General features: G+C 52.8%; 57 protein-coding genes and 1 pseudogene (1 of these 58 running past the window's edge). 34 read left to right on the top strand and 24 right to left on the bottom strand.

The window, feature by feature from the left end:
- The 4 genes and pseudogenes from ACVB80_RS06065 to ACVB80_RS06080 form a co-directional block, all read left to right on the top strand.
- Positions 1-300, top strand: a pseudogene (locus tag ACVB80_RS06065) (addiction module toxin RelE); the annotation flags it as partial.
- 449 nt (positions 301-749) lie between these two features.
- On the top strand, positions 750-1106 hold the full coding sequence (locus ACVB80_RS06070; RefSeq protein ID WP_481080383.1) for a hypothetical protein: 357 nt from the start codon (positions 750-752) through the stop codon (positions 1104-1106).
- A 216-nt stretch (positions 1107-1322) separates the two neighbouring features.
- Positions 1323-2786 carry a serine hydrolase gene (locus ACVB80_RS06075; protein WP_481080384.1) on the top strand — a complete coding sequence of 488 codons (1464 nt, stop codon included), beginning with the start codon at positions 1323-1325 and terminating at the stop codon, positions 2784-2786.
- A 220-nt stretch (positions 2787-3006) separates the two neighbouring features.
- Entirely contained in the window at positions 3007-3408 is a 402-nt protein-coding gene (locus tag ACVB80_RS06080) for an NUDIX hydrolase (RefSeq protein WP_481080385.1), read from the top strand.
- 53 nt (positions 3409-3461) lie between these two features.
- On the opposite strand, the gene ACVB80_RS06085 is transcribed toward ACVB80_RS06080, so the two are convergent.
- Both ACVB80_RS06085 and ACVB80_RS06090 read right to left on the bottom strand, forming a co-directional pair.
- On the bottom strand, positions 3462-4184 hold the full coding sequence (locus ACVB80_RS06085; protein ID WP_481080386.1) for a substrate-binding periplasmic protein: 723 nt from the start codon (positions 4182-4184) through the stop codon (positions 3462-3464).
- Between the two features lie 204 nt (positions 4185-4388).
- Complete coding sequence (locus ACVB80_RS06090; RefSeq protein WP_481080387.1) at positions 4389-5393, bottom strand: adenosine deaminase; 1005 nt, start codon at positions 5391-5393, stop codon at positions 4389-4391.
- 450 nt (positions 5394-5843) lie between these two features.
- On the opposite strand from ACVB80_RS06090, the gene ACVB80_RS06095 reads away from it, so the two are divergent.
- Complete coding sequence (locus ACVB80_RS06095; RefSeq protein ID WP_481080388.1) at positions 5844-9332, top strand: polysaccharide lyase family 8 super-sandwich domain-containing protein; 3489 nt, start codon at positions 5844-5846, stop codon at positions 9330-9332.
- Positions 9333-9379: 47 nt separating this feature from the next.
- Here the strand turns inward: ACVB80_RS06095 and ACVB80_RS06100 are convergent, their stop codons facing one another.
- Positions 9380-9970, bottom strand: a complete 591-nt coding sequence (locus tag ACVB80_RS06100) for a TetR/AcrR family transcriptional regulator (protein WP_481080389.1) — start codon at positions 9968-9970, stop codon at positions 9380-9382.
- A gap of 127 nt (positions 9971-10097) precedes the next feature.
- On the opposite strand from ACVB80_RS06100, the gene ACVB80_RS06105 reads away from it, so the two are divergent.
- Positions 10098-10712 (top strand): glutathione S-transferase, encoded by a 615-nt coding sequence (locus ACVB80_RS06105; protein ID WP_481080390.1) that lies wholly within the window; start codon positions 10098-10100, stop codon positions 10710-10712.
- A gap of 18 nt (positions 10713-10730) precedes the next feature.
- Complete coding sequence (locus tag ACVB80_RS06110) at positions 10731-11399, top strand: glutathione S-transferase family protein (RefSeq protein WP_481080391.1); 669 nt, start codon at positions 10731-10733, stop codon at positions 11397-11399.
- 47 nt (positions 11400-11446) lie between these two features.
- Here the strand turns inward: ACVB80_RS06110 and ACVB80_RS06115 are convergent, their stop codons facing one another.
- The 7 genes from ACVB80_RS06115 to ACVB80_RS06145 all read right to left on the bottom strand — a co-directional run bounded on the left by ACVB80_RS06115 (position 11447) and on the right by ACVB80_RS06145 (position 20601).
- Positions 11447-11785 carry a zinc ribbon domain-containing protein YjdM gene (locus tag ACVB80_RS06115; protein WP_481080392.1) on the bottom strand — a complete coding sequence of 113 codons (339 nt, stop codon included), beginning with the start codon at positions 11783-11785 and terminating at the stop codon, positions 11447-11449.
- Between the two features lie 129 nt (positions 11786-11914).
- The gene (locus tag ACVB80_RS06120; RefSeq protein WP_481080393.1) at positions 11915-14254 is read right to left on the bottom strand and encodes an HD domain-containing phosphohydrolase; all 2340 of its coding nucleotides are present in this window, start codon (positions 14252-14254) and stop codon (positions 11915-11917) included.
- A 136-nt stretch (positions 14255-14390) separates the two neighbouring features.
- Entirely contained in the window at positions 14391-14768 is a 378-nt protein-coding gene (locus ACVB80_RS06125; RefSeq protein ID WP_481080394.1) for a hypothetical protein, read from the bottom strand.
- Between the two features lie 122 nt (positions 14769-14890).
- Complete coding sequence (locus ACVB80_RS06130) at positions 14891-16477, bottom strand: ABC transporter ATP-binding protein (RefSeq protein ID WP_481080395.1); 1587 nt, start codon at positions 16475-16477, stop codon at positions 14891-14893.
- Between the two features lie 2 nt (positions 16478-16479).
- Positions 16480-17496, bottom strand: a complete 1017-nt coding sequence (locus ACVB80_RS06135; protein ID WP_481080768.1) for an ABC transporter permease — start codon at positions 17494-17496, stop codon at positions 16480-16482.
- Positions 17497-17648: 152 nt separating this feature from the next.
- The gene (locus tag ACVB80_RS06140; protein WP_481080396.1) at positions 17649-18734 is read right to left on the bottom strand and encodes a microcin C ABC transporter permease YejB; all 1086 of its coding nucleotides are present in this window, start codon (positions 18732-18734) and stop codon (positions 17649-17651) included.
- Between the two features lie 52 nt (positions 18735-18786).
- On the bottom strand, positions 18787-20601 hold the full coding sequence (locus ACVB80_RS06145) for an extracellular solute-binding protein (protein WP_481080397.1): 1815 nt from the start codon (positions 20599-20601) through the stop codon (positions 18787-18789).
- 358 nt (positions 20602-20959) lie between these two features.
- Between ACVB80_RS06145 and ACVB80_RS06150 the strand changes: the two genes are divergently transcribed.
- Together ACVB80_RS06150 and fdhF are read left to right on the top strand one after the other, a co-directional pair.
- On the top strand, positions 20960-21298 hold the full coding sequence (locus tag ACVB80_RS06150) for a YggL 50S ribosome-binding family protein (protein WP_481080398.1): 339 nt from the start codon (positions 20960-20962) through the stop codon (positions 21296-21298).
- Between the two features lie 243 nt (positions 21299-21541).
- Entirely contained in the window at positions 21542-25660 is a 4119-nt protein-coding gene (fdhF, locus tag ACVB80_RS06155) for a formate dehydrogenase subunit alpha (RefSeq protein ID WP_481080399.1), read from the top strand.
- A 57-nt stretch (positions 25661-25717) separates the two neighbouring features.
- Here fdhF and ACVB80_RS06160 read toward each other — a convergent pair whose 3' ends face one another.
- From ACVB80_RS06160 to ACVB80_RS06185, 6 genes are all read right to left on the bottom strand, one after another.
- The gene (locus tag ACVB80_RS06160; protein ID WP_481080400.1) at positions 25718-27226 is read right to left on the bottom strand and encodes a hypothetical protein; all 1509 of its coding nucleotides are present in this window, start codon (positions 27224-27226) and stop codon (positions 25718-25720) included.
- A gap of 18 nt (positions 27227-27244) precedes the next feature.
- Positions 27245-27697: a CesT family type III secretion system chaperone gene (locus tag ACVB80_RS06165; protein WP_481080401.1), complete on the bottom strand. Its 453-nt coding sequence runs from the start codon at positions 27695-27697 to the stop codon at positions 27245-27247.
- Positions 27698-27929: 232 nt separating this feature from the next.
- Positions 27930-28958, bottom strand: coding sequence for a hypothetical protein (locus ACVB80_RS06170; RefSeq protein WP_481080402.1), 1029 nt, complete (start codon positions 28956-28958; stop codon positions 27930-27932).
- Positions 28955-29386 (bottom strand): CesT family type III secretion system chaperone, encoded by a 432-nt coding sequence (locus ACVB80_RS06175; RefSeq protein WP_481080403.1) that lies wholly within the window; start codon positions 29384-29386, stop codon positions 28955-28957. Before ACVB80_RS06175 ends, ACVB80_RS06170 begins: the two co-directional genes overlap by 4 nt.
- Positions 29387-29901: 515 nt before the next feature.
- The gene (exsE2, locus tag ACVB80_RS06180; RefSeq protein WP_481080404.1) at positions 29902-30189 is read right to left on the bottom strand and encodes a T3SS regulon translocated regulator ExsE2; all 288 of its coding nucleotides are present in this window, start codon (positions 30187-30189) and stop codon (positions 29902-29904) included.
- Between the two features lie 7 nt (positions 30190-30196).
- On the bottom strand, positions 30197-30643 hold the full coding sequence (locus tag ACVB80_RS06185) for a type III secretion system chaperone (protein ID WP_481080405.1): 447 nt from the start codon (positions 30641-30643) through the stop codon (positions 30197-30199).
- 198 nt (positions 30644-30841) lie between these two features.
- On the opposite strand from ACVB80_RS06185, the gene ACVB80_RS06190 reads away from it, so the two are divergent.
- From ACVB80_RS06190 to ACVB80_RS06265, 16 genes are all read left to right on the top strand, one after another.
- Positions 30842-31252, top strand: coding sequence for a YscW family type III secretion system pilotin (locus ACVB80_RS06190; RefSeq protein ID WP_481080406.1), 411 nt, complete (start codon positions 30842-30844; stop codon positions 31250-31252).
- A gap of 609 nt (positions 31253-31861) precedes the next feature.
- Entirely contained in the window at positions 31862-32719 is an 858-nt protein-coding gene (locus ACVB80_RS06195) for a helix-turn-helix transcriptional regulator (protein WP_481080407.1), read from the top strand.
- A gap of 163 nt (positions 32720-32882) precedes the next feature.
- Positions 32883-33866, top strand: a complete 984-nt coding sequence (locus ACVB80_RS06200; RefSeq protein WP_481080408.1) for a T3SS regulon anti-activator ExsD domain-containing protein — start codon at positions 32883-32885, stop codon at positions 33864-33866.
- 10 nt (positions 33867-33876) lie between these two features.
- The gene (locus ACVB80_RS06205; protein WP_481080409.1) at positions 33877-34305 is read left to right on the top strand and encodes a YscB family type III secretion system chaperone; all 429 of its coding nucleotides are present in this window, start codon (positions 33877-33879) and stop codon (positions 34303-34305) included.
- Positions 34306-34319: 14 nt separating this feature from the next.
- A complete protein-coding gene (gene sctC / locus ACVB80_RS06210) occupies positions 34320-36182 on the top strand; it encodes a type III secretion system outer membrane ring subunit SctC (RefSeq protein WP_481080410.1) in 1863 nt (620 codons plus the stop codon).
- A 5-nt stretch (positions 36183-36187) separates the two neighbouring features.
- Positions 36188-37489, top strand: coding sequence for a type III secretion system inner membrane ring subunit SctD (gene sctD / locus ACVB80_RS06215; RefSeq protein ID WP_481080411.1), 1302 nt, complete (start codon positions 36188-36190; stop codon positions 37487-37489).
- Positions 37476-37682, top strand: coding sequence for an EscE/YscE/SsaE family type III secretion system needle protein co-chaperone (locus ACVB80_RS06220; protein WP_481080412.1), 207 nt, complete (start codon positions 37476-37478; stop codon positions 37680-37682). Before sctD ends, ACVB80_RS06220 begins: the two co-directional genes overlap by 14 nt.
- Positions 37683-37697: 15 nt before the next feature.
- On the top strand, positions 37698-37955 hold the full coding sequence (gene sctF / locus ACVB80_RS06225; protein WP_481080413.1) for a type III secretion system needle filament subunit SctF: 258 nt from the start codon (positions 37698-37700) through the stop codon (positions 37953-37955).
- 3 nt (positions 37956-37958) lie between these two features.
- Positions 37959-38315: a YscG family type III secretion system chaperone gene (locus ACVB80_RS06230; RefSeq protein ID WP_481080414.1), complete on the top strand. Its 357-nt coding sequence runs from the start codon at positions 37959-37961 to the stop codon at positions 38313-38315.
- Positions 38315-38956: a YopR/YscH family type III secretion effector gene (locus ACVB80_RS06235; RefSeq protein ID WP_481080415.1), complete on the top strand. Its 642-nt coding sequence runs from the start codon at positions 38315-38317 to the stop codon at positions 38954-38956. The genes ACVB80_RS06230 and ACVB80_RS06235 overlap by 1 nt, the downstream gene beginning before the upstream one ends.
- A gap of 8 nt (positions 38957-38964) precedes the next feature.
- Complete coding sequence (gene sctI / locus ACVB80_RS06240) at positions 38965-39309, top strand: type III secretion system inner rod subunit SctI (RefSeq protein WP_481080416.1); 345 nt, start codon at positions 38965-38967, stop codon at positions 39307-39309.
- A gap of 4 nt (positions 39310-39313) precedes the next feature.
- Positions 39314-40057 carry a type III secretion system inner membrane ring lipoprotein SctJ gene (gene sctJ, locus ACVB80_RS06245; protein ID WP_481080417.1) on the top strand — a complete coding sequence of 248 codons (744 nt, stop codon included), beginning with the start codon at positions 39314-39316 and terminating at the stop codon, positions 40055-40057.
- Positions 40050-40715 (top strand): SctK family type III secretion system sorting platform protein, encoded by a 666-nt coding sequence (locus ACVB80_RS06250; RefSeq protein WP_481080418.1) that lies wholly within the window; start codon positions 40050-40052, stop codon positions 40713-40715. The genes sctJ and ACVB80_RS06250 overlap by 8 nt, the downstream gene beginning before the upstream one ends.
- On the top strand, positions 40694-41332 hold the full coding sequence (locus tag ACVB80_RS06255) for an HrpE/YscL family type III secretion apparatus protein (protein WP_481080419.1): 639 nt from the start codon (positions 40694-40696) through the stop codon (positions 41330-41332). The genes ACVB80_RS06250 and ACVB80_RS06255 overlap by 22 nt, the downstream gene beginning before the upstream one ends.
- A gap of 156 nt (positions 41333-41488) precedes the next feature.
- A complete protein-coding gene (locus tag ACVB80_RS06260) occupies positions 41489-41947 on the top strand; it encodes a CesT family type III secretion system chaperone (RefSeq protein WP_481080420.1) in 459 nt (152 codons plus the stop codon).
- Between the two features lie 12 nt (positions 41948-41959).
- The gene (locus tag ACVB80_RS06265; protein WP_481080421.1) at positions 41960-43426 is read left to right on the top strand and encodes a CesT family type III secretion system chaperone; all 1467 of its coding nucleotides are present in this window, start codon (positions 41960-41962) and stop codon (positions 43424-43426) included.
- A 241-nt stretch (positions 43427-43667) separates the two neighbouring features.
- Here ACVB80_RS06265 and sctU read toward each other — a convergent pair whose 3' ends face one another.
- The 8 genes from sctU to sctN all read right to left on the bottom strand — a co-directional run bounded on the left by sctU (position 43668) and on the right by sctN (position 50651).
- Positions 43668-44711 (bottom strand): type III secretion system export apparatus subunit SctU, encoded by a 1044-nt coding sequence (gene sctU, locus ACVB80_RS06270; protein WP_481080422.1) that lies wholly within the window; start codon positions 44709-44711, stop codon positions 43668-43670.
- On the bottom strand, positions 44708-45514 hold the full coding sequence (sctT, locus tag ACVB80_RS06275; RefSeq protein WP_481080423.1) for a type III secretion system export apparatus subunit SctT: 807 nt from the start codon (positions 45512-45514) through the stop codon (positions 44708-44710). The genes sctU and sctT overlap by 4 nt, the downstream gene beginning before the upstream one ends.
- Positions 45511-45777, bottom strand: a complete 267-nt coding sequence (sctS, locus tag ACVB80_RS06280; RefSeq protein WP_481080424.1) for a type III secretion system export apparatus subunit SctS — start codon at positions 45775-45777, stop codon at positions 45511-45513. The genes sctT and sctS overlap by 4 nt, the downstream gene beginning before the upstream one ends.
- A 12-nt stretch (positions 45778-45789) precedes the next feature.
- Positions 45790-46443 (bottom strand): type III secretion system export apparatus subunit SctR, encoded by a 654-nt coding sequence (sctR, locus tag ACVB80_RS06285; protein ID WP_481080425.1) that lies wholly within the window; start codon positions 46441-46443, stop codon positions 45790-45792.
- Positions 46440-47405, bottom strand: coding sequence for a type III secretion system cytoplasmic ring protein SctQ (gene sctQ, locus ACVB80_RS06290; protein WP_481080426.1), 966 nt, complete (start codon positions 47403-47405; stop codon positions 46440-46442). Before sctQ ends, sctR begins: the two co-directional genes overlap by 4 nt.
- On the bottom strand, positions 47402-48475 hold the full coding sequence (locus tag ACVB80_RS06295) for a type III secretion system needle length determinant (protein ID WP_481080427.1): 1074 nt from the start codon (positions 48473-48475) through the stop codon (positions 47402-47404). The genes sctQ and ACVB80_RS06295 overlap by 4 nt, the downstream gene beginning before the upstream one ends.
- 389 nt (positions 48476-48864) lie before the next feature.
- Positions 48865-49332, bottom strand: a complete 468-nt coding sequence (locus ACVB80_RS06300) for a type III secretion protein (RefSeq protein ID WP_481080428.1) — start codon at positions 49330-49332, stop codon at positions 48865-48867.
- A complete protein-coding gene (sctN, locus tag ACVB80_RS06305) occupies positions 49329-50651 on the bottom strand; it encodes a type III secretion system ATPase SctN (RefSeq protein WP_481080429.1) in 1323 nt (440 codons plus the stop codon). Before sctN ends, ACVB80_RS06300 begins: the two co-directional genes overlap by 4 nt.
- A gap of 188 nt (positions 50652-50839) precedes the next feature.
- Here sctN and sctW point away from each other — a divergent pair, with 188 nt between their 5' ends.
- The 9 genes in view from sctW to ACVB80_RS06350 are tightly spaced (at most 40 nt apart) and all read left to right on the top strand, a layout consistent with a single transcriptional unit that may run on beyond the window.
- Complete coding sequence (gene sctW, locus ACVB80_RS06310; protein WP_481080430.1) at positions 50840-51736, top strand: type III secretion system gatekeeper subunit SctW; 897 nt, start codon at positions 50840-50842, stop codon at positions 51734-51736.
- Positions 51717-52001 (top strand): TyeA family type III secretion system gatekeeper subunit, encoded by a 285-nt coding sequence (locus ACVB80_RS06315; RefSeq protein ID WP_481080431.1) that lies wholly within the window; start codon positions 51717-51719, stop codon positions 51999-52001. Before sctW ends, ACVB80_RS06315 begins: the two co-directional genes overlap by 20 nt.
- A complete protein-coding gene (gene sycN / locus ACVB80_RS06320; protein ID WP_481080432.1) occupies positions 51988-52362 on the top strand; it encodes a type III secretion chaperone SycN in 375 nt (124 codons plus the stop codon). Before ACVB80_RS06315 ends, sycN begins: the two co-directional genes overlap by 14 nt.
- Positions 52359-52736, top strand: a complete 378-nt coding sequence (gene vscX / locus ACVB80_RS06325) for a type III secretion system protein VscX (protein WP_481080433.1) — start codon at positions 52359-52361, stop codon at positions 52734-52736. The genes sycN and vscX overlap by 4 nt, the downstream gene beginning before the upstream one ends.
- Positions 52737-52743: 7 nt before the next feature.
- On the top strand, positions 52744-53094 hold the full coding sequence (gene sctY, locus ACVB80_RS06330) for a type III secretion apparatus assembly chaperone SctY (RefSeq protein ID WP_481080434.1): 351 nt from the start codon (positions 52744-52746) through the stop codon (positions 53092-53094).
- Positions 53069-55195 (top strand): type III secretion system export apparatus subunit SctV, encoded by a 2127-nt coding sequence (gene sctV, locus ACVB80_RS06335; RefSeq protein WP_481080435.1) that lies wholly within the window; start codon positions 53069-53071, stop codon positions 55193-55195. The genes sctY and sctV overlap by 26 nt, the downstream gene beginning before the upstream one ends.
- Positions 55195-55623, top strand: a complete 429-nt coding sequence (locus ACVB80_RS06340; RefSeq protein WP_481080436.1) for an LcrR family type III secretion system chaperone — start codon at positions 55195-55197, stop codon at positions 55621-55623. The genes sctV and ACVB80_RS06340 overlap by 1 nt, the downstream gene beginning before the upstream one ends.
- 40 nt (positions 55624-55663) lie before the next feature.
- Entirely contained in the window at positions 55664-55954 is a 291-nt protein-coding gene (locus ACVB80_RS06345) for an LcrG family type III secretion system chaperone (protein ID WP_481080437.1), read from the top strand.
- Between the two features lie 10 nt (positions 55955-55964).
- Positions 55965-57671 carry the 5' portion of a virulence-associated V antigen gene (locus ACVB80_RS06350; protein ID WP_481080438.1) on the top strand. Its footprint extends 333 nt past the window's final position, so the window shows 1707 of its 2040 coding nt (coding positions 1-1707); its start codon is at positions 55965-55967; its stop codon lies off the right edge, out of view.

Genomic DNA, 57671 nt, shown 5'->3' on the forward strand with positions numbered 1-57671 from the left:
GGGGTGGGAAAGCCGCTTTGGAGCGAGCTGAAAAAGCAGATATTTCTTGGTCTGGATGAGTTTGTGGAACGGCACCAGTCAGAGTTGGGTGATGAGAAGAGGGACTTGTCAGAGATCCCGTTGAAGCCGCGAAGAGATAAAGCCAAAACACTGGAGGAGTACGAGAGGGAGGCAAGCTCACGCGATGAGGCGATTGCAGCGGCATTCAACAGCGGAGCCTATACCCAGAAACAGATAGGTGAGCATTTTGGGTTGCATTACTCCCGGGTAAGCAGGATAGTGGCAAAAGGCAAGACCTGACCCTGAGAGTAGGTCGGAAAGAGAGAAACCAGAGATGGCATATTTGATGTAGATTTAAATCGTATTGGGGATTAGCTTTGAACGACACTAAAAACCCTTGTTGGGTTACAAGGGGTAAAACAATAAAGCAACTTATTTTGGAACTTCAGACTTTTGAAAACCAAAATTTAAAGGTTGAGATTTCATTAGATGGAGGAGAGAGTAGTAAACCTATAAGCATTGTTCGAAAACGAGGCTCTGTATGTATGCTTGTTAATAGTGAGTTAGAGTAACCCGAGAAGCGATTGGGGTCAGGTTGTAGTGGTCAACTAAAATTGGGATTGTGACAGGTGTTGTTCCTACTAATGAGTATGACTTCATTCCAACTGGAGTAAGAAAAGATAGCTTGAAGGATTTTAAAGGCTGAGTGTTAACTTGTAGCTCTGGGTTATTTAAAAGGGGAGTCTTTGGTGAAGAAGAGTAGGCTTGTACTAATAGTGTTTGTTGCCTTTTGGGCTTTTTTCCCTGTATTTAAAGGTGAGTTAATCAGTTTTAACACTGAAAGTCAGGAACAAGCTAAGTACTTTGAATCAATGTCAGGTAAGGATGTGATGACTGAGGATGAGTTTGCTGAATATAAGGCCAGAGCATACACATATAAAGAACAAAGAGATAAAGTGCGAGATGACAATGTACTCAATGTGTTTACTTTGATGCTAATTTATCTTGCTTTCTCCTTTGGTGTAATAATTTACTTTGTACGGCAGAGGTCATTTTATACGGCGGTGCTAATGTCTTTGTTCGCTTTGATTGCTTTTGTTGTCTAATGGGGGCGCCCTATTGACCCCGCTTCTCTGCTTTTAGATGTTTATTTAGCCTCTGCCAGAGTGATCTGGCAGGGGCTTTTTTCTGTGCCGGGATCTTCATCTTGCTCACTTTGAGGTATGCATCGCGTATTTTATAAAATCCAACTTTAGTCAGGATTAAAGCATCTCCGAAGTGGGGTAGTCTGGATTCAGATTTCTTAACTTCGCGGAGCAAAAATGAACCTGAAAGTAATTGGTTGTTGTCTGGGACTGGTTGGATTCAGCGCATACGCAAATCAGGAACTGGCAGAGCAGTTTGAAACCAACATCAAGCCACTTGTCCGTTATCAGGGAGAGGAGACGCCCGCTTTCACCATTTTGGAACGGATGGAAGAGTACAAAATCCCCGGGGTGAGTATTGTGGTGATAGAAAACGGAGAGATCGTACTGGCGAAAGGGTACGGGGTGAAAAGCCAGGCCACACAGGAGCCGGTTGATGAGAATACCCTGTTCCAGGTGGCCTCAATCAGTAAACCGGTCACCGCCGTGATGGCTTTGCAGCAGGTTGAACGCGGAAGACTCTCCCTTTATGAGCCTGTATCGAAGCATATTGATGACTGGGGCGAAGGCACACTGAACAACGAAGTCACCATTTCTGGTTTGATTTCGCATACCGCAGGATACGACAATCCTATGTATCTGGGGTATGAACCGGAGGGGACGGAAAAAGGCTTCGTTGACTGGGTAAAAAGCTGGTTTGAACCTGATATGCCTGATCTTCTGGGGAGCTTAAAAGGCGAAGGTATCAGCCATGCCGTGGTACTTGATGAAGCGGCCATAGGTCAGTGGAAGTATGCTGGCGGTGGATACTCGATACTGCAGTATCTGCTCGAACAAACCACCGGAAAAAGCTTTGATGAGCTGGCCAAAACAGAGGTGCTTGAGCCGCTCAATATGACCAATTCGACGTTTGACCAGGCCGGTGTCGCCGGAAAGTACCAGAATCTGGCCCATGCACACATTGATGGTGAAGAGATTCAGGGGTTGTGGCGGGTTCATCCTGAGAAAGCTGCGGCAGGTCTTTGGACCACTCCCACGGACCTGGGTAAGTTTGTGATTTCTCTCCAGGCGGCGCTGGACGGGGGGGACGGGAAGGTGGTTTCGAATGAGACGGCCAGGCTGTTACTCCAGAGCGTGAATGGCTTTGCCGGGCACGGGGTATTTGTGCAAAACCAGGGCACGGAACGCTATTTTCATCATGGCGGGATCAACTACGGTATGGAGTCGCACTTTGTCGCTTACGAGCAGGGTGGAAAGGCTGCGATCGTTCTGACCAATGGTAACCGTGGGGATGGACTTGCACTGGAGATCCTTCATTCGATTGCAGAAACGTACGACTGGCAAAACTATAAATACGGGCTGCATCAAGCGGAGCGGGTGGCAGCAGATACGCTGCGTACATACGTGGGCACCTATGAGTTTGAAAGTGGCTTTGAAATGGAAGTCACCGAGGCTGATGGCGTGCTGTTTGTTCAGGGCGAGGGGCAGGATAAGTTTGCCGTCTATCCTTCTGATGAGGTGACTTTCTTCCCGACACAGTTTTACTCCCGGTTTGTGTTTAAGAAAGACTCAGAGGGGAATGTCAGCGGTGTCGAGCAGCTGTGGACAGGAGGAAGCTGGATCAAAGCCAGCAAGCTTTGAGCAAAAAACGGGAGGCCGTAACCAGGCGGCCTCTTTGAAGGCGGACAGAGCAGAAAGGCCAGTATTGAAGCGGTCCAGACGAGAGCTAAGCCGCAGTTCTGGCTTGATCTTCTGATGGTTTAATTTGTTGTTGAACCTATCACTGAAAAGCAGTAGGTTAACTGACTGGTCCTAAAACAAATATAGGCTCTCTATGTCCCGGTTTCGTCCTTGCTTAGCTGTGTACCTGATACTAAAGAAAAACGACTCAATTCTGCTTATGCGCCGTCATAACACCGGATATGAGGATGGAAAACTGTCCCTGCCTGCAGGTCATGTTGATGAGGGGGAGTCGGCCATTGATGCCATGGTCAGAGAAGCGAAGGAAGAAATTGGGGTGACCATCAATCCTGAACAGCTGGAACTGGTCTATACGCTGCACAGGAAATCCGTGAACGATGTCTATGTGGATCTCTGGTTCATGTGTGAGGACTTTAGTGGTAATCCCAGGAACATGGAGCCACATAAGTGCTCTGAACTTTTGTGGTCTGATGAAGAACACCTGCCTGATGATCTGCAGGAGACGGTCAAAAAGGTGTTGTGTGACTACAGGGAAAATTCCTACGGAGATATGGGCTTATAGTCAGAGCAGACATCTGTATCAAAACCGGAATCGACATGACGTTGTGGACTGAACTACTCATCTGAGAAATAGCGCTCAATAATAACCGAGTAGGTCCCATCCTGCTTCATCGAACCAAGCGCCATATCGAGTTTATCGCGCAGCCCCGCATGGTTGCGCTTTTTGGAAAACGCGATATAGCTGGCGGTGGACTGAATAGCGGGCGAGAGGGTCCTGAATCTGTTGGTCAGACCGAGCTCTTTCGCCACATCCAGACCACCGAAGGTGTTGTTTATCCAGATATCCACCCGGCCCCGCTCAAGCATTTGGGCGCATTGACCTGCACTACTGGTTTGCTCAATTTTGCTTATAACCCCATTCACTACAGCCTGGTCAAACAGCTCACCATAGCTGACTTTATTGACCACACAAAACCGATACTGGCTCAGTGCCTCCAGTCGGCCATCAAACCCGATGGTACTGTCATTGAGGGTAAACAGGGAAATGGTCTGCTCAAAAAGGATCTGCTGACTGTAATCGGCAAAGATCTCCCGGTCATCATTCTTAAAGATTGTGTAGATGGCATCTGCCTGGCCGGTTTCGATGTAGAGCAGAGCCCTGGCCCAGGGGAGTACCTGAATGGAGACCGGCTGGTCTACACGTCTGAATGCTTCGCGGATCACCTCTGTGGCGATACCTTCGACTTTCCCCTCTGCAGACATCACGTAAGGCGGGTACTCCAGCGTCACCAGCTTGAGTGGCGCTGCCCTGCTGCCTGCCGTTGCAAACAGGCACAAAAGGCTGAGCCATAATCCGCTATATTTTCGCAGCAGGCACATCAGTATTTACCCCACTGGCAATCAGATCTGTTTTTATAAAGTTTAGCTGACGGGTGAGAAAGCACACAGCCGACGGGATTCAGGGTATCGGCAGAGAGTAAAATGGGGATGGCTCAGAATCGAGAGATACAGGCCAGAGTATGCCTCTGGCCCGTGTTTGGTTCAGCCGGCGTAAGCGAGAGTTATTTCCCGTAACCGCTGCTTCTCAGTATCGCTGATAAAGCTGCCTTCAATGGCGTTGAGGGTAAACAGTTTCAGCTCATCATTGGTCAGCTCGTGGCTTTGAGCAACGGCGAGAAAATTGTCGGTCATGTAACCGCCAAAATAGGCCGGATCGTCGGAGTTGATGGTGACACACAGCCCCTTTCTGAGCAGGGTAGCAATATTGTGCTGTGCCATGTCGTTAAACACTTTCAGTTTAATGTTGGATAAAGGGCAGACCGTCAGCGGGATCTGTTTTTCAGCCAGCAACTTCATCAGTTGTTCGTCGTCGTGGCAGCGAACCCCGTGGTCGATACGGGAAACGCTGAGCAGCGAAAGACTGTTGTAAATATTGCTGACCGGCCCCTCTTCACCGGCGTGGGCCACGGTAAGAAAGCCCTCCTCAAGTGCTTTGGCGAACACCCGGGCAAACTTCTCCGGCGGATGCCCAAGCTCGGAAGAATCAAGGCCAACGGCAATGATTTTATCTTTGTGCCCAAGTGCCTGTTCCAGGGTCTGAAAAGCCGACTCTTCGTCTAAATGACGCAGGAAACACAGAATGAGCTGGCTGCTGATCCCAAGTTTTTCCTGCCCGTCTTTCAGCGCCCGGTGGATGCCATTGATGACGGTATCAAAGGTGATGCCACGTTCGGTATGAGTCTGAGGATCAAAGAAGATTTCGGTATGTATGACGTTATCTTTTTGACAGCGCAGCAGGTAAGCCCAGGTCAGATCATAGAAATCCTGCTCCTGGATCAGCACGTTGGCCCCCTGATAATAGATGTCCAGAAATGACTGCAGGTTGCTGAACTGATAGGCCGCCCGGACAGCTTCAGGAGAGTCAAAAGGAAGACAGAGGTGATTGCGCTGAGCAAGGCTGAACATCAGTTCAGGTTCGAGTGTGCCTTCAATATGCAGGTGGAGCTCAACTTTGGGTAAGTTCTGGATAAACTGGCTCTGGTTCATCTTGCCTCCTTTTAATTGTATTCATATTTGGCGTTATGCAGAGCGTTGGGGATTGTGCTGCCTCCCGGTTTGCAGGAGATTTATTATTAGTATAGTCAAAGCCTTGCCGCCGGGCTGGGTATAAGGAAAGAAGGGGACATTGATTCATACAGCCAGGTTTCTGGTTCTTGCTGACCGCTTTGAGGTCCCCCCTGTAATCATCAGAGTTCCATTCACTACCTGTATCAGCAGGGTAACCAAACTCCATACTGAAACGCTGGTTCATTTTGTGATCGATTGCATGAAACCAGCACAACATCCTGATCAAGCTCACAGTGAGAAGATAAAGCAAACGTTTGTTTGCGTTTTATAAACTACTGTATCGATCTAATTGAAACGGCGTTGCATTTTGATTGTTCCATGCAGAATGGCTGTTTCGTCTTCCTGAATCCAATTTACATGGAGTTTCATTTGAACAAGTTAAAACTATCACTGGTTGCCGTATCAGTACTGGCTGTGCTTGGGTGCAATGACCAAACTGCGCAGGACAATGCGCAGGTTGAGACCGATCAGGGCGACCAACAGGTTGTTGATAAAGTCAATGATTTTGAAGTCGTGCGCAAAAATATGCTGGTTGGTTTTGTTGAAAGACAAGCCCGGTTTGCTAACGGTGAAGGCATGACCGTACAGGTTAAAGCACAGGAACTGGTTGATACCATGCTGGCTGATGGCAGCTGGGAAGGGATTGATTATACAGCGACGTCTTCAGCGAACTGGACCCCGAAAATCCATCTTAATAACATGCGCATGATTGCATCGGCGTACACAGAAACGCAGGATGACGCGTTTGCAGAGGCCGTTGTCCAGGCGATGAACTTCTGGATTGACGCTAGGCCGACAGCTCACTGGTGGTGGGAAGATATCGGCAAGCCACAGTTTCTGGGTGAAGTCGCCCTGATGCTGGGTGATCGTATGCCCTTGCATCAGCGTTTTAGCATCGCAAACATTATGCCCATTACGCCAGGGGTAAGACCGAGCGACGGCGCAGTACAAAGTGGCGGTAACCGCAGCGATATTAACCTTGGTGTTATTTACCGCGGTCTTCTGACTCAGGACGATGCGATTGTTGATGCTGCGATCCGTGATATGGAAAAAGCGACGGCCTTTACCGATAAAGACGGTGTTCAGGAGGACTTCTCCTTCCACTCTCATGGTCCTCAGCTTTACAGCGCTGGTTATGGTGAAGTGTGGTTTAACGCGACGCTGCGTATTGCTCATATTGTTCGTGACTCCAAATGGAAGTTCAGCCAGGAGCAGTCAGAGATACTGGCGTCTTTCTTCCTTGACGGCTGGCGATGGATGCAGCGTGGTGAGCGCCTGGACTACAACGTCTGGGGCCGTGGCCTGAGCCGGCCGAAAAACGATCTGACACCACTCAGCGAACTGGCGGATGTTGATCCAAACAGCGTATTTAACAGCATGGACCATGTTGCTGAGCTGGTGCCTTCCCGCGCAGCAGAAGCCATGGCATTTAAGAATCATGTACTGGGTGCCCGGAAAGGCGCGCCGTCTGGTCTGAATGGTTTTAAACACTTCTGGCGCAGTGATTACTCCACCAAGATGACCGATGGTCACTTCTTTGGAATCCGGATGAACTCAAAGCGAACCGAGCCGAATGAGACCGGTAACGGTGAAAACATGCAGGGTTACTGGCTGGGCTTTGGCAGTACCTTCCTGGAGCAGCGGGGTGATGAGTACCATAACATCTTCCCGGTATGGAACTGGAAGATGATTCCGGGTGTAACGGCACCGGAATATCAGGGGCCATCTGGCTCGTGGGGTATCATCATGCAGCCGGATGTTTCATTTGTTGGCGGCGTGACGGATGGTAAGTACGGTGTAACTACCATGGACATGAACCTCACGACCCTGCGCGGCAAAGCGGGTGAGTTCAATACTCAGGCGAAAAAGTCCTGGTTCAGCTTTAAAGATGAGATTGTGGCGCTCGGTGCGGGCATTTCTTCTACTTCCGCTGAAAATGTAAATACCACCCTTAACCAGACCCTGCTTAACGGGACGGTAACCGTTGACGGTGTTGAGTTTGCCAATGGTTCGCATGATGTCAGCGGTGCTGGCTGGGTACACCATGATGGTGTGGGTTATATCTTCCCGCAAAATGGTGCGCGTAACCTGTCTAACCAGACCCAGACCGGTAACTGGAAGCTGATCCGCAGTGGTTCATCTGCCGATCCGGTTTCCAAAGATGTCTTTACCCTGAGCGTCAGCCATGGCATTAAGCCGAATGGAGCGGATTACCAGTACATCATCGTACCGGGTCAGACTCCGGAGCAGACCGGTACCTATGAGCAGGCTCTGCCGGTAACAGTACTGGCGAACACGGCGACGACCCAGGCGGTACGTCATGCTGACCTCGGTGTTACGGGTATCGTGTTCCATCATGCCGGAACGATTCAGATCAGCGACGACCTGACTGTATCTGTCGATCAGCCAGCCGTGATTCTGGTTGATGAGAGTGGTGCAGAGCCGGTTGTTTCTGTCTCAACACCGGACAAAGCGTATGCGGAAGTGAACCTGACCCTTGATTCAAAAGCCAAAGGTCAGTCAGTGACTCAGATGGTGATAACTCATGGCCGTACCCAACAGCTGGGTAACAGCGTGACCTTTTCGTTCTATCAGGGGGCAGAAGAGAGCAACCAGGCGTTCAGGGATGAGATTAAGCAGGCAGAAGCTGATGCGGCGGCAGAAGCGGAAGCTGAGCAAAACTCGGAAGAAGCTCAGCAGGCAGCAGCCGAAGCCGAGGCCAAAGAGATTGCTGAGGCGCGCCTTCAAATTGAACAGGCGCTGGCAAATGGCGGGGTAAACCTGGCCGTTGTTGGTGATGGTCATGTGCGTAATGGTTCGTCTGCAGACGGGAACTTCGGTGCAGCCTCTTATATGGGCGTGGAAAACCATGCGGATAATCCGGCTCTGGAATACCGCGCGGTGCTGAACTTTGATGCAACCGGTCTGGCGGGGATTAATGCAACCTCAGCCAAACTGAAACTGCACCTGAAAAAAGTGGTAGACCGTGATGATACGGTACGTGACAAACCAATCCGCCTGCAGGCATTTGGCTTTGTGGCTCCGGAAGGCTGGTCTGAAAAGACGATGACCTGGAACACGCTGCCGGACCTGACTGGTGCACCGTCTTCGAACATTCTGACCCTGACAGAAAGCCAGATCGATGAGCCGATTGAGCTGGATGTTACTGACATCGTCAATAACTATGGTGACAGCCGTAATCTGAACGTGGTTCTGGTGAACATTGATGAGAAAGGTAAGGGCGGCTTTATCCACATCGCCAACCGTGAGGAAGAGGTGAATGGTGTCGCCGGTGCCCGTGCAGCGAGCCTTGAAATTCAGGGTGAACTGAAAGGCACTCTGAGCAAAGAGATCACCGTGACTTCGGTTAAAGATGGTTTTGTGCAGGGTGGTGGTACTGAAAACAACAACTACGGTACCAACTCATACATGCAAATCATGAGCGGTACCGGCAGCCACCACCGTCGTGTTTACCTCAGCTTTGATGTGAGTGAGCTGGGTACGGACACAGTTACTTCCGGTAAGTTGCGTATGTTTATGCGAAATCTGGTTGTGCAGGATGGTTATCCAAACCTCACCGTTCAGGTATTGTCGATTAACGACAGCTGGGAAGAGAAAACCCTGACCTGGGCTAACCAGCCGGATCTGACGGGCGCGGTGAAATCAGACATCACTAACTTCACTATGGACGACAAAGGTACGGAAGTAGAGCTCGATATTACCGGTCTGGTAAACCAGCTGGCGGGTAAGAAGACCCTGGAGCTGGTGCTGATCAACCCGGAAGAGGGCAACCCAAACCTTATCGTATTTAACTCAAAAGAGGGAACAACGATTAAGCCGACTCTGATCCTGAAATAAGACCGGAGTAAAGTAATCAAAAGGAGGGGCAACCCTCCTTTTTGGTGCTAAACCTCAACCAGATCACTTTGCAACTGTCCAACCAGTACCTTCAGTGCACCGTCCAGGCAGTCATATTGTTGTGCTTTTCCAAGTACCCTGATCCCCTGGGTTTGCAGGACCAGAAACCGGCTCAGCTGGTGGATGTCGGTACCATCTTTTAGCCTTCCCCGGGTCAGGTCATTATTCAGGGCACAGTAAAAAGCTTCGTCCAGCGCTTTGTAGAGCGCGTCCCCGCTTTGCAGAACTCCTTCATCATTGTGTGCGCGTTCCAGTATCGCGTTTTGCAGGAAACAGCCGCATTTCTGCTCCCGCTGTAGCAGTGCAAACTGAGTGATGAAGTCAATGATCTGCTCTGTTCCAGCCTCACTGGTTTTGAGTGCCTCCAGTGCTGGCAGAGAGATGTGATGGAGATAATACTCCAGTGCTTCGCGGTACAGGGTCTCTTTATCGGTATAGGCGTTATACAGGCTGAAGCGGTTGATCCCCAGATGCTCTACCAGATCTGCCACGGATGTGTCGGCATAGCCTTTGTGCCAAAACAGCTCCATTGCTGAAATCAGCTTTTCCTGCCGGTCGAAGTTCTTTGTTCTTGCCACCGTTTCCTCACTTGCCCCGGTCTTTATTTCGGAACATTCGTTCAGAAAATACCAGAGTTATTATTGACCAATCGTTCTGTTATGTTTAGATTGTAATCTGAACGTTCGTTCTGATAAAGGAAGTATAATGAAAATTTACCAACTTGCTCCAACACCAAGCAGCAAACGGGTCAGCATTTTTCTGGCAGAGAAAGGCATTGAAGTGGAAAGGCATGAAATAGATATACGCGGAGGTGAAAACCTCAGCAAAGCGTTTCGCGCCATCAGCGTCAATGGCCGCGTTCCGGTGCTGGAGCTGGATGACGGAACAACAATTTGTGAATCGGTGGCGATCTGTCGCTATTTTGAAGCTCTGTATCCGTTAAAGACTCCGTTGTTTGGCCGGACTCCAAAAGAGCAGGCCGAAGTGGAAATGTGGCAGCGTATTGTCGAACTGCAGGGGCTGTATGTGGCTTTTCAGGCGTTTCGCAATATCACCGGCATTTATGCAGACCGTGAAACCTGTGTCGAGGCCTGGGGACATGAATCGCGTCAGCGCGTGATTGATTTTCTGCCGACACTGGAAAATCAGCTGAGCTCATCAGCTTATATCGCCGGGGACTTCTTTAGTATTGCTGACATTACCGCGTTCGTATTTGTGGAGTTCATTGCCAATCTGGATATTCAGGTGGGTGAGGATTTTCCGGAGCTGAAGAAGTGGAAGGAACGCATTTCTGAGCGCCCATCCATCAGCCAGCTTTGATAAAAAAGGAAGCTAATCATGATTGAGTTGTACACGGCGGCCACACCGAATGGTCATAAGATTTCCATAGCCCTTGAAGAGATGGGGCTGGACTACCGGGTTCACGCGCTGGATCTTTCTGCTCTGGAGCAGAAACAACCGGAGTTTCTGGCGATTAATCCCAATGGTCGTATCCCGGCTATCATCGACCGGGACAATGAGGACTTTGTCGTTTTTGAGTCCGGGGCGATTTTGATCTATCTGGCTGAAAAAACCGGACAGTTCTTTCCAACTGATGCCAAACAGCGTTCTCAGGTGCTGCAGTGGCTGATGTTTCAGATGGGAGGCGTAGGGCCGATGATGGGTCAGGCGAATGTGTTTTATCGCTACTTCCCTGAAAAGATCCCGGCGGCAATCGCGCGTTACCAGGGGGAGGGAAGACGTCTTTTTGAAGTGATGAATGCTCAGCTGGCCACGAAGCGATATCTGGCTGGTGATGAGTACAGCATTGCGGATATGGCGACCTGGCCCTGGGCCCGGATTCACGAGTGGAGCGGGGTCAGTATCGAAGGGCTGGCGCACCTGCAAAGATGGCTTGATGAGCTGGCTTCCAGACCGGCCTGCCAGAAAGGGATATTAACTCCCGCACCATCAGAACTTTCCGCAGAGGAGCGGGCAGAAAAAATCCGCCAGATGGTGACCCGCTAAATGCAGGCCCGATGGCTTCTTAAATGGGCCATCGGGTATTTTGGGTGTCAGGCTTTTTTCACATACTTCGCCGTTACCATCATCTCGCCAGCGCCGTCCAGCTTGCAGTCCAGCTGGTGGTCCTTACCTTCGACGATGCGGCGGATCACCGCTTTGGTACCGATTTTGAGTACCTGCGAGCTGCCCTTAACTTTCAGGTCTTTGATAAGGGTAACCTTGTCGCCTTCACTCAGGCGGGTACCGTTTACATCTTTAATCGCGTTACGTTCTGCTTCAGCCTCGGCTTCGGCCGGGTTCCACTCGTAAGCGCATTCCGGGCAGACCAGGTTGTCCTGATCCTGGTAAACGTATTCAGACTGACATTGCGGGCATGGGGGCAGGGACATAGTTCTATACCTTGGTGAAATTGGTTTGACGTCTATGGTACTGAGTCCGCATGGTCATAGCGAGCAGAAATTCACAGCCAGTCCCGGGGGCTGGCTGTGTGTATGTATGGTTAGTGTGGCTGCTGAGTGTTAACGGTTTTCTGCGACCAGGAACTGCTCGTAGGTGAAATCGTCATTGAGTTCGTAATAGCGCAGGTCCGCTTCAATTTCACACGGTTCCTGAGCGTTATCCCGGACCAAACTATGCCCGTCTACTTCAATGGTTTTCCTGCTCAGAATGATAAAGTCATCACCGTGGTAACGAATGATGAGACAGTCCGGATACAGTGTTTCGAGTCTGCGTGCCAGTCCGTTCAGCAGCTCGTTGCCTTTATCCCAGCCATGCTCCTGGTTATAGGCTGAGAAGTGATGCAGGTCGATAAGTGTCAGGCTGCGATACGGGTGACGCTTACCATTGAGCGTGATGTGCAGATAGTCTTCGTTATACAGCCCGGTAAGAGAGTCCTGGAAGAAATAAGCCATCCGGCGCTGCTCCAGCTCAGAAGACGGCATCTGGCTGGTGTGGGACAGGTCGGTCTCTTTGAGTACCCGCAGGGCTATTTCAGCCACTTCCGGGTGGAACTGGCTGCCGCTCTGCCCGCGGATCTCTTCCAGTGCCTCGGGGATGGACTTGCGGGGTTTGTATATCCGGTTAGTGGTCATGGCATCAAACGCATCTGCGACGATCATGATGTGAGCAAGCATCGGGATTTGATTGGGTGAGGAGGTGGCCGGATAACCATGGCCATCGTACCTTGCGTGGTGGAAGCGAATGATTTTTGCCAGGTCGTGATACATTTCAATCCGTTCCAGCATTTGCGCACCAACCTCAGAATGCTGCTTGATCAGTTCGTATTCGAATGGTGTCAGCCTGCCGGGCTTTAGCAGTATGGCATCGGGGGTGGCGACTTTGCCGATGTCGTGCAGGATGGCTGCTTTTTCAAGCCGGTTGATCTCTTCGTGACTGAGACCCATCTCGCGGCCCATCAGGGCACAATAGTGTGCTACCCGGATGGTGTGACCGGCGGTATAGGTATCACGTTGCTCGATGATGTTTACAAAGGCAAGGATGGTCTCTTCATAGTTTGCGATGCGCTGGCGCTCCATGTTGGCGATCAGCTCTTTTTGATCATGGGTGTAGAGGGCGATGCCAATATCGTGTGCCATGTTTTCCAGAATATGCAGCTCTTCATCTTCAAATCCGTCTTTTTGGGCACAGAACACGGTGATCAGGCCATAGAGGGTCCGCTCGTCGCCAAAAACCAGCGGCAGGACGATAAACCATTGTGCGCTTGGGTGGAGCAGTTCTGTGCCGGCGGGCAGCTCTTCAACATGGTAGTGACGTGATTCGATAACAGCGTTCATCGCTGCCAGAACCGCCGGGTGAGAAGTCAGGCTTCTGAGGGAAGCGACTTCGCTGGCCGGGCCAACTCCGCCGGAGGCTGACTGGCTGACAAACTCAATCAGATCGTTACGAACCAGAGCTGCAGACACAAACGGATAGGCGTTGTTCTCTGCCAGTTTCCGGGTGCTTGATTCCAGCAGGTGGCGTACAGAGTATGAGGAGATCAGGATTTCGTTGACCTCAGTGATGATCTGCAGGACGTTTTTCAGGTGTTGCTCATAGGCCAGCGACGAGTTGAGCTTTTCAGTACGCTGCTTCACTTTTTTCTCCAGCGACTCGTTGAGTCGGGTTACCACTTCCTGGTGGGAGTGAAGCAGGTGAATGAAGGCAAAGGTGATCACCAGCATGATCACCGCGATAATGATGGTGCTTCTCTGATCCTGACGGGCTTTATCAGCGATGATGGCCGTTTGCTGCTGATAAATCTCAGACGGCATACTGACCCGGATCCCGCCACGAATGTCACCCTCTTTGTATCCCTGCACGGCGTGGCAGGCCAGGCAGCTTTTGCCTGCGGTCAGCGAGCCCATAAAGTCAAACTTGTTCTCCTCCCCGTTGAAGCGATAGTAGTATTTCTGGTCTTTGTTGAACTCAAAGTACTGCAGGGCCTCCTGTTCAAAGGCATCGGGTTTGTTGCCCGGGTTGAGCGGCTTCAGGCTGGTGATTTTGAATTTATAGCTGGTTTGCGCGTTGGAGATATCCGAGATCTGGCGGGTCATCCAGGCCGGGTTGATTTTTATCAGCCTGCGGCCATCTTCCAGTATCAGGTGATTGTTCTTCAGGTAAGGGTTGGGTTCCAGTTTGCCCTGGTCAAACACATACACACCGCCATGCTGTGAGTTCCACTGACGGGTGTCCTGAATGCTTTTGAAGTGTGCTTTGGCCTCCTGCAGCAGTTGTTCCTGAAGCAGGGTTTGCTGGGCGGTTCTGGAAGCGGATATTTGGCCAAACGCATAAAGAATGAATGCCACGGTCAACAGCAGCGTGAACAGCTGTAATACACGTTTTAATGTCAGATTGCTCATAACTATACCTAACCAGCAGCGTTTGATTATTTGTTGTGTTGCATACACCTGCTGTTTTAAGTCTAGCTTTGATTTGGTTTTGTGGAGAGAAAAATGGCAAATGTTTTAATCAAACAGAGAGCGTGAATACTCTCTGTTATCTGCTGTGCCGGTAAGCCCCGTTGACAAGATAAATACCCTGGCTGCGGCACTGGGCCCTGAGGTCGAGCAGGGTGGTATGGGTCAGCAGAATGGTAAACAGGTTGTACAGCCCGCAGGAAATCAGTAACCCGGCAGAGATGATGCTCATCATGGAGATAGAGGAAGCCAGCATGAGTGTTGCGCTGATAAATATCAGCATGGATGAGACTGCCAGATTGGTTTCCCTGCTGATGAGTCTGCATAATTCCTGTGATTCCAGATGCTCAATACGGACTTTGCTGCAAAGCGGTCCGGGTTTGAAGCTAAGGGAGCTTCCCTTTTTAGTGTACTTTATATTGTTGATAAATAAGATTTCTTCAATCTGAGATAGCATGATCCATCCTGCCTGAACTGAGTTTCAGGCAGTGTATGTGACTGTAAAAAAGACGCCAGTTTTATAAAACCATTTTTCGAGTCAGATCAAGCAGGATCCGTGAGCAGCGGACCCTGATGGGACTATACCGCCGACAGCGACACCAGGGTTTTGGTGTACTCCTGCTGCGGACTGGCAAACATCTCGGCGGTATTCCCCTGTTCCACCACCTGGCCGTCCTTCAGTACCAGGGTGTAGTGACACAGGGCTTTGACTACGCTGAGATCGTGGCTGATAAACAGGTAGGTGAGGCCGTATTTGGTTTGCAGCGCCTTGAGCAGATCCAGTACCTGGGCCTGCACTGTCCGGTCCAGTGAGGAGGTCGGCTCATCGAGCAGGATAAACTCCGGCTTTAAGATAAGCGCCCGGGCAATAGCAATGCGCTGGCGCTGACCGCCGGAGAACTCATTGGGGTAGCGGTGGCGGGTATCCGGGTCAAGCCCTACTTCTTTCATGGCGTGGCAGATCGCCTCATCCTGCTCCTGCTCTGTCATATCAAAGTGGACTTTCAGGCCCTCCCCGATGATCTGGGCCACTGACATTCGCGGGTTGAGCGCGGAGAACGGGTCCTGGAATACCACCTGCATACGGCGGCGCAGTGGCAGCATCTGTTTACGGTCATGAAGGCCAATCTCCTCCCCATCGAAGCGGATCCCGCCCTCACCGTTAATCAGGCGCAAAATCGCCATCCCGGTGGTGGATTTGCCGGAACCACTCTCGCCCACAAGGCCAATCGTGTGGCCTTTTTGCAGGGTGAAGTTGACGTCCGTCACCGCTTTTACATGGCCCACGGTGCGTTTAAATACCCCGCCGGTTATCGGGAACCAGACCTTGAGCTGGTTGGTTTCGATCAGCGCCGAGGCGTTGTTATCGGCTTCAACCGGCGTGCCGCGCGGGTCGGAGTTGATGAGTTTTTGGGTATAGGGGTGTTCCGGCGCTTCAAAAAGCTGTTTACACGGCGCGGTTTCGACCAGCTGACCGCTTTGCATCACCGCGACTTTGTCGGCTATCTGGCGCACGATACTGAGATCGTGGGTGATAAACAGCATCGCCATGCCCAGCTCTTTCTGAAGGTCTTTCAAAAGGTCCAGGATCTGGGCCTGCACCGAAACATCCAGCGCTGTGGTGGGCTCATCGGCGATCAGCAGTTCCGGCTCGTTGATAAGCGCAATGGCGATCATCACCCGCTGGCGTTCGCCGCCGGAAAGCTCGTGCGGGTAGGCGTTCATTTTCTGCTCCGGGTAGCGGATGCCGACTTTTTTCAGCCACTCCAGTGCGATTTCCCGGGCTTTACTGGTGCGGGTGCCACGGTGGATTTCGAGCATTTCGACCAGCTGACGGCCGATTTTGTGCAGCGGGTTGAGCGAGACCATCGGCTCCTGGAAGATCATCCCAACCCGGCCGCCACGGATCCCGCGCAGCTGACGTTCGGTGCATTGCTGAAGGTCCAGCCCATCGAACATCACCCGGCCATTGAGGTAATGAGTACTGCCACGGGGCAGCAGGCGTAAAATCGCATTGGCGGTGACCGATTTACCCGAGCCACTTTCCCCAACCAGCGCCAGGGTCTCTCCTTTGGCGACCGACAGGCTAACGTTTTGGGTGATCACGTCCAGGTTATCCGGTTTTCCGAATCCGACAGAGAGATTTTCAATAGTAAGCAGTGTCATGGTTACCTCTGCTGATGCGGGTCGAATGCGTCACGGACGGCTTCACCGATAAAGACCAGCAGGCTGAGCATGACAGAAAGAACGACAAAGGCGGAGATCCCAAGCCAGGGCGCCTGAAGGTTGGCTTTACCCTGAGCCAGCAGTTCACCCAGTGATGGTGAGCCGGCTGGCAGGCCAAAGCCAAGGAAGTCGAGCGAGGTCAGGGTGGTGACCGAGCCGGAGAGAATAAACGGCACCATGGTGAGGGTGGCGACCATGGCGTTCGGCAGCATGTGACGGCCGATGATTCGGCTGTCACTCACCCCCAGCGCATGAGCGGCTTTGACATAATCGAAGTTACGACAGCGCAGGAACTCGGCGCGCACAACCCCCACCAGGCTCATCCAGCTGAACAGTACCATGATACCGAGCAGCCACCAGAAGTTGGGCTCGACAAAGCTCGACAATATGATCAGCAGGAACAGGGTCGGCATTCCCGACCAGACTTCGATAAAGCGCTGGCCGAACAGATCCAGTCTGCCACCGTAGTAGCCCTGGCTGGCACCGACTATCACGCCGATAATCGACGAGACAATCGTCAGCGCAAAACCAAACAGTACCGAGATACGAAAACCATAGATGATCCGGGCCAGTACATCCCGGCCCCGGTCATCGGTGCCGAGCAGGTTTACGCTGTCCGGCGGCGCCGGGGCAGGCTGGCTGAGGTTGTAGTTGATGGTGTCGTAGTGAAAGCGCACCAGCGGCCAGATGATGTAGCCATCGGCCTCAATCAGCTCTGCCACATACGGGTCGGTGTAGTCAGCTTCGGTTTCAAACTCGCCGCCAAATTGGGTTTCGGCGTACTCAAATGCGACCGGGTAGTACCAGTCCCCTTTGTAGGAGACCAGCAGCGGTTTGTCGTTGGCAATCAGTTCGGCAAACAGGCTGAGCACAAACAGCAGGGTAAAGGCCCACAGGGAGAGGTAGCCACGTTTGTTGGCTTTAAAGCGTTGCCAGCGCAGAGCAATAAGTGGATTCATCATTACTTACCTGCCTTTCCTGTTGCACGACTCCGGCAGACACTGAACGCAGACACGCATAAACCCATCCATGGGGCTCCACCCGGGCGTCCTGCCCGGGAGGGTCTGCTTATCAGTGTCTGCCTGCGTTTTTTGGGGGATGCAAAAGTCATTTACCTGGCCTCAAAATCAATACGTGGGTCGACCCAGGAGTAGGTCAGGTCGGAGATGATGCTGAGGATCAGTCCCAGCAGCGTCATGATATACAGGGAGCTGAACACCACCGGGTAGTCACGCTGAATGGTGGACTCAAAGCCCAGCAGGCCGATCCCTTCGAGGGAAAACATCACTTCAATCAGCATCGAGCCGGTAAAGAAGATACTGATAAACGCCCCCGGGAAACCGGCGATGATGATCAGCATGGCGTTACGGAAAACGTGTTTGTAGAGAATGCTTTGCTCATCAAGCCCTTTGGCGCGGGCGGTCACCACGTACTGCTTGTTGATCTCATCGAGGAACGAGTTTTTGGTCAGCATGGTCAGGGTGGCAAAGCCACCAATCACCATCGCCAGTACCGGCAGTGCCAGATGCCAGAAGTAATCGATGATTTGATCGAACCAGCTGAGCTGGTCAAAGTTGGAAGACACCAGGCCGCGCAGCGGGAACCAGCTGAAGTAGTTCCCCGAAGCAAACAGGATGATAAGCAGGATAGCAAACAGGAAGCCGGGAATGGCGTAGCCGATGATCACCATGGCGCTGCTCCAGATGTCGAACCGGGAGCCGTGGTGTATGGCTTTCATGATCCCGAGCGGAATGGAAATCAGGTAGATCAGCAGGGTGCTCCATAACCCGAGGGAGACAGAGACCGGCAGCCGCTCAACAATCAGGTCAATCACGTTGCCGTCTTTAAACAGGCTTTCACCGAAGTTAAAGGTGGCGTAGTTCTTCAGCATTTCGAAGTAGCGCACGTGGATCGGCTTGTCGAAACCAAACTGCTTTTTGATCTCCTCGACCACTTCCGGATCCAGCCCGCGTGAGCCGCGGTAGCCGGATGTGGCTTCTGACGGACTTTCTGTCGCCAGCTCTTTTCCGCCTCCGGAGAAGCGTTCCATAATGCCGGACTCCATGCCCTGCATCTGCGCCATCGCCTGTTCTACCGGGCCTCCGGGCGCAATTTGAATCACAAAGAAGTTAATGGTGATGATGGCCCAAAGGGTGGGGATCACCAGCAATAAACGTCGGATGATGTATGCGGTCATAACCTGTGTACTTACCAGTTAAGGGCGCGGCAATGTGCCGCGCCAAATCCGTTTAACGGCGTTTTTCCGGCAGCTTCTGTGCCTTCTCTGAATCAACCCACCAGGTGTCCATTCCCAGGTCATAAGCCGGGCGGACTTCCGGACGGTCAAACTTATCCCAGCTTGCAATCCGGTACTTGCTCAGGTGCCAGCCTGGGATGGTGTAAAAGTTCCACTGCAGTACCCGGTCGAGGGCGCGGCCAAGGTGCAGCAGTTTCTCCGGATTTTGCTGGTTGTCGGCGATCTGCTGGGTGAGGTAATCCACGGCCGGATCTTTTACCCCGGGGCGGTTATAGGTACTGTCGATATACTGACTGTTCCAGGTGATAAGCAGACTGCTGCTGGGGTAGCGGCCTGAACTGATCGAAGCAAACACCATATCGTAGTCGCGGTCCTGATAACGCTTGAGGTACTGGGTGGTGTCTACAGTGCGGATCTTCATTTCGATCCCCATCTGCCTGAGGTTTTTCTGTACCGGAATGGCGAAACGTTCGGTAGTCGGGCTGTAGATCAGCATTTCAAAGCTCATCGGCTCACCGGTTTTGACATTGGTCATGACCTTGTCGCGCAGCTCCCAGCCCGCTTCTTTCAGCAGTTTAAAGGCAGTACGCATCTGACCACGGATCCGGCCGGAGCCGTCGGTTTTTGGCGGATGATAAATTTCAGTAAACACCCGTGGCGCTACCTGATCTTTGATGGGTTCCAGGATCTTCAGTTCTTCTTCTGAAGGCAGTTCACGCGCCTGGTAATCTGAGTTCTGGAAGTAACTTTCGGTGCGGCTGTACTGACCATAGAAAATGTTTTTGTTCATCCACTCAAAATCCATCGCGTAAGAGAGTGCTTCACGCACTTTCGGGTCGCTGAATACCGGACGCTGAATGTTGAATACCAGCCCCACCATGGACGCAGGCTCGGAGTGAGCGATCTCCTCTTTTTTGATATAGCCTTTGTCAAAGTTGACGCCGTTGTAAGCCGTCGCCCAGAACTTGGCAACGCCCTCCTGGCGGATATCAAACTCACCGGCTTTGAAGGCTTCAAGCATCACGGTGTCGTCACGATAGTAGTCGTAGGTCACCTTATCGAAGTTATGGCGACCGATGTTGACCGGCAGATCTTTGGCCCAGTAGTTTTTTACCCGGCAGTAGGTAACGCTCTGGCCGGATTTATAGTCACAGACTTTGTATGCCCCGCTGGCCAGCGGTGGTTCACTCAGTGGTTCGGAGAAGTCTTTGTCTTTCCAGAAGTGCTCCGGCAGGACTGGCAGTCCGCGCACCAGGCTGAACAGAACTTCCCGGTCAGGCTCTTTCATTTCGATCCGCACGGTGCGCTCAGAGATGGCTTTGACCGATTTGACGTTCTTATAGTAGACGCGGAACTGGGCGACGCCCTGGGTCATAAACTTTTGAAAGGTAAATTCAAAATCAGAGGCCGTCATGGGGTGCCCGTCATGAAAGACGGCTTTTGGATTGATGTCGGCCTCCATCCAGCTGAAATCTTCCGGGTAGCGAACTTTTTCGGCGATCAGGGCATAAGAGGTGTCCACTTCATCGGTAGATGTGTAAAACAGGGGGTCATAGGTTTCATCAGTGCCGGCAGCGAAGTTTCCGCGGGAAGAGTAGCGGTTAAAGTTGTCCCAGGTGCCCATTACGCCCCAGGTCACATCGCCGCCTTTAGGGGCTTCGGGATTGACGAAATCAAAATGGGTAAACCCGGGCGGATATTGTGCTTCCCCAAATCCGCTCAGCCGGTCGGTCTCGGTTACCCCGGCTGCGATGGCACTGCCACAGGAGAGCCCCAGGGCTGCCAGCAGTATCGATCTTGTTAACATTCTTATTCCTCCCTGAACGCCGGATATCAGCATAAGTTTCGAAGTGCTTGTTTTGATTATAGGAGTTCGACCCGGGTTGAAAAGGTTTTGTTCCCGTCAGTCGCTTTTCTGTTAACAAACGGATAAATAAAGACCAGATGAATCAGATGTGCAAATAACTATTGGTCGGGATATATACAGAGTAACTGACTGGAGGCGGGCAAGGCTGGCAGCGGGACAAGTGGTTGGATTTGATGTCCACAGATTTATTGGGTATTTTAGCTTCCATTCGCATCAACAGGGACGTGGAGAGGGGTATGAGACCCCGGGACGCAGCGTACTCCGCTGCACAATCAACACAATGTTGGGCACCATAACAATGAAACCATATCAAACACATAACAAGAAACGCCGTATCCTCAAGAAACTTTACCTGGGTGAGTTTGCAGTCACTGGCTTTGAAGTCAGCTGCGACACCACTCTGGCGGATTTTGACCAGTACGAGCCGTTTGTTGATGATTTTTGCGCCTTTCTGGATCAGCAGCAGCTCTGTTTTGCCGGTGGCGGACTGGAAAGCTTTGAAGGCTTTATCTGTCCGATGGCCCGCTACGGCAAAGTAACCCCACAGCAGATCGAAGCAACAGCACAATGGTTGACCGCACGGGACGAAGTGACCCGTTGCGAAACCAGCGAACCGGTAGACGCTAACTACCTGTAACGCCAATCGTTGATCTTTCCTGGCCGGTCAAACCGGCTGGGTGATGTTGTGTACGACAAAGATAATTGGTTGACCAAAATAATCATTGGTTGATCAATGTCCCATCATTTTTGTAAAGATTGGTCGATAATCGCAATTTGAGATCTGAATCGCCTGTTATCCGGTGAGGCTTTCTATACTCATTGGATAACCTTATTTGCGCCCGGGCTGCTGCCTTTGGGTATTTTTATAGGGGGACTGTCTATGAAAGTGACTTTCAATGGACAAGACTACGTGTTTGACCAATCTGTGTCGGTACTGGAAGCGGCAAAGAAGATTGGTACAGAAATTCCAACCTTGTGCGGTGACAGCCGCCGCAAAGATAAGCAGCCATGCGATGTATGTGTGGTAGAAGTTGCCGGCAAAGGCATGGTGCGCGCCTGTGAAACTCAGATTTGCGCAGACATGCAGATCACCACCGAAAGTGAGCAGATCAGTGCTCACCGCCACAAAGCGCTGGTAAACATTCTGTCGGATCACAATGCAGACTGTGAAGCACCGTGTCAGGTTGCGTGTCCTGCCCACGTTGATGTGCAGTCCTACCTTGCGCACATTGCCAAAGACGAACACCAGAAAGCGATTGAGATCATCAAGCGAACCCTGCCGATGCCGATTTCGGTTGGCCGTGTTTGTCCGGCGTTCTGTGAGGCTGAGTGCCGTCGCTCGCTGGTGGATGAGCCGATTGCCATCCGCCACGTAAAACGTCACGCCGCTGATATCGATATTGATTCAGACCAGCCAGTCGAGCCGGAGAAACGCCCGGCCAACGGTAAGAAAGTCGCGATTGTCGGTGCGGGCCCTGGTGGCCTGGCCTGTGGTTACTACCTCAGTTATCAGGGCTTTGAAGTTACCGTCTACGAGTCGATGCCAAAAGCCGGCGGCTGGCTGCAGTACGGTATTCCGGAATACCGCCTGCCAAAAGCCATGCTGGACCGGGAAATTGAGCAGATGTGCCGTGGCGGGATGCAGATTAAGTGCAACCACAAACTCGGCCGCGAGATTGAACTGGAGCAGCTGAAGCAGGAGTTTGATGCGGTTTGTCTGGCTGTTGGTGCGTCCAAAGCTGTTGAAGCCCGCTATACCGGCAGTGACCTGGATGGTTGTTACCTGGGCGTGGATTACCTCAAAGATTATCTGACCGACCAGAACTACACCACGGGTAAAAAAGTGGCGGTGATCGGTGGCGGTAATACCGCGATCGACTGTGCCCGGACTGCGGTGCGTGATGGCGCGGAAACCACCATCGTCTACCGTCGTACCCTGGCAGAAATGCCGGCAGAAGATCATGAGATCCACGCTGCCGAAGAAGAAGGTGTGAAGTTCCTGTTCCTGACCAACCCGGTTGAGAACGTAGCTGATGAAAACGGCCGGGTACGCATGGTGCGCTGCGAGAAAATGCGTCTTGGTGAACCGGCGCGTGAAGGTGGCCGCCGCCGCCCTGAGCCGACCGGCGAAATCGTTGAGCTGGAGTTTGATACCGTGATTGGCGCCCTGTCTCAGGAGCCGGACGTGGACTTTGCCAGCGAAGATGAGTTGCCGCTTAACCGCTGGGGCACGGCTGAGGTCGATGAGACCAGCATGCACCACAAAGACAATATCTTCAGTATTGGTGATTTCCGCCGTGGTCCGGCAACCGCAATCGAAGCGATCGCCGATGCCAAAATCGCAGCAGATGCGATTGAGAAGTGGCTGGCAACCGGCGAGCTGAAAACGAACAAACCGTACCTGTTCAACAGCCATAAAGCGGCCAAGCTGAGTATGGTCGCAGCCGATGAGTATGTGAGCGAGAAAGCTCAGCGCAGGATCAAAGCGCCGTTCCTTTCCGAGCACGGCCGTGTGGCGACCTTTGAAGAAGTCGAGCAGGACTCAGATAACCAGTCGGTACTGATGGAAGCGGCCCGTTGTCTGGAGTGTGGCTGTCAGGCCAACACTGACTGTGCACTGCGTGACTATGCCAGCGATTATCAGGTGAAGAATGATGAGCTGGACAATGAAAGCAAACAACGCTTCAGCGTGGACCGCAGCAGTGAGTTTATCGTATTTGATGCCAACCGCTGTATCAGCTGTGGTGCCTGTGTCCAGGCGTGTCAGGATCAGTCCGTTCATGGCGTCCTGACCTTTAATAACGATGGCAACCGTCCGTCTTTCGCCTGCGGTGAAGCGATGGGCGACTCAGACTGTGTTCAGTGTGGTGCCTGTGTGCAGGCCTGTCCGGTTGGCGCGCTGGTGGATAAGCGTGACAAATCCCAGGGTCGCCTTGAGGTGCTTAAACCGGTGAAAACCATCTGCACCTACTGTGGTGTGGGCTGTAAGGTGGTGATGTATGTTGATGAAGCCACTAACCAGATCCGCTACGTTCAGGGTGACAGCAGCTCACCGGTGAACCAGGGCATGCTGTGTGTGAAAGGCCGATATGGCTTTGACTTTATCCAGAGTGATGAGCGCCTGTCTGTGCCGCTGATCCGCAAAGACGGCGATCTTCAGCTGGCAGGCTGGGATGAAGCCATTGCGCTGATCGCAGAGCGTTTCAGTGCAGTGAAGCAGCAATACGGCAGTAACGCACTGGCCGGATTCTCGTCAGCCAAGACCACCAACGAAGATAATTATCTGTTCCAGAAGCTTATCCGCCGTGAGTTTGGTACCAACAACGTGGACCACTGTGCCCGTCTGTGCCACGCTTCCACCGTAACCGGTCTGGAGGACTCTTTGGGCAGCGGTGCGATGACCAACGATATTCCGAGCATTGAGCATTCGGATGTGATCCTGGTGATCGGCTCTGACACCACGGCTGCCCACCCAATCATTGCATCGCACATCAAGCAGGCGATAAGGGACAAAGGTGCCCGCCTGATTGTTGCCGACCCGAAACGTATTGATATGGTACAGCACGCTGAGGTGTATGTGGCCCAGCGTCCGGGAACGGATGTGATGCTGCTGAACGGCATCATGCAGCAGATCCTGGTCAACGGCTGGCAGGATGAGGCTTACATCGCAGAGCGTACCGAAGGGTTTGATGCGATGCGTGAAGAGCTGATGTCTGAGCAGTACAGCCCGGAAAAAGTGGAACTTATTACCGGTGTGGCCGCTGATGAAGTAAAACGCATCGCAGAGATGATCGGTACTGCCAAAGTGACCGCCGTGTACTACTCTATGGGCATCACCCAGCACACCACCGGTCACGATAACGTGCGTTCGATTGCCAACCTGCAGATGTTGTGTGGCAACATCGGTATGGAGGGCGGCGGTATCAATCCGCTGCGCGGTCAGTCTAACGTACAGGGTGCCTGTGATATGGGGGCGCTGCCAACGGACTACCCGGGCTACCAGAAAGTGACTAACCCTGACAACCACGCTAAGTTTGTCAAAGCCTGGGATGCACCGCACCTGTCTGAGGAAAAAGGTCTGACCCTGACCGAGATCGTCGATGCAGCCTGCGACGGTGAAGTGAAAGGTCTGTTTGTGATGGGTGAGAACCCGGTACTGAGTGACCCGGATCAGGCTCACGTCATTGAAGGTCTGAAAGCACTCGATTTTCTCGTAGTCCAGGACATCTTCCTGACCGAGACCGCGGAGCTTGCGGATGTGGTGTTGCCTGCTTTCTCCTTTGCAGAGAAGAGCGGTCACTTCACCAATACCGAGCGCCGTGTTCAGCGTCTGAATCCGGTACTCAAAGCACCGGGCGAAGCGCGCGAAGACTGGCGTATTATCCAGGACATCGCCCAGGCGATGGGCGCAGACTGGGATTACACCTCCGTTGAGCAGATCACCGGGGAGATCAACCAGGTAACTCCTCAGTATCAGGGTATTACCTGGGAGCGTATCGGCAGTGAAGGTCTGCAGTGGCCGTGCAACGATACGGCGCCGGAAGGTACCCGCCTGATGCATAAAGGCACCTTTAAACGTGGCCTGGGTCAGTTTGAACCGGTGCCGTTCCGCTATGCCGCTGAGTTGCCGGATGAGGAGTTCCCTCTGGTACTGACCACCGGCCGCCTGCTGGAGCAGTTCCATACCGGCACTATGACCCGTAAAACCAAAGGTCTGGATAACCTGGCCGGCCCGCGGATCATGATCAGTGTGTTTGACGCAGAGCGCCTGGGCATTGGTAACGGTGAGACCATCAGTCTGCACTCACGTCGTGGCAGCATTGAGGCACCGGCGTTTGTGACCAAACGGATGCAAAAAGGCGTGGTATTTGTACCGTTCCACTTTGCGGAGTCTCCGGCCAACCGCCTGACCATCACCGCGACCGATCCGTATGCCAAAATACCTGAGTTTAAGGTAGCGGCAGTACGAATCGAAAAGTTGCCTGAATTACTGGTCTGATACAAAAAAAAAGAAGGCGCTCATCTGAGCGCCTTCGTTGTATTTTCAGAGGGCGGATTACGCCTGTGTAAGGTAGCTGGTATCCAGGCTGGTGTGCAGCTCCATGCCTTTACGTTCAATCCCGAAGTCCGCTCCCATGGAGTGGCCAAACTCTGCGATTTTCTGCTGAAGATTGGTCAGACCGGCGGGTACTGAACCCGTTTGCTGCTCATATTCGCCAGCCATTCGGCTGAGGCTGTCAGCCATAAAGTGCAGCCCGTGGTGTTTGGCCTCTTTTGTGACAACTTTACTCCAGTCATCACCTTTGTCGAAACCACGCCCAAAGCTGGTGGCCTGCGCTTCAAAATCGCTGAACAGAGCTTTGACTTCACCCTTATTCACCGCTTCCCTGTGTACACCCCATTTCTGTGGCGTGGTCGGGCGCAGTGAGTTCAGGAAGTTCATTGCATGTTTCATGCAGCGGAACGGGCTCTTGAATTTATTGATCACGGCTTCGGTGGCACCATCTGCCTTGTCGGCATGACGGGACTTACCAAAGAAGGTTGGCATACCAGAAGATTCCCACTTCAGGTAAATCTGCTGCTCGCCATCCTTTCCGTTCAGTTTGTCGAAAACCATACAGCCACCGCCGGATGGCAGGCCATTACCGTAGTCTTCGATGCCCAGTTGCGCTCCCTGGCCATTCAGGCCGGCACCGGCACCGGCCAGCCCGGTGTTGCTGAAGTTTGCTTTGCCTGATGCACCACGCTCGTTGAAGTGGGTTGATGCGCGGCCATAAGTGTTAGGGGCGCTGCCAAGGAACTTAAACAGGGTACCGGATGGATCTTTTGCGACCATACTGCCACGGTTAAGCACGACAGGATCGCGGCCTGCAGAGGCATTGTCGGCAACGCCTTTCGCCTGCATAAACCAGGATACCGCCCGGGCGCTTTGCAGATTGGGTTCTACTTTATGCGTCTGACCATCGGCACCTTTTACCTCAATCGCGCCGCCCTGATAATCGCTGCCAGCATTGTTCAGCGCGTCCATGATCCGTTCGCCCATTGCGATGTAGCTGCGCATCTGGTTTGCAGATACGCCGCTGCCAAGATCGAGACGATATTGCTCCATGACCTGACCAACGCTGACTTCACCAAAGTTTTCGGTAGGGATCTGCTGGTTGAGTACAGATTTTTCTGCAGGTTCACCCAACTGCTGCATTTGCGTTTGTGCCTGTTGACGGGCCTCTTTGAGAGCCGGGCTGAATTTGTCAGCCAGTTTTGCTGCGCCAAGGGCAAAAGGCATGGCTGCAGCACTGGCCAGTACGGCAACGCCGCCAGCAACCACACCAAGAGTTGCGGCCAGACCATTGCCGATTTTCGCCAGACGGCTCTGTCCTGCCTTTGGTGATGCCTGGGCTGCCTGCTCTTTGGACAGCGGTTTGACGGAGATTTCTGCTCCAGCCAAAGGTGTACCGCTGCGTGCGATTGTTGTTTCCTGGCCTGATGGTTGTGGTGCGATTTGAGAAGGCTCTGTCAGTGCAGATGTGCGCTGAGGAGTGATGCCACTGTTGACCTGAATTCCCATCGTAGTCTCCTTCTTTTTTTATACTTTTAACATGCCGGTCTGAATATCGGGCTGTGCAATATTCTCTCCCTGGTGCTCCAGTTCGTGTACGAAGGTGCGCCAGTCCTGAGCGATCTCCAGAAACATTGCCAGCACTTTTACCAGTCCTTCGGTGTCTTCCATCTGCTCCGGAAAACGGTAGGCAATAAATGCCTCTTTGGTGGCAGAGTTCACGCCCAGGGTGGCGTCACCGGTCGCAGACCAGAACAGGTTGGCTTCCAGAAATGCCCGGTAAGCGGTCATTTCATGTTGTGACGGCACGTAACCCAATGACGTGTAGATCATCAGCTCTTCCTCGCCGCTTCGGTTGTCCGCAGTAAGGGTTAATGCCGCGCCATCCACGGTCAGTTCGATGGCGGTTTGACCGGCTTCGGGAGCATCAGCGCCCAGGTACTTACATAGATCGTTCAGCATTGCGTCGAATCGGCTCATTACATTTTCCTTGCTCGGGGATTATTGCTTTCTGTTGCTGATAGTAGCCCTGAGGAGAAAAAGACTCTGTTAAATACCGGGGAGAAGTTTTAGGTTTTGGTCGTATCCGCAACAGATGCCCTCAATGGTGCCATTCAGTGGTGTTTGATTAATGGCTGACCGGCCCGGAAAGCGGCCTGATATGATGACGGTATCAAACTAAAAAGCCCCGGCTGACATGCCAGGGCTCTGTTTATCCTTTGAAGCTGATACCGAGGTAGAACTCCAGCTTACGAAGTTTGATGTCACTGACAGAAGACAGTGATGGTGCCCCCCCCAGTTCACCCGCCAGGCCGGTGAGTTCTTTGGTCATCATCTCTTTCGCTTTTTCCCGGTTAGGTTGTCCGCCTTTCATCGGTACCTTGTAGACGGCTTTGCCGATCTCTCCGTTCTGGCTGCGGCTGACCCAGCGGTCAACCATAGGCTCAACCAGTGCCTCTGTCCCCTGGTTTTTAACATAGGCATTGAGTACGCCGCCTTTAATGCTGTCGTGGCTGTCGGTGAGTTTGGTCATAAACTCAGCAAGGCCGGGGTAGGCACGTGTGTAAGCGCCCGAGGTATCTTTCAGTCCCAGTTCCTGCTCAACCATCCGGGTTACGGTTTCGGTCAGGGACTCGTTCAGGTTTCCATTATGGTGATGGACATGGGTAAGTCCGCCTTCAGCAGAAAGCAAATGCATAGCTTCATGGCGGGCGAAGTGATCACCACCGCTGACCGAGGCCGCAAAGATAGGTCTGCCATCAAGGTTTGCAGAAGTGAATCCCAGTGACTGAGTGTTTTTAATATAGGTGTCTGCGGCGCTGCGCTCAGCTTCCAGGCTTTTTCCGGAACCGCCAGCGACCATATCCTGTGCGAATTTATCAACCAGGGTGTCGACATCGACCATTTGCAGCGTGCCCTTTTCCTGCAGGAACTTGCAGAAGTCCGTGAATATCTCACCAAAGCGGGCCATATCGCCTGCCACATCTGATTTGAATTCCAGCTGAGCTGCCAGTGAGCGGTATCCTTCAACAGAAGAGGCCAAATGAGGAGAACCAGTACCCTGGGCAGGGCTCAGGCTGAGTGTCCGGTCTGCCGGTCTGTTGGCCAGATCCTGACTTACGGCGTTATCTGCGCTGCCGGTTGCGTTGCCCGGTGTTACGGCTGCAGCCGTTGCTTCGTGCGCGCCATGAGTCTGGCTCACCTGGCTGGTTACAGCATAGTTTGAAGTTACCTGGGTCATACCATAATTCCTTGTGTTGGCACTGAAACCGGAGCGCCGGCATTCTGGCTGATCTCTGTCAGTGTCTGGGTCAGCGTGTGGCTTTTATCGATGAAGTGAGTCAGAAGGTTGATGAAGGCGCTTTGCTCCAGGCTGTCAGGATTTCTGGTCAGGCAAAGCACCAGTTCATTGTCAATCATAGCCGTCCAGCAACCTTCCATTACATCCCCTTTAGCATTTAGCTCAAGAGCGGCCTGCATAACAGCCAGCGGGTTTGCTTTGTTTACCCGGATTACCGGGCTGTACAGAGAGAGCATTGAGCCTTTGATATACAGGCTGACCCGGGTTTCAGACTGGTTATCTTCGAAGTGGCATTCTCCCGACTTTATTTCCAGCTGAGGGTCGACAGACCACAACCAGTTTTGAATCTGAAGCTCAATATCCGACATTTTCTGCTTTCCTTATGATCCGCACATCAGTTTGACTGTCAGTTTATTCAGGGGATTGAGCGGTGAATATCAGAAAAGGTCTTTATTTTTTAGCCCGACTGTCGTTGCTATCTCTTTTCTGGCGGAAGCGTTGTATAAGGCGAAGGTTAACAGAGATGGAATGAAAATCCCGTTTGAGCGAAGTTTATCCGAAATAAATTCAATTGTTCACTCCGGTACATTTTCCACTGAACCGGATTAATTTTCAGTTTGGAAAATGAAGCAATGTAACTGATCGATTACTTTACGGCTGTGCAATATAATTTGAGTAATTGCACTAAATTAATTTGTATTTAAGATGAATACAAAGTTCAGACAATGTTTGTCTGTTATTTAATAAGGGAGTATGAAAGGGAATTTTGGCCGGGAGGAGTAAACAGGTTTAGGTCAGGATGAAAAAGCAGGTACATTTTGTGATAAAAATTAACCTGCCTTTACCGGATTAGTTCAAAATAAACCATGAAGAAAACACTTCCCTATTTTGCATGGATTAGGCGTACCTGTTTTTCATACAATTTCCGTACGCTGTGCGAACCCTCTTCTGGCTCCAGGATTTTCTGATACTGCTCCAGCTTACCCAGTTGATTGAGCATTTCACTAAGTACCAGTTTTGAAAGATTTTTATTAAGATTACGCTCGCTGTTTGCGACAACGGAAACCGTCCGCCCCATAAATTTTGCCTCACCGGATTGAGAGACAGCTTCCTGAGCGTTGAGTTCACGGATGCCTGCAGTGCTGCGCGCAGATTGAATATCGTTAGACATATTGTACTTATACCCGCAAGTCAGAAGTGCCTGGCATAGTGAAGGTCTCTTCACTCTGATGGTGGGCAGAAAGCAGTGATTCCCATGATTCGCTCTGGCTCACCAGTTCTGCCAGTGCATGTTCAAACTGCTCGTAGTCCAGTGCTTCAGCAGGAACGAGCTTGTAGAGGCACAGGATATGACGGTGACTGTCCAGACCGAAGAACAGCTGATACTCGGGCCAGTGATGGTTAAATGCCAGCAGAGAGCGATACAGGTCGCCGTTTAGCTGCTGCAGGTCGACAACTTCGGCCTCCAGTATCAGGGTATGCAGTTCCGGGTGATAGATGAAATGCACCTTTAAGCTGTCATCAAAGGCCAGGCTTAGCTCGTTATCGTTAAGACGTAATTCAGGCAGGCCGGTTTGATGGGCGAACTGCATTAACACGTCATCGATGTTCTGGCGTGCTGACATAGAGAGAATCCTTGTTTTTCAGGTGTTTTCTTATGCATCGTAGCAATTTTAGCCAGTGCGGTTTATCAATAAACGATGTGTTTTTTTATAAATCAGACATAGTTTTTACAGAGTTGATTTTCAGTTTTTTGCTGGTTAAATTCAAAACAGAACATAATGCAATGATATGAGTATTACTACCTGAAGAGCGGAGTAAACATGATGGTCCCATCCTGGAAAACTATAGCGTGCTGTTGCCTGTTGACAGGGTGCAGTCAGGCAATTCCGACTCAGGCTGAGTTTGCCAGCGGGAGTCAGGCGAAGCTTTATGGCTGGGTTGCAGGCCAGGAGTATTATTCGCCGGTACAGACAAAGCTTGAAGTCTCAGTGTGTAAGATGCAGGACAGTGTTTGCCTGACCTCAGCAAGGCAGGAATACAAAGGCGTGCAGTTGCCGGTTCAGTACTCCTTTTTGCTTGCGCCCCTTCAGGCAGGTGAAGGGGATATGCAGATAGAGGCCACGTTGTATATTTCTGGTAAACCAGTAGCGCAACAGACTAAGAAATATCGTTTCACAAATGAGACAAGGCGTATTGACCTTGAATTAATACCTTTATCACGGGATGAGTAAAAGGTAAGTTATGCCCGCTTTAATAAGGCTGGAAATTAGTTTTATCTAATTTACTTGCACAATATAAATACAGGTTTCATTTTCTGTAAGAGAAAATCTGAAGCGTACAATATAACATTACATCTATTTAATATGCATCATGACTAACTACTCTGATCAGTCCTGTTTGCAATAATATTGGTTGATTTTACCGGGGAGGATCTGGTTATAATATCGCCCCTTGCCCTGAATGCCAGATAAATGCCCATTAGAGGTATTGAATCCTGACGTCTGTCAGCATTAGGGTTCGCTAACTTAAAAACAAATTATAAACAGTAAATTCACTTATTCTAAATAAGTAAAATTAAAATAAACACTAAATAACTAATATTACTGACAATCACTTGTTATTGGCTGCACTTTTGCCTTTGCTGACGTCCTTAATACGTTATGCAATCAGGCTTTTTATCTCGGGGGGTATAGTAAGGTTTTATGACTTTCTGTGCTCTGTTTTTACTTCTTTAATAAGATACAGCGGTACTTACTGTCAATTGGTTTGACTTTAAAGTGCTGCCCACTGTTTCTCTCTGTTTTGTTAAGCGGGAGAAATACAATAATTAAGGGTAGAAAATGGACGTGTCAGGCCATCTCTCAACAGGGTTCAGCTCTCGTTTTGGAGACATACATACATTTTCAGTTTGTGAGTATTGCGACGAAGTGTTGCATATCGAACGCTCTCAAATTGTCGTGGTAAAAAGCGGTCAGTTGAGAATACAGACCGGTGACTTTACCGTTGACGTTATTGAAGGACAGGGTGTCTTTTTAGCCCGTGGTGATTATCTGTTTGAGTATTCACCACATCAGGGAAAGTTTCAGTCTCAGGTTATCGAATTTGATAATGAACTGGTTGGTCAGCTGATGCAAAAGCACAGCGATCTTCTGATGACGTTGCCAAAGCCGGATAAAGTCAGCCACGGACTGTTTTTATTTGGATTGAACTTATTGCTGGAACAGACTCTGGCTGGTATGCAGGTGCTGCAGGAGCAGGGTTACCCGGATGCCATCATGCAGCTCAAATATGAAGAGATGCTGATCCTGTTACTGCACGCGAAGGATGGGGGGGAGTTATATGCCCTGTTGTCTCAGCAAACCAACCGTACTTCCGATCGCCTGCGCCGCTTTATGGAGGAGCACTACCTCAAAGAGTGGAAGCTGACCGATTATGCCCAGGAGTTTGGTGCCAGCCTCACCACGTTTAAAGAACTTTTTAATGAGCATTATGGCATGTCTCCCCGCGCCTGGATCAGCGAGCGTCGTTTGATGTATGCACACAAGCTGTTGCTGACCAGCAAAATGAGCATAGTGGATATCGCGATGGAAGCGGGCTTTTCAAGCCAGTCCTACTTTACTCAAAGTTACCGCCGCCGCTTTGGAACCACGCCGAGCAAAGTGCGTTCAGGTGGGGAAATGGTCGCTTTGGCACAATGAAATGACTTGTGACTAAAATTTTCTGTCTTTTTTTGCAAGTGAAGCCAACGCTGAATCATTACCATATCCAGAGTAGAAAACTCATTTCAGATTTTGTCCTTACTGCCCATGCTGTGTGGAAACGCTGCCTGGCATTGGCATAAGGGTGCGGAGATAAACACGAATGAAAAAGCAACATTGGCGACGCCGTTCGCTTTTTCCTGACAGCAGCGCAGTAACTCAAAGGAAAGTCACAGTTCTGCAACCAGGTGCCAGATACAGGAATGATGCGCGTATCGCGCATGGCCACAATGTTGTGAATGTCAGCCATCGTCAGTTGCTGAGTGATGGTGTATTGACTCAGGATCAGTTGTCTCTGCTTCAGCGTCTGCTTGACCGTAGTGTGATTGACGCGCTTTGTGCCAGTCACCTGGTTAAAACTTATCAAAAGCTGGGGCTTTGCCTGGATCGCTATGCGATGCACCTGTTTCTTGAACTGGGCTCAAGGCTCAGCGATGACCGCGATCTGGTCAGTACAGGGCAACGCCTCACTTATATCAATCGCCGGGTTGGTTTTTGCTACAACCTGGCTCACCCAAGAACCCTTTCTTTGTGTGTTTACTCTGCTCTCAGCCAGTGGATCAGCGATCAGACCGATCAGAGTGTACTGACTGATCTGCTTGAAATGGAGCAGCTTTCCGGTCAGCTCAAAGTACAGAAAGAGTACTGGAGCAAGCTGGCTCACCAGAGCGTCAGTGCTGTATTTGTTGAGCAGCAGCTTGAGCTGATCGAAAGCCAACAGAGTGAGCTGGCTGTGCGGCTGCAATCGCTTGGTGAGCAGACCCTGAAAGTCTCCGAAGAACATCAGAAGCTGATGCAGGCGTGGGATCCAAGCCTGGATCTGCTGGCTGAGCTGGCACAGTACCCGCCAGGCAGTGCTGAGTTTGCATCGCGCTGGAAGAGCTGGTGTAAGAACGCTTCAGAACTGGCGCCTGAACTGGCCCCGCTGTGCAGCAATCTTACGACTCTTTATACCGATGGTGAAAGTCCGGCCCGTGCCTGGCAGTGGCTGAAAGAGTTGAAAGCGGTCAATGGCACTGATCAGTACCACTTTGAGCCGCACCTCGATGAGTGTGGCCACGCCGGTCAGTATCTGAACCAGATTTAAGGAAACACCCATGTTAAATCAGGTGATGAGTTCCCTGGCTGAAACGCTCGGAGTTTCAGCGTTCTCTGCCGATGAAAACGGTTTTTATCAGGTAGAGATCGACCAGCAGAACGTGCAGATCAAGTACCGAGCTCCGTGGATCCTTCTGGAGTGCGAGCTGCCACTCAGCTTTGAGCAGACGCTCAGTTATCAGCAGGAGCAGGCACTGAAACGTTGCATGCAGCTGGCGCTGAAAACAGTGCGCGACAGCCGCGATACCCTGACCGTGGATGAGCAGCAGAGGCTTGTATTGCAAAGCAAAATTGCCGCTGCGCAGTGTGACAGCGGGATATTTCAGAGCAGGTTGTCTCAGCATGTCAGTCTTTGCGAGCGCTACAGTGAACTGCTTGAGCATGAGCGGGTGAATCACGCAGTGAACCATACGGTCTGGCTGCCATGAAGTTGAGTTGTATTATGAGTATGTCACGTCGAATTTTAACGCTCAGCCTGGCGGCTTTTCTGAGCCTGGGCTCTCCGGCGCCGGCTGATGCCGCCCCGCTGAAATGGCCTGAGCGCCCGTTCCGTTACTACGCGGACAATGACTCGCTGCGTGAGCTGCTGAATAACTTTGGCGCCAACTACGGCGTATCTGTTGCGGTCAGTGACAAAGTGGCCGACAAAATAAGCGGTCGCTTTACTCCTGAAAAACCGGCGGAATTTCTCGATTACCTGGCACAGGTTTATAACCTGATGTGGTACTTCGACGGCGCGGTACTGCACGTTTATAAAGCCAGCGAAACCCGCTCGCGTCTGCTGCAGCTTGATCAGCTGTCGACCCGCGAACTTCGCAGTACTCTGATTGCGACCGGAGTATGGGACAAGCGATATGGCTGGCGCGCAGTGGCGGGCAAGGGCCTGGTCTATCTGGCGGGGCCGCCGCGTTATGTTGATCTGGTAATGCAGACCGCAGAAGCGCTGGAGAAACGCCTGGCACAGACCGCGAACTCCAGTGATGAACTTTATATTGAGCTGATCCCGCTTAAATATGCTTCTGCGACAGACAGACAGGTTTCATACCGTGACCAGAAGGTCACAGTGCCAGGTGTTGCCTCGGTTCTTAGCCGTCTGGTTTCCGGTGTTAAGACCCGGATTGCGCAGCCTGCGTCTGCTGGCGACGAGACGAACGGTAAAGCGCCTGAGCAGAGTAAAGAACCGGCTGCCGCTCACAGCGCGGCTATGGTGGAAGCAGAACCTGGCCTGAACGCCATTATTGTGCGCGACACCCGCGCCAGACTGCCGCTGTACCGCAAGCTGGTTGCTCAGCTTGACCAGCCGCAGGCGCGCATCGAAGTGGCGCTTTCTATTATCGATATCAGTGTGAATGACCTGAGCCAGCTGGGTGTGGACTGGCGGGCCGGCGTTGAGCTGGGTGGCAACAGCATTCTCGATTTTAAAACCACCGGCGATCTCAGCAGTCAGGATGTGACCCTGGGCAACGGTAAGAAGTTTTCGGCGCTGCTGGATGCGGGCAACCTGAACTATCTGCTGGCGCAGGTGAAGCTGCTGGAGTCCAAAGGCAGCGCACAGGTGGTATCCCGTCCGACCCTGCTGACTCAGGAAAACGTTGAAGCGGTGCTGAATAACAGCAGTACTTTTTACGTCAAGCTGATCGGTAAGGAGAGTGTCGACCTGCAGGAAGTCACCTACGGAACCCTGCTGCGTATCGTGCCGCGCATCGTTGGCGACCGTCTTGCAGAGCGTCCGGAAATCGGCCTCAGCCTTCACCTTGAAGATGGCAGTACCATTCCGGATGGCGATGTTGAAGGTGTCCCTTCGGTACGTAAGACAGAGATCAGCACCCTTGCAACAGTAAGGCAGGGGCAGAGTCTTCTGATCGGTGGTGTTTACCGTGATGAGATGATCAATCAGCTGCGTAAAGTGCCGCTTCTGGGTGACATCCCATATCTTGGCGCACTGTTTCGCAGCAGCTCGAATACGGTTCGCCGCACCGTCCGGATGTTTATCCTGGAGCCGCGTATTGTCGTTGATGGCATTGGTGACAGTGTGCTGGTCGGGAACGAGTATGACTTAAGACCCCGTATCGCTGAACTCAACAATATTTCAAACAACAGCGAGGAATTTAAGTCCATCGCAGGTCTATACAGCTGTCTCTCACAGGAGCAGGCCGAACGCCACCAGCAGTACCTGCTGGAAAGTGGTCAGTCATCTCTGCTTAATGCCTGTTCGCTGCCGACCGGTCAGCCGGGCTGGCGGGTACAGATAACTGAATGCAGCGCGGATCAGCCGTACTGTGTACGCCCGCAGGAGGAGCAGTAATCCTTATGCAGCAATGGAAAATCCGAATTCTGTCTGGTGTGCATCACGGTGTGGAAGTGCCGCTGTCGCCGGGAGTGCTGGTGCTGGGCAGTGATGATTTCAGCGCAGACCTGGTGCTGTCAGACGCGGGCGTGGAAGCCCAGCACCTGACTCTGGATTGCGGTGAAGAGAGCGTTGTACTGCGCGGCTGCGGTGAAGCTGTGATTAACGGTGAAACCCTTGAGCTGCCGGAGCAGGGCACAGAGCTCAGCCGTGGCGCTCAGGTGGCCGTCGGTGTGGTGCGGTTTGCACTTGGCTTCGCTGAAGATGAGCTGGCTGCATCGGCCGGGCAGAGCGCGGTGACAGAGCAGGCTGGTCCGGTCAGCACTCAGGTTCCGTCTGCGTGGCGGAATATGCTGCTGGTTGGCCTGCTTTGCAGCGCTGTCCCAAGCGCGCTGTTTGCCGGAGTGTGGTACAGCGGGTTAAAAGGCAGTGATAACCAGGCCGTCAGCGCCGCAGAGCCAATAGTGCTGGTCCGTAACATTCTTCAGGAGCTCGGGCTCAAGGATGTCCGGGTTGAGTGGAACGCCACGGAGCAGCAGGCTGTGCTGGAGGGTTATGTCGACAGCAGAGCGCAGAAACAGCAACTGCTCGGACGTATCGATGCCCTTGGCATCAACTATAAAAGCGACCTGCGCACCATGGCGGAGATCCGCCGCGGGGTGCAGTTTATCCTGCGCAACCTTGGCTATCACCAGATCAAGGTGCAAAACGGCGAGGAAGCCGGAACTGTACTGCTGACCGGATATATCGATGATTCCAGCCGCTGGAGTCAGGTAGAGCAGATTCTGGAGCGTGATGTTCCCGGTCTGGTGGCGTGGAAAGTTGAACTGCAACGCGCCGGTGCTTACATGGATACCCTGAAACAACTGCTTGATGACGAGGGCATTTTGAAAAAAGTGCAACTGGTAACCAGTGGTGACCGGATTGAAGTCCGCGGAGAGCTCAGCGATGTGGAAACGACCAGTTTTTACAGTGTTACCCGCGCATTCCGGGAGCAGTATGGCGAGAAGCCGTACCTGGTGCTTAAGTCGATTCCCCGGGTAAGTAATGGCAGCAACATTAACTTCCCGCTTCGCAGCGTGAATTTTGGTCAGGTGCCCTATGTGATCCTGACTGACAACGTCCGTTACATGGTCGGCTCCCGTACGCCAGGAGGATACCGGATTTCCTCCGTTACTCCCAAAGGGATTGAGCTGGTTAAAGGTGGACGGGTGATCACCATTGAGCTCGGACAAACACAGGAGGCAGAACATGACAAATCTTGAACAGCTTCTGACCGGCGACAGCGCGGTTCAGGAAGCCAGAAATATCAAAGAGCGTCTTGAACAGGCGCAGTTTGCAATAAAACGTCAGCTGGACCGGGGGTGTGCGCCTGCACAGTTCCAGTCCCTGGAAAAACAACAGAAAGCTTACGAAGCGGCACTTGTCGTGGTTGAGAAGTGCCAGTCCGTACAATAACTAAGGAGCCCTATCATGGCAGACGAAATTACTAAATTTGCTAACACAGCAGTGAACCTGGATGACGTAAAAGCGAAACTGGTGGGCCAGGCAGCAACTGCAAACACCAAGGTTCAGGAAGCGATCACTGCTCTGAACACCAATGCTGACGATCCGTCAAAGCTTGCTGACCTTCAGCACGCGATCAACAAGTGGTCGGTTATCTACAACATCAACGCGACGACTACCCGCGCGATCAAAGATGTGATGCAGTCCATTCTGCAGAAGGTGTAAGCCATGGAAAGAGAGATGCGCCAGCTGTTGGCTGAAATCGCTCTGACCGCGACTGGTCATCATCTTCATGACGAGGCACTGGCCATCGCTGACGCGCTGGCCGGGCAGGAAAGTTGTGAGGAAGTGGTCGCTACCATTCGCGCCATGAGCCTGATGAACCGTGGTAAGTATGAAGACGCTCATACGCTGCTTGAGCCACTTTGCGAAAGCTACCCGGACCTTATCTGCCTGGCGGCGTTGTCAGCGGGCAAAGCCGGACTTGGCAGCAAAGCGGAAAGCTGGCTGACACTGGCGGATAAAGGCAGTGAGTCGCTTCAGGCATTCTCGGACGGTTTCAGACAAGACCTCAGGGCACTCTGATGAGCATTGATGCGACCGGTTACCGGGCTTCTGGTGCTGCTGAGCCTGTTTCTCAGGCCGTGCCCCGGCCGGCAGATCCCCGCGACATTCAGAGAATGAATGAGGCGGAGACCAGACCGGCTGCCAGTGCGAAAAAAAGCAGCGCAGAGCCGGGTGAAGTCGCCCGGCAGGCTGAAAAGAAAATCTCGGCGGTGAAGTCGCTCTATGAAACGCTGAAAACACTGACGCCACCAAATGCAGAGAGTATCCGGGCCAAAGCCGGAGAGGCTTTTTCTGACCCGGCTGAGCGCCAGCAGGCGCTGTGGTACGCGCTGAATCAGGAGAAAGCCCTTAAAGGCACCTCTGAGGCGAATTCCGGGCTGTTTGCTGCGCTGAAGTCAGAGTTGGTCGGGACCTTTACTGAGCAGCTTAAAGCTGAACCTCCTGTCAGCCAGGCCGGTCTGAGAGAGCGCCTTTCGGAGCAATTTCGCCTTGGTGCGCATAAAGAGCAGGCGCTCTTCCATACCTGGGATGAGCTGAAAGGAAACTCCGATTTCAGTGAGCTGCTTGATATCGTCCGGGCTGAACTGGGCCTGGTTATCCAGAAGAACGCCATGGTGAGAAACCTGATGCAGTTCAGTCATAAACTCGATTTGTCTTAGGAGTCCGTATGATCAATACCCAGTACAGCGAAGTGATGCACACCACGCTGGACCAGATAAAAGATGCTCAGGCAGAAGACGGGCTGAGCGAGCGTTTTGAGCAGGCTATGAATAACACGGATGTAAGCCAGGGCCTGGAAAAAGGTGTTCTGGAGAACATCAGTGAGATCAAATCCTCAATCGATGATGCCAAGACCTCACTGCAAAACAACATGCAGGCGGTGGGTGATAACCCGGCAGAGCTGCTCAAAATGCAGTGGGCGCTGACCCGTATCACCTTCCAGGAAGAGTTGATCGCTAAAACGGTGGGTAAAACCACCCAGAACGTAGAAACCCTGTTAAAGGCACAGTAATTATATGTTTAAGCCATTCCGTTTCGCTTTTCTGGCTCTGCTGACATTGTTGGCAGGCTGTCAGACTGAGCTCTATACCAACATCAGCCAGAAAGAAGGTAACGAAATGCTGGCGATCCTGCTGTCGGAAGGCGTGGTCGCCACCAAAGAGCCGGATAAAGACAACACAGTGAAACTGCTGGTGGATGACTCACAGATTGCGTTCGCGGTAGATGCACTGAAACGCAAAGGCTATCCGCGTGAGCAGTTCTCTACCCTGAAAGAAGTGTTCCCTAAAGATGACCTGATCTCTTCGCCTCTGGCAGAGCGCGCCCGTCTTATTTACGCCAAGTCTCAGGAGCTTTCATCAACCTTGTCGCAGATCGATGGCGTTCTGGTTGCGCGGGTGCACGTGGTGCTGGAAGAGCAGAGTCAGCGTCCGGGCGCGAAGGCGGTTCCGGCTTCAGCGTCCGTATTTATCAAACATGCAGCGGATATGGAGCTCGACTCTTATGTGCCTCAGATCAAGCTGCTGGTTAATAACAGTATCGAAGGGCTTAACTACGATCGCATTAGTGTGGTGATGGTTCCGTCCAACGAATACCAGGTCTCTCAGCAATCAAACCAGCTGGAAAGTGTACTGTCGGTGCAGGTTGCCAAAGACAGTGTGGACAACCTGATGGGTATTCTGTTCTTCATGCTGGTCTTGCTGGTGGGTTCGAACATTGGTACTTACTTCTGGTGCCGCAGGAACGTAAAACGTGGCTGAGAGCGGCAATGAGTTTCGCCAGCTGATACACGAGCTGAATTTTCGCCCGTGCAGGTATATCGATACCAGCTGGCTGGCGGCCGGGCACTCCTGGCTGAGCCGGATGCCGCAGTGGCGCCAGCGGCCTGCTCTCAATCAGTGGGTGCTTGATGAGTGGCAGTTAAAGCCGGTTAACGAGGCGACGTTTAACCTGCCGTATCACAGTCTGGCGCTTCTTCCGCCGGAGGCGCTGGCTAAGCTGGTGCTGATGATTGGCGGCGTCCTTCACTGCCAGGCAATGCGCCATGTGGTTCTCAAAGCTCCAAGGCAGCACTTAAATACTGTATTTGGCAGCGAAGGCGTAAGTTTTTGTATGACTCACGGCCCTATGCTGGTCTCCGGCTGGCCCGCAGGCTGGCAGCAAAATCTGGGGATGACGTTCACTCCTGAGCTGCTGACGGAGAAAGCAGAAAAGCTCGGCCGTATGTGGCTGGCCTTTCTGTTTCTGGATGCGCCGCCTTCTCTCGAACAGCGGCTGCGGTTTAAACTTCGCCGTGAGCTGGCTGAATACAATCAGTTACCGGTCTGGCTGGTCGTTGAACAGCGCGATCTGGCTTACCGCCTGACCAAAAAAATAGCAAAACAGGTTATCCCGCAATGGTTTCATTTGTTGAAATAAAAACCGACAATCTTCAGCTGGCTCCGGGCCTTAAGGTGCTTAAAGCCCGTGATTATATGGGTTATCTTGACTCTCAGCATCTGGTCGAAGCGGCACACGCGAAAGCCGAGACCATCATCGCCGGAGCTGAGAAAGTCTATGAGAGTGAGAAAGAGCGCGGCTACCAGGATGGTCTGGAACGGGCCAAAGTTGAGAACGCCCAGACCATGATAGATACCCTGACCCGTTGTAACGACTACTATCTTCAGGTCGAGGAGAAAATGACCGGTGTAGTGCTGGATGCGGTACGCAAGATCATCGACAAGTTCGATGACGTGGACATGACCCTGAGCGTGGTACGTGAAGCGCTGCAGCTGGTGAGTAATCAGAAGCAGGTCATATTGCATGTGCACCCGGAGCAGGTCTCAGAAGTTCGCGAGCAGGTGTCCAATGTACTGAGTGATTTTCCTGAAGTCGGTTATGTCGATGTGGTGGCCGATGCCAGACTTAAAAACGGCGGCTGCATACTGGAAACCGAAGTCGGTATTATCGATGCCAGCATTGACGGTCAGCTCCAGGCGCTGAAACAGGCCATGGTCAAGCAGCTCGGCGAGCGTCAGTTATCAAAAGCACCTTAGGGTGCTTTTTTTGTGCCCGGTATATCTGTCGCTGCTTTGTGCACCAGGTCACGAGCCCATTCAGAAAGTGACAAATTTACAGCCATTTCTTACATCCCTGAGTCATCAAAAGTTATTCAATAGTATGCAGTGAAGCAAATAAGGATAACGATATAAATGACTGCTACCCAACTGTTAATTGATGAGTTCTGCAAGCTGAATGAGCTGCCTGCAATGCAGTTCAGTGCGGAAGGACGTTGCCAGATGCTGGTGGATGACCGGCTGATGATCTACTTCGTGGTAACGGATGAAAACACCCTGCTGCTTTCTGCCGGTGTTGGCATGCTGGATAAAGAGGGTGAACTCCGGACCCGTGGTCTTGAGCTGCTGGCGAAAGCCAACTATTACGGCCTGGGTACCGGCGGACAGACGCTGGCCCTCTGCCCGGATGACAGACAACTGGTTCTGTTTGGCCGCCAGCCCCTGGCGATGCTCGACGCCACTTCCCTGACTTACTGGTTCCACAATGTTATCAGTAACGCCACCGAATGGCAGGCCCGTTTTGCCATGCTGGATGCCGATGTGGCGGCTTCAGTCCGGGCACCACAGGTCAATGTCAGTCAGCTGCGGGTATAAGGAGAACAAACAATGACAAAAATACAGGCACCAGTCCCTGGCGTTGCTCAGTTTCGTGACATCGCCGCACCGAAAGATGACCGGGTGATCAGCAAGCACGGAGAAGTAAAAGAGCCAGGAACCTTCCATAAGGGGCAGAAATTTGCAGCGGTCAGTGAAGGCGTGCTGCGTCAGAAATACAGCCGTTATTTCCAGGAGAACATCAAAACCCACCTGGACCTGAAACAGGCGCTGATGAATGAAGAAAAACCGGAAACAGCGCTGCTGGCATACTCTCTGGTCAGCCCGTCAGGGTACCGGGGGGAGCCACTGACCGAGCGTAAGATCCTTGAAGTCGTCAGCCTGCTCGATGAAGTGAAAGTCGATGACAGCGGCTATACGAAAATGAAAGGGCAGTTCGATACCATTGCCCAAGACCCGCGAATGCAGGCCTGTCTTGAGATCCACTATCCCGGAAAAATGGATGGCTTTGGCGCTGAGCTTCTGGAGATGATCAAAGATAAAGCCAAAGGGCCTGGCGTTAACGCCGCGGTTAACCTGCTGCTTCCGGGCGTTGGTCTGCTGATTTCAACTGGCCGGGAGTTACATAAGGCGTCAGTAAACGGTGACGCAGAAGCGCATCACCATCAGCTTGAGCAAATCTCCCAACTGCCGGGGCGCGACCAGCGGATGTCGCTGCCGATGGAACAGGCGCTGGCAACCGGCCATGCCAAAATGTCCGTTGAAGGGGGCGTTGGTGCAACCCTGGGTATGGCGACTGGTGGTCTGGGCTCATTTGGTATTACCGGTGTGGCAACAGCGGGTGTGACCCCACTGGCAAAAGAAGCCATTGGCTCTGTGGCGACGACAGCGATCATGACCGGCGGAGGCTTTGTCGCCAATCAGGCCGGCGCTTTTGCACTGAACAAAGAAGCCTCTGGCACCATCGAGCCACAGGTGCTGTCCGGTGTGCTTCCCCGCCTTGAAGTGTCCAACAGTAAAGGTGATTTTACTTTCAGTATGCAGGAAGCGCCTTCAGTACGGGCGCTGATGACTTACCTTGGCCCGCGGGAAAACACAGAGCTGCTGCTTTCACCGGATACGCCAAAGGAAGTCAAAGAGATGGAAATGGCACGTCTGGAGCTGAAAGCCCAGCTGGGCTCCAAACCTGGCGAGCACCTGGTGCCGGATACCGACTCGATGCTGAAACTGAGCGAAGAAGACGCCCCATCTGAGGTTCAGCACAAGGCAGATAAGGTGTTTAAAAAGCTGCTGGCAGAAGATTACAACTGGCTGATGCCTGCCGTTTCCTGCCTGGATAAGGGAAAAGCCGACGAGATCAACGCCAAACTGACTTACAAGCTGCCACTCGATGCACCAAACGGCCGGGTCATGCTGGATAAGAGTCCAAACCTGAAACCGGACCAGATAGAAGCCCTGAAGCAGACCGGAACGCCGAGTCAGTTAAGGCTGATGTATATTGCGGAAGGGTGGATATAGCGATCGCCGGGCGCGGTTAGCCGAAGAGAATCAAGGCCGGGGAGTGGGAGCTTCCTGGTCTTGAGAGGCAGGTCCTGGGGTTATGGGTCCTGGGTTTCTGGGGGAGTCTTTTAAACCATTGTGAAAAAGTGAAGTTATAGGCTTGACTGTAAGAGTTAAATTGCGAAACCAGCACCCAGCACCCAGCACCCAGCACCCAGCACCCAGCACCCAGCGCTTCTCCCGCGCACCACGAACCGCGTTACTCTTCTTCCAACGACGCCACCCAGCGCAATATCTCTGCTGTCGCTTCAATCAGCTCGCCCGGAATGTACTGATCAAGCTGGCCATCCGCATACAGGGCACGGGCGAGAGGGACTTTTTGCATGACCGGGATGCCCTCTTCTTTGGCTATCTGGATCATCCGTTTTGCTACTTCGTCAGTCTCTTTCAGCGTGATAAGCGGCAGTGGGGTTTCGCCTTTTTTGTAGTACAGGCCGATGGCGATATGGGTCGGGTTGGTGACCAGAACGCTGGAGCGTTTTACGTTGTCACGCTGGCCTGATGCCTGCAGCTCCTGGTGAAGCTGGCGGCGTTTACTCTTGATCTCCGGGCTGCCTTCCATCTCTTTGTACTCGCGTTTAACCTCATCTTTACTCATTTTGAGCTTCTTGGTGTGCTCGTATTTCTGGTAGGCATAGTCGGCGGCGGCGATCACGATAAAGCCGACCGATGAGATGATCATCAGGTGTTTGAGCAGCTCTCCGGTCAGTGTCGGTACACAGGTCAGGCCGCAACTTGGGATCTGCAGCAGAGTGTTCAGGTTTCCTTTCAGGGTGCCCCAGACGATAAATGACAGCAGGCTCACTTTCAGGATCGACTTAATAAATTCAATAATGCTGCGCAGAGAGAAAATTCGTTTTGCCCCCTCGACCGGGTTTATCTTCTTGATATCCGGTTTGACTGACTCACCGCTGAACAGCAGGCCAAACTGAGCCATATTGGCGACGATCGCGACAAGGGCAGCTACCAAAACCAGAGGGGCCAGCAGGTAGACCATCTCTTTGGCAATGGCGATGGCGACATCCAGCAGGGCGTCCTGAAAGCCCTGGTAAGCCAATCTGCCAGGCAGAAGCATCAGCTCAGAGATGTGGCTCATGTAGTAGTCGGAAAAGGCAAACAGCACGACCACAATGGCAAGGATCAGTGCAGAAGAGACGATCTCGGTACTCTTGGCGACCTGGCCTTTCTTCCTGGCGTCACGCAATTTTTTGGGGGTGGGGAGTTCGGTTTTTTCTCCGCTCATTGTACGCTCTCCGGGGCCGGGTGCCAGATGGTATTAAGTTGTTCGGCAAACAGGTTGACGCCGGGAAACAGCGCCTGGAACTGGTCCATCATCAGTCCCAGATAGACGATCAGCAAAACACTGGCAATGGCACTTTTTATTGGCATCGCCAGGAAGAAAACATTCAGCTGAGGGGCAAAACGGCTGATCAGCGCCAGGCCAAATTCGGCCAGGAACATGGCCAGTACCAGGGGCGCAGCCATAAGAACCCCAAGCCACATCAGCTGCTGAAACTGAGCGTAGAAAAATGCCACCCAGGCGTCGGTTATCACAGGGAAGAATTCCGTAACCGGCCAGGCGACGTAGCTCTTAAACAGGGCCAGGAAAAAGGCCAGAAAGGCGCCGCCGGAGAAAAACAGGGTGATCAGCGCCTGGGTCAGCAGCACCGCTGTCGGGGTGGACTGTGAGCCCAGCGTTGGGTTAAACAGACTGGCCATGGCTGCGCCGCGCTGGTTGTCGATAAGAAATCCGCACGCTTCAACCGCCCAGAACGGGATAGCCGCGATAAAGCCGATAAGAATGCCGACCAGCACCTCTTTGCCCAGTACGGTAACCAGCCATAAACCGTCCATATCGCCAGGCAGGGGCTGGTCATTGACTACAGGGAACAGGAACAGGGCGATGGAGCAGAGCACGCCGTTACGGATCAGTGCGCCTCCGAGCATCTGTTTGCTCAGAATCGGCAGAAAAATGAAACAGGCCATCATCCTCGGCAGGGTGAGGCTGTAAATAAGCAGTGCCTGTTGAAGATCCTGGTAGCTCATCGTATATCAGGGATTCTGTCCAGTACCATAGTGGCAAAGGAGTGCAGCTCTGCGCCCAGCCAGGTGGCCGTCACAAACAGAGTGATGATCACCGCAACCAGCTTAACCACAAAGCCCAGCGTCTGTTCCTGAACCTGGGTCAGTGCCTGAATCAGTGAAACCAGGGTACCGACCAGTGCGGCCACGATAATCGGTGGCAGAGACAGCATCAGAACCAGCACCAGGGCCTGGGAGGTAAAGTGGATTATTTCAGACGGATTCATCTTTTCTCCCGGTTACACGCTGTAGCTGAGAACCAGCCCGTGGGTCAGCTTGGTCCAGCCGTCGAGCAGCACAAACAGCAGCAGTTTAAACGGCAGTGAGATAGTCATCGGCGACACCATCATCATCCCCATCGCCAGCAGTATGTTGGAGACGATAAGGTCGATTGCGATAAACGGCAGATAGAGCAGAAAGCCGATTTCAAATGCCCGGGTCAGCTCACTGACGGTAAAGGCAGGCAGAAGCAGCAGAAGGCTGTCTGATTCCAGACGCTCTGCATACTTCTGAGGCCAGACAGTGCGGGCCGCATCGGTAAAGAAAGTCTGTTCTGTCTCGCGTATATGCCGTTTAAGAAACTCACGGTAAGGCTGCAGGCCACTGTCGAGAAGCCCTTCGATGCTCTCGCTGTCTTCAAGAGAGATCTCGTTCTGCTTGATATAGTCGTGAGTGGCAAATCCGACCGGCGCCATAATAAAGATCGACAGGATCACCGCCAGGCCATAAAGCGCCATATTCGGCGGGATCTGCTGAACGCCCAGGGCGTTACGCAGCAGCGAGAAGACCACCGCGAGTTTAACAAACGAGGTGGCCATCATGGCGATAAACGGAACCAGCGCCAGCAGAGCCAGCGTTACAATGAGGTTGAGTTCATCAGGTAACTGGATCATACCTGCGCCTGCTGGTCGGTATAGAGTTGGGTGACACGTACGCCCAGGCGTTCATTGATATTGACCAGTTCACATTCGCCAATCGCCTTGCCATTGGCACGCAGGGTGACCGGCTGGCTGACCGGCTGATCCAGTTCGAATATGAACCCTGGCTGGAGCTGGCCCAGCTGTTCCAGGGTAACGCTCTGATGGCCAACATCAAAAGTCAGTTCCACCGGCAGTTGCTGATAGTCAGTAATGGATTCCTGGTTGTGTATATCGTTCATAGCAGATTCTCTTTCCAGTATTTGAACGGTCTGATCTTCGAACAGGCAGCGCCACAGGGCACGGCCGGAAAGAAGAAAGACCGCCTGTTGTTCGGCGAAATGGCAGTGGTCAAAAAACACCACATCCCCCTGTTCCAGTGCACGAAAGTCACTGAGGGGTAATCTGGTGTGGCCCAGACTCAGCCAAAAAGGCAGGGCGATATGCTGGTTAAGTTGTGAGGAAACTTCCGGCAACGCAGCCACAAGCAGGTCCTGCCCCTGGGTTACCCAGGCGCACAGCGTGTTGTCGTCCTGTTTGATGGTCAGCATCAGTGCGTCATTGTTTGTTTCAGCGCTTTGGCACGGCTCAATCTGGCTCAGTACCGGGCGCTGACCAAATTGCTGATTCAGTATTGCGGACAGAGGTTCGAGCTGCGCATTCAGCAGCTCAAGCTGCAGTGACGCAGGCAGCGATTCAAACGCGGTTTCCTGCAGCACAGGGCTAAGCCAGTGCTGCAGCTGTTCACCCGCCAGTTCGATGGTCATTATCTGACTGCCAAGCAGCACTTTAATGCCAAAACCGCTCAGCTCAGGTTTGGCAGAAACGGTGACAGTCAGACTGCCGCCGTTATCACCCTGAAAGTAGCACTGGCGTGAGCAGAGACGGTTGTTTAACCCAACGCTGCTCTTCTCAATGCGGGGATAGCTTAAGTTCATTGATTCTCCTCAGGTTGCCACTCTTCGTACACGCTGCGTTGCTGGCGTGACTGCTGCTGGTCCTGCTGGTGGCTCATCTGGCTGGTGATCACAACCCGGACCGGTTGCTCAAGCCCGAGCCTGTTCAGTCGTTCAACAAGCTCGTTGCGGGCGTGCTGGTTCAGGATCTGGTGCGCCTGCTCCTGGCGTACGGTGACGGTGTACCCCTGGTTATCCAGCTTTATCTGGATCTCGCCGCCTTTGAGCTGGCCGTCACTCAGGGTCAGCCTGACTTCCTGACCGCTGCCTGCCTGTGGCAGTGATACGTGGATTTTCTCAACCAGTTGGCTGACCAGTTGCGCCAGCTCTTTCGTTGCCGCTGCAGCAGGCGTCGCAGCTGTTGCGATGTTTTTCAGGATCAGATCGCCCTGAGTCGCAGGGGCAGAAACGGCCGGTGTCTGTGCGTGAGTGTGCTCTTCAGAGTCTGTATTCAATCCGGTCAGCACTGCTGTCCGGCTTTCCCCGTCTTCCTCTTTTTGCCGGGCTTTGGCGGCATTTAACGCAGGCGGTTGTTGATTTACCTGCCGCTGCGAAGTGTGAGGATGGTCAGGTGTCATCGCCGGGCCACCCGCCGGGGTTTTGGATATTGATTGAGACATTGCAGCCTGCTCAGTTTGTTTTGGCCCAGCCGGATGGATGGCCGTTGTTTTCATCTCACCGCCTGTTTTTGCGTTTCCGGCCGGCGGGATTACAACGCTGGTTTGCGTAACTGACCGGGTAACCTCAACGTTTGTGTGCGAAACCGCCTGTGGATCCTGCTCTGTGGTTTCCACTGGCTCAGATTTCTGCTCTTTCTGCGGGTTATCAGGCTTCACTATGGATACCGCTTCAGCTGCAGTCCTGCTTACCGCTGTCGCTTTCTCTGCTGGCGCGGCCTGCTTAACCTGCAGGGTTTCAGAACTCTGCAGAGCTTTTTTACCCGCAGCGCTTGTCTCAGCCCCGGGCTGCTGGTTTTGTTCAGCAGCTTTGCTGATTACTTTTGCTGGTTTACCGGAAGTTGCTTTAGCGGGCAGTGACTGCCCGGTATGCAAAGTGGGCTGATTTTTTGCCTGCCCATCCGGTTTGACGGAATCGTTATGTGATTCTGTAGGTGAAGGTTCAGCTTTGCTGCGTGTTTGCTGTCTGCTTTGAACCTTTTCGCACAACGAAACCGAAGCGGACCTGGCCTCTTCTCCTGTCTGGTTTGTAAAAGCTGAAGAGGATGCATCAGATGGGGCCTGCGCTTTCTTTCCCGGTTTTTTATGTGGCATTTTGCCTGACACCGGGACGTGCTCAGAGCCGGCAACCTGCCCTGATAAGGCTGCCTCAAAACGACTTTTCAGAGACTCCGGAGCCAGGCCTGTTTGTGGCGGGGGAGTGGCGGAGCTGGTCTCTGTGTTGTCGTTTATATTGTTACTAATGTTGTGTTTAATATGCATCATTACCTCTGTATCACTGCGGTCGTGCGGAACTCTTCCTGTTCGAGTTCTTCCCTGTATTGCCTTAACTGCTCTTCGGCAGCCTGTTCTTCTTTATGCAACTGGACGAATTTTTCCGCAGCCCGGTGGGCCAGCAGTGCGAGCTGCTTTTTTTCATGCAGCATTTTTTGTTCTTGTTCGAGCGTTTGGCGCGCTTCGGAAATCCGCTCTTTCAGGCCGGCTTCCCGCTCGCGCAGCAGAGCAATTTCCTGGCGGAGGATCTCCAGTTCACGCAGCAGCAGGCAATCCTGTTTTGCTTTGGCAAACCGTCGCTCTTCTTCCTCCACCCGCCACTGGTGGTAGTCTTCAGCCCGCTGACGGGCTTTCTCCAGCTGAGCTGAAGCGTGCACCACACGGTGCTCCTGTTGTGCGACCGCCTGATCTGCACGGTCGGCGCGAATGCGTTTAATCTTCAGCAGCTGGGCGATCACTGTCCGGCCAGCTCCCGCATGCTTTCAATGGCATCACCCAGCGCGCTTGGCTCATGGGTGCCCTGGCGAAGAAAATCGCGGATCACTTCGTGCTGAGCGATAGCCTGATCGGCAAGACGGTCGGTTCCCTGCTGGTACTCGCCGATCTTGATCAGCAGCTCAACCTCTTCGTATTTGGCCAGCATCTCGCGGATATGCGCGGCAGAGTGTTTATGCTCATCGCCGATGATCTGGTTCATTACCCGGCTTGCCGAACGCAGTACGTCGATGGCCGGATAGTGGTTGGCCGCCGCCAGTTTGCGCGACAGAATGATGTGTCCGTCGAGTATCGAACGGGTTTCATCGGCGACCGGTTCAGTCATATCGTCGCCTTCCACCAGTACGGTATAGAGCGCGGTAATGGATCCCTTGTCAGACTGACCTGCCCGTTCCATCAGCTTGGGCAACGCGGCAAATACCGAAGGCGGAAAACCCCGGCGGGTCGGTGGCTCGCCGGCAGCAAGACCAATTTCACGCTGGGCACGGGCGAAACGGGTCACCGAGTCCATCAGCAGCAGTACCCGTTTTCCCTGATCCCGGAAGTATTCTGCTATCGAAGTGGCCACAAACGCGGCTTTTGCCCGCTCCATCGCTGGTCGGTCTGAAGTCGCGACCACCAGAACAGAGCGCGCCATCCCTTCTTCGCCCAGGTCGTGCTCAATAAATTCACGTACTTCCCGCCCACGTTCACCGATAAGCGCCAGTACGGTCACGTCAACTTCTGCTGAACGGATAAGCTTGGCAAGCAGGGTACTCTTACCCCCGCCGGCTGCGGCGAATATACCCATACGCTGACCCTCACCACAGGTGAGCAGGCCATCAATGGAGCGCACCCCGAGAGAAAGGGGGTCTGTGATCAGTTTGCGGTCCATCGGAGGTGGTGCATCCCGGTATACCGGGTACCAGGCGGCGGGTTCCTGGGCCTGGCCACCGTCAAAAGGCCTGCCAAGTCCGTCGAGGATCTGACCCAGCAGATGATTGCCAACGCCGACTTCGTGCATCTTGCCCATCGGGCTTACTTCGGTATTCGAGGAGATGCCAAACATGTTGCCAAGTGGCGTCAGCAGGGCGTGGTGCTGCTGAAAGCCCACGACTTCGGCCAGCAGTGACAGGGTTTGGTCAGGATTGCGCAGTTCACAAAGTTCGCCTACACGAACGCCCGGAACCACTGCTTTGATAATGGTTCCGGTCACCTGGGTTACCCGTCCGCGGATCTGGATCAGCCTGGTCTGGCGGACAGCAGATTGCTGGGCCTCTGTAATGTAGGAAAACTCGTTCAAGGTCTGTTTTTGGCGCAATAATTCATAGCGTCACAGAATAGGGAGGGGAGGAAACGATTTATAGTGACTAATGGCCGGGAGTTTTTAGAAAACTCTTCAGGCACTAAAAAAACACGTCCGATTTTGACAGCCCCGGCTGACCACGATTCATATAATCCGCTCATATGTTGTACCCAGGAGTGCAGTCAATGAGTGTGATTAATAACCAGATAAACAGTGCAGCCAGCACCTCTGCGGCTGCGATTGCAGGGCGTGAAAACGCAGGCCCTGACCTCACCTCTGCCCGGGGCAGTTACCGGGGAGAAGCGGTCCGGGTGCGCAATGACACTCAATCCCTGTTCGATGCAATGGAAGAACTGACCTCGCTTGGCTCAGAAAAAGCGGAGAAAGATCTCACCAAACGCAAGGTTAAAGACCGCAGTTACCGCATCAACGAAGCACATGAGCTGGTATCCCAGTACCTTAAAAAAGTACCTGATCTGGAAAAGAACCAGAAGATCAAAGACCTGGCCGCAAAACTGGCGGGCAGTCATATCAGTACCATCGCTCAGCTTCAGGCCTACCTGAACGGTTTTTCAGAAGAAAAGAGTCACCAGTACCTGGCGCTTAAAGCCGTTAAGCAGTATCTGGCAGCCAGCCCGGACAGCCGTCACCTGCTGGCGCTGATTGATACAGCGTTGCTGCGTATGGAGCAGGATCCGGATTCCTGGGATCAGATCGATACCGAAATTCGTATCTCTGAGTTTGCTGATGAGTTCAGCAAGGATCAGGAGTTCAGCAGCCTGCATCAGCTTCGTGGTTTCTATCGCGATACCGTGCTCTGTTATCAGGGCCTTGGCTCGGCCTATCAGGACGTGGTGGACCGTTTTGGTGCCCAGGAAGTACCGACGGCACTGGAATTTATGCTGCAGGGCATGAGCTCAGATCTCAGCGTACAGGGCAGCAATGTGGATCCGGTAAAACTGCAGTTGCTGATGGCCGATATGCAGAAGCTGAAAATCCTGAACACACTCAAAGATCAGGTCAACAACCTGTTCCAGTTGTTTCAGCCACAAAGGATGAGCCATGGCCTATCAAGCTACTGATTTGATGGCGGACATCATCGCGCTGGTGGAGCAGCGCTGGGTCAGCAGCGACGCAGTATGGAAGCTGGCCGAATCGATGCAGTTACCGGACGTGCAGCAGCAGATTGGATTTTTCCGCGAGCTGCACAAGCTGGTGCGTCACATTCCGGTGGCTGTATTTGCAGATGATGAACAGCGTCAGAACCTGATCCAGGCAGTACAGACAGCGCTTGATGAAGCGGTTGAGCGGGAAGAAGAGGAAGAGTGGGACGATGAGTTGGATTGATACTGCGGTAGATGATTTCTGCCGTGGCATGGGGCTTGAAGCGGCGCATTTTGCCGGAGCGGGCAGGGTGCAGCTGAGCTTTGAGCGCAGCGGAACCCTGCATATAGAACAGCATCAGGACAATCTGTACCTGATGCTTTCGCGTGTTTTGCCCTGGCATCAGTCTGCGGCGCGGCTGCAGAGCGCGCTGGCGCTGTGTCACTTTCAGCAGGGCTGGCCGTTTAACGTACGGTGCGGACTTCTGGATGAAGAGACGCTGGTCTTTACTGCCCTGCTTGAGAGTGAAGAAGTTACCCTGCCGGCGCTTGAACAGGCTTTTGGCCTTTTGGTCCGTCTGCACGATGAAACAGAGCGTTCATGAATAAGATAAGCACCCTAAATGTTGGCATTGAGGCGTTCAGCCATCTCTCCGGAGAGCAGACAGAAGCTGACTTTCCCAAACGCTTTCAGCTGTTGCCTGATGGCCAGGCGATCGCGACCCATCTCGACAGTCTCTATACGCTTCGCCCGGGTGACAGGCACCTGAACATGCTGGCTAAACCCAAACTCTCTCAGCTGGAGCTGCTGAGGCCGGATAAGTACCGTCAGCAGTTTGATCTTACCCTGGAGCAGCTGCAAAGAGCGGCTGCCGAAAATGGCTCTGCAAAACTGGCTGAAGCCGCACAGACCCTGCAGTCGAGCCAGCTTGAACAGCGCTATCTCACCATGGCGCTGAATTTGTTAATTCAGGTATAGGTGGCTGATGTTAACTCCACGAGATTCTGAGCTGCTGCTGATACACGCAGCTCTCCAGGTCCAGTACCAGCATCCCGGACGTGCCATTACTTTGCTCGATGCGCTGCTTGAGCTTGAGCCCGGGCACGTCGAAGCGCGCAAGATGCTCTCCGTTGCCTGTCTTCAGACCGGAAGAAATGCCCGAGCAGCCATGCTGTGCGAAGAGCTGCTTCGCGAAGGTACTGAGCAGGACGAAGCCGGACTCTGGCTGTGTCTGAGCCAGGCGCGCTGGCGGCAAAGCGATACCGACGGAGCCAGGCAGGCTCACCAGCGTTACACCAAATTTCTGAATAGTGAATCAAATGAACAAGCTGATTAACGTTTTAAACCAGGTAGGGCAGCGTAAAGACATTATGCTGGCAGTGATGCTGCTGGCGATTGTGTTTATGATGATCCTGCCGCTGCCGACCGCGCTGGTGGATGTGCTGATCGGTACCAATATGAGTATCGCAGTAGTGCTGCTGATGCTTGCGGTGTATATCACCAGCCCGCTGGAGTTCTCAGCCTTTCCGGCCGTGCTTCTGATCACCACACTTTTCCGCTTGTCGCTTTCCATCACCACAACCCGTCTGATCCTGCTTCAGGGAGATGCGGGCCAGATCGTACAGACTTTCGGTAACTTTGTGGTCGGCGGTAACCTGGTCGTCGGTATCGTAGTATTCCTGATCATCACTATTGTTCAGTTCCTGGTGATCACCAAAGGTTCGGAGCGGGTGGCGGAAGTAAGTGCCCGCTTCTCCCTGGATGCGATGCCTGGTAAGCAGATGAGTATCGATGGTGATATGCGCGCCGGGGTTATCGATGTGCACGAAGCCCGCCACCGCCGTTCCCTGATTGAAAAAGAGAGCCAGATGTACGGTTCGATGGACGGCGCGATGAAGTTCGTAAAAGGGGACTCCATCGCCGGTCTGGTGATCATCGTGGTGAATATCCTGGGTGGTGTCACCATAGGTATTACCCAGAAAGGGATGACCGCCTCTGAAGCGCTGGAGCTGTTTGCCATTCTGACCGTCGGTGACGGCCTGGTGTCGCAGATCCCGGCGCTGTTTATCGCCATCACCGCCGGTATTATCGTTACCCGGGTTTCCAACGAAGATTCGGCTGACCTGGGCTCCGATATCGGCGGCCAGGTTACTGCTCAGCCAAGGGCACTGCTTATCGGGGGGGCGCTGCTGATTCTGTTTGCGCTGATCCCCGGCTTTCCCAAAATCACCTTTCTGGTCCTCGCCCTTGTCGTGGGTGGCGGAGGCTTCTTCATGCTTTATCAGCAGAGAAAGCAGGTGCAGTCAGACAGTAAAGACCTTCCGTCATTTGTTGCCCAGGGCGCGGGCTCGCCTGCGGCCAAGCCGAATAAACCGGCCCCGTCGCGTGCCGGAAAAGGCAAGCTGAATGAGCAGGAAGAGTTTGCCATGACGGTGCCGCTGTTGATAGACCTCGACTCCGGCCTTCAGGAGAGCCTTGAAGCGGTCGCGCTCAACGATGAACTGGCCAGGGTACGCCGCGCGCTCTATCTCGACCTCGGGGTGCCTTTTCCCGGCATTCACCTGCGCTTTAACGACGGCATGAGCAATGGCGAGTATCTGATACAGCTGCAGGAAGTGCCGGTTGCCCGCGGGCGTATTGAAGAAGACAAGCTGCTGGTTACCGAGGGTAACGAACAGCTCGACCTGATGGGTATCCCTTATGAAGCGGATGATGATTTTCTGCCTGGGATCCAGACTCTGTGGGTCGCCAGTACCCATCAGGAGAAGCTGGAGTCCAGCCATGTCGGCATGCTGACCCCGGACCGCATTCTGACCTTCCACCTTTCCCACGTACTGAAAGAGTACGCGGAAGACTTTATTGGTATTCAGGAGACCCGCTACCTGCTTGAGCAGATGGAGGGCAGTTACGGCGAGTTGGTAAAAGAAGCCCAGCGCATTGTACCGCTGCAGAAGATGACTGAAATCCTGCAGCGCCTGGTCTCTGAAGACATCTCAATCCGTAACCTGCGGGTGATCCTCGAAGCCATGGTGGAGTGGGGCCAGAAAGAAAAAGACGTGGTTCAGCTGACCGAATATATCCGCTCCAGCCTGAAACGGTATATCTGTTACAAGTACGCCAGCGGCCAGAATATGCTGCCGGCTTATCTGCTGGACCAGAACCTGGAAGACACCATTCGTAACGGTATCCGCCAGACTTCGGCGGGCAGCTATCTGGCGCTCGACCCGTCTGTGACCCAGCAGTTTGTCAGCGATGTGAAACAGACCATTGGTGACCTCAGCCGGATGCCAAACAAACCGGTGCTGGTGGTCTCGATGGATGTGCGCCGTTATGTGCGCAAACTGATTGAGTCTGAATATTACGAGCTGCCGGTGCTCTCCTTCCAGGAGCTGACTCAGCAGATCAATATTCAGCCCCTTGGCCGGGTGGGTGTCTGATGGACAGGCTCACGGCTTCCCTCACTGATGCCGGTATTGAGGTGACACCTTATTACTGGCAGCAGAGCCGTATCGTGCTCGGCCAGCGCTTTGAGTACGACGGCGCTGAGCTGGTCTACCGGGTCGATGAGGGGAAGATCATCATCGTGCTGCTGCGCCGCCTTCGTCCCAATCATGGCCTGGTTAATCCTTTTGCCTGCCTGTTTTATCTCGCAGAACACGCCCGGCGGCTTTTCCCGCCTGAGTGGCTGATCCGCGGCAATGTGGATGTGCTGCGCGGCAGCAATATGAACAGTGACCGGCTGGCCCGGTTCTATCTTCGCTGTTGCGGGGCCAGCCACGATGAGCAACAGGACTGGTACTGCCTTCGTTTGGCCGACTACCGCCCACTGAAGAAACAAAAAGTAAAAAATCACGGCTGTGACTGACAGCGCGCGACGATTTACTGCCTTTATGATGGAAAACAAGATGAAACAACCTTTTACCGACCCGATAGAGCAAGCCGAACTGGCGATTCGCAGCGCTGAAGAGCGCAGCGATGTGTTTAACGAACTGCTGGACGGACTGGGTGTCGGGCCGGTGGCCGGTGAAATCCTGCTGGGAGGGCTGAAAGCCTCTCCACAAACGATGAAGAATGCAGAGCAGGAACTGGTTGAAGAGGTGCAGCGTCGACGTCAGCAGTTAAATGCGCTTCAGGGGCCTGGTGAGAAGGGCAAACGCAGAAAGCGTCCGACCATGATGCGCGGTATGGTGATTTAAGGGTTTTGATATGACAGATATGCCATTAATTACGGGTTCTGATACCGGTGCTCTTACCGGTGCACAGAGCAATGAAGCGCCGAAAACGTCGGTCACCTTTGAGAATGCCCTGAAGGGAGCGTTATCCGGTGACCAGTTTGCCCTGGTGCAGCCATTTATTGATCAGCTTCCTCCTGTTGAGGGAAAAACGCCTGAAGAAGCCGCAGCTCTGTACGCCGCTGCAGTTAAGAACCTGGTCGATAAGCAGACCGCATTCTCAGGTAATGCGGGCAGCGCGCTGACTCAGTGGGTTAGTGCACTTCAGGGCCAGAAGACGGTCACCAGCGACACTCCGCTGGCTCAGTCTAATCAGGTTCTGTCGGGCCAGTTCCAGAGCTGGTTCAGTCAGCAACTGACCAGCCAGCTGGATTCGTACCTGCCAACCGGCGTTGTCAGTCAGTTTAAGTTCGTACTTGGTTCAACCGCCAGTCAGGCGGACCAGATTGGCAGTCTGTCAGCATCAGAGCTGCAAATTAAAACCGGTGAGATCACCGCCTTTATTACCGGGCTGGCGACGCATCTTAACAGTGATGCTCAGATCCGCAGCGACTCTCTCCCTTTTCTGCGTACTGCATTTGGCAGCTTAGCCGGGCAAAGTCTTACTTTGCCGGAGATAGAAAACTCCGGATTTTTACTGAAAGCGGACAAGTTCTCCCAAAAAGTATCTGAGCAACTGGTTAAACAGTTTAAGACTGTTGGTGTCACTCTCAGTACAGATGAGGCCAATAAGATTGCCGCGAAAATCAAGTGGACGCCGGGCATGTCTGAAACGCAGCTCGAATCGTCTGTTAAAGAGATGGTTACTCAGCTCAAGGGGCAGTTTACCAATGCTTATCCGACCGATGCTTCCGCCAAACTTGAAGCGGTTGTGAAGGCGGAAGTGCCCCCGTCCGGAACTGCAGTCAGTCAGTCTGAATCCCTGTCAGGCCTCTTTGCGAATATGGCAGTGAGCCTTACTAATATTCAGATCCAGGGGTTCTATACCAATCCCGGAATACATGCTGATCAGAAAACTGAGATTACGGCTGCTCAGGTTGACGGTATTAAAAAGCACGTGGAGCGTGATATTCGCGATCTGTTTGAAAAGATGGTGCGTGGTGAGTCTGTTGAGCCAGCGTTTAAAGACCGCCATAAGGCGATGATGAACAACCTGCAAACACTGACGGCCCGTTTGCTGAGAGTCTCCACGGAAGAGCTGACGAGCAAAGAGATCAATGCTGGGCATTCCATGACTGCCCGTGATCTGCTGTCTGTCGTTGATGCCAGTATCGCAAACCGGTTTGATGAGCAGGTTCTGTTTTCCCTGAATGAGCGCCGTGTTAACCGTCTGGAAAAGCGGGACACTCAAAAAGCAGAGCTTCAGTCATATACGGCCCGGTTGAAGATCTTCGGCAGCATACAGTCTTTGATTCATACCAAACAGAGTGGCGCCGGTACTTATGGTGAGGGCTATAACCCTAACAGTTACACGTTTGACTACACCACGTTTAAGTACAGCACGAAAGCGGACTTTCATAAGTCAGCGGAGTTTAAACAGCTTCACGAAGTTGCCAAGTTCAACGTGGCTCCAGGTGTGACCCCGGGACCAGGCGAAACTGCAACCCTGGCCAGTAAGTACATCGACTTTGAAGCAATAAACAAAGACAACGTTGATGCCAGTAGTGTTTATACCAAATCC

This window comes from Vibrio sp. 9-16B-A1 (assembly GCF_056726165.1).

Bases quoted from the DNA above. Each gene is read 5' to 3' on its own strand.
- ACVB80_RS06075 (WP_481080384.1), top strand. From the start codon at position 1,323: ATGAACCTGAAAGTAATTGGTTGTTGTCTGGGACTGGTTGGATTCAGC.
- ACVB80_RS06090 (WP_481080387.1), bottom strand. From the start codon at position 5,393: ATGAACCAGAGCCAGTTTATCCAGAACTTACCCAAAGTTGAGCTCCAC.
- ACVB80_RS06105 (WP_481080390.1), top strand. From the start codon at position 10,098: ATGAAAATTTACCAACTTGCTCCAACACCAAGCAGCAAACGGGTCAGC.
- ACVB80_RS06110 (WP_481080391.1), top strand. From the start codon at position 10,731: ATGATTGAGTTGTACACGGCGGCCACACCGAATGGTCATAAGATTTCC.
- ACVB80_RS06115 (WP_481080392.1), bottom strand. From the start codon at position 11,785: ATGTCCCTGCCCCCATGCCCGCAATGTCAGTCTGAATACGTTTACCAG.
- ACVB80_RS06120 (WP_481080393.1), bottom strand. From the start codon at position 14,254: ATGAGCAATCTGACATTAAAACGTGTATTACAGCTGTTCACGCTGCTG.
- ACVB80_RS06125 (WP_481080394.1), bottom strand. From the start codon at position 14,768: ATGCTATCTCAGATTGAAGAAATCTTATTTATCAACAATATAAAGTAC.
- ACVB80_RS06130 (WP_481080395.1), bottom strand. From the start codon at position 16,477: ATGACACTGCTTACTATTGAAAATCTCTCTGTCGGATTCGGAAAACCG.
- ACVB80_RS06135 (WP_481080768.1), bottom strand. From the start codon at position 17,496: ATGAATCCACTTATTGCTCTGCGCTGGCAACGCTTTAAAGCCAACAAA.
- ACVB80_RS06140 (WP_481080396.1), bottom strand. From the start codon at position 18,734: ATGACCGCATACATCATCCGACGTTTATTGCTGGTGATCCCCACCCTT.
- ACVB80_RS06145 (WP_481080397.1), bottom strand. From the start codon at position 20,601: ATGTTAACAAGATCGATACTGCTGGCAGCCCTGGGGCTCTCCTGTGGC.
- ACVB80_RS06150 (WP_481080398.1), top strand. From the start codon at position 20,960: ATGAAACCATATCAAACACATAACAAGAAACGCCGTATCCTCAAGAAA.
- fdhF (WP_481080399.1), top strand. From the start codon at position 21,542: ATGAAAGTGACTTTCAATGGACAAGACTACGTGTTTGACCAATCTGTG.
- ACVB80_RS06160 (WP_481080400.1), bottom strand. From the start codon at position 27,226: ATGGGAATTCAGGTCAACAGTGGCATCACTCCTCAGCGCACATCTGCA.
- ACVB80_RS06165 (WP_481080401.1), bottom strand. From the start codon at position 27,697: ATGAGCCGATTCGACGCAATGCTGAACGATCTATGTAAGTACCTGGGC.
- ACVB80_RS06170 (WP_481080402.1), bottom strand. From the start codon at position 28,958: ATGACCCAGGTAACTTCAAACTATGCTGTAACCAGCCAGGTGAGCCAG.
- ACVB80_RS06175 (WP_481080403.1), bottom strand. From the start codon at position 29,386: ATGTCGGATATTGAGCTTCAGATTCAAAACTGGTTGTGGTCTGTCGAC.
- exsE2 (WP_481080404.1), bottom strand. From the start codon at position 30,189: ATGTCTAACGATATTCAATCTGCGCGCAGCACTGCAGGCATCCGTGAA.
- ACVB80_RS06185 (WP_481080405.1), bottom strand. From the start codon at position 30,643: ATGTCAGCACGCCAGAACATCGATGACGTGTTAATGCAGTTCGCCCAT.
- ACVB80_RS06190 (WP_481080406.1), top strand. From the start codon at position 30,842: ATGATGGTCCCATCCTGGAAAACTATAGCGTGCTGTTGCCTGTTGACA.
- ACVB80_RS06195 (WP_481080407.1), top strand. From the start codon at position 31,862: ATGGACGTGTCAGGCCATCTCTCAACAGGGTTCAGCTCTCGTTTTGGA.
- ACVB80_RS06200 (WP_481080408.1), top strand. From the start codon at position 32,883: ATGAAAAAGCAACATTGGCGACGCCGTTCGCTTTTTCCTGACAGCAGC.
- ACVB80_RS06205 (WP_481080409.1), top strand. From the start codon at position 33,877: ATGTTAAATCAGGTGATGAGTTCCCTGGCTGAAACGCTCGGAGTTTCA.
- sctC (WP_481080410.1), top strand. From the start codon at position 34,320: ATGAGTATGTCACGTCGAATTTTAACGCTCAGCCTGGCGGCTTTTCTG.
- sctD (WP_481080411.1), top strand. From the start codon at position 36,188: ATGCAGCAATGGAAAATCCGAATTCTGTCTGGTGTGCATCACGGTGTG.
- ACVB80_RS06220 (WP_481080412.1), top strand. From the start codon at position 37,476: ATGACAAATCTTGAACAGCTTCTGACCGGCGACAGCGCGGTTCAGGAA.
- sctF (WP_481080413.1), top strand. From the start codon at position 37,698: ATGGCAGACGAAATTACTAAATTTGCTAACACAGCAGTGAACCTGGAT.
- ACVB80_RS06230 (WP_481080414.1), top strand. From the start codon at position 37,959: ATGGAAAGAGAGATGCGCCAGCTGTTGGCTGAAATCGCTCTGACCGCG.
- ACVB80_RS06235 (WP_481080415.1), top strand. From the start codon at position 38,315: ATGAGCATTGATGCGACCGGTTACCGGGCTTCTGGTGCTGCTGAGCCT.
- sctI (WP_481080416.1), top strand. From the start codon at position 38,965: ATGATCAATACCCAGTACAGCGAAGTGATGCACACCACGCTGGACCAG.
- sctJ (WP_481080417.1), top strand. From the start codon at position 39,314: ATGTTTAAGCCATTCCGTTTCGCTTTTCTGGCTCTGCTGACATTGTTG.
- ACVB80_RS06255 (WP_481080419.1), top strand. From the start codon at position 40,694: ATGGTTTCATTTGTTGAAATAAAAACCGACAATCTTCAGCTGGCTCCG.
- ACVB80_RS06260 (WP_481080420.1), top strand. From the start codon at position 41,489: ATGACTGCTACCCAACTGTTAATTGATGAGTTCTGCAAGCTGAATGAG.
- ACVB80_RS06265 (WP_481080421.1), top strand. From the start codon at position 41,960: ATGACAAAAATACAGGCACCAGTCCCTGGCGTTGCTCAGTTTCGTGAC.
- sctU (WP_481080422.1), bottom strand. From the start codon at position 44,711: ATGAGCGGAGAAAAAACCGAACTCCCCACCCCCAAAAAATTGCGTGAC.
- sctT (WP_481080423.1), bottom strand. From the start codon at position 45,514: ATGAGCTACCAGGATCTTCAACAGGCACTGCTTATTTACAGCCTCACC.
- sctS (WP_481080424.1), bottom strand. From the start codon at position 45,777: ATGAATCCGTCTGAAATAATCCACTTTACCTCCCAGGCCCTGGTGCTG.
- sctR (WP_481080425.1), bottom strand. From the start codon at position 46,443: ATGATCCAGTTACCTGATGAACTCAACCTCATTGTAACGCTGGCTCTG.
- sctQ (WP_481080426.1), bottom strand. From the start codon at position 47,405: ATGAACTTAAGCTATCCCCGCATTGAGAAGAGCAGCGTTGGGTTAAAC.
- sctW (WP_481080430.1), top strand. From the start codon at position 50,840: ATGAGTGTGATTAATAACCAGATAAACAGTGCAGCCAGCACCTCTGCG.
- ACVB80_RS06315 (WP_481080431.1), top strand. From the start codon at position 51,717: ATGGCCTATCAAGCTACTGATTTGATGGCGGACATCATCGCGCTGGTG.
- sycN (WP_481080432.1), top strand. From the start codon at position 51,988: ATGAGTTGGATTGATACTGCGGTAGATGATTTCTGCCGTGGCATGGGG.
- vscX (WP_481080433.1), top strand. From the start codon at position 52,359: ATGAATAAGATAAGCACCCTAAATGTTGGCATTGAGGCGTTCAGCCAT.
- sctY (WP_481080434.1), top strand. From the start codon at position 52,744: ATGTTAACTCCACGAGATTCTGAGCTGCTGCTGATACACGCAGCTCTC.
- ACVB80_RS06340 (WP_481080436.1), top strand. From the start codon at position 55,195: ATGGACAGGCTCACGGCTTCCCTCACTGATGCCGGTATTGAGGTGACA.
- ACVB80_RS06345 (WP_481080437.1), top strand. From the start codon at position 55,664: ATGAAACAACCTTTTACCGACCCGATAGAGCAAGCCGAACTGGCGATT.